We start from the raw sequence: 57671 nt of genomic DNA, 5'->3' as shown, positions 1-57671 counted from the left end.
GACCTGATGAATATTTCGAATGGAAGGGGTACTTCCGTCAACCATTAGATTCCCCTCTACAAATTCATTTCTTTCCCGAATCGGTAATTCTCTGATCTCCGGGATTGTTAAATTAATCGTGGTATCTAGAATTGGCTCTTCTCCCGAAAACTCATAGACCCGAAGTTTTGGTTCTCCTCCCAAGCTGATGTAAAGTTTCTCTGAGATCCATTCGTATGCTGGCGTATAATCACTTTCAACGTAACCTTTGCCGTTTTTGAATATACTGCCTTCCTCAAAAGGAATAATTTCTCGGGAATTTCCATTCTGGACACTTATCCACTCCAAGGCTCTAAAGCGATCGTAAAATGCTTGTTCTCCTGGGAAGGTATTTCTAGATCGAACAGATTTAGCAATTAAAAATTCTTCACCTTCCCGAGAAATTGACTCAATTGATTTTCCGGTAATAGGCATAAATATCGCTCCGCCGATATCTTCTGGGTGGTTAATTTTTTTGATTTGGTTCCCTTCCAGGTCGTAAATAAAAATTCCTCGAAGGCCACTGACAACCACGCGGTCATTTCCCAAAAAACCGGGAAGCTCCATCATAAATCCGTAAGCATCAGGAGTGTCTTCGGTTTTTGAAAATTTTCCTAAGAGCTCACCTTGTTGATTGAAGGTAATGATTTCACTTCCTGCATAATCATAAATCAAAATTCGACTAGCATCCTGACTCACATCTGCTAGAATGGGATCTCCAAGAAGTTTGTAATCCACCGAATCTACTTTCGAAAGAGTAAAATTGGTTTGAATTTGAACCACATCTTCCTCTGTGGTTTTTTCACTACAAGAAAATAGGAAAAGGGAAATCAAAAAGGCTAGCGTATAGCCACGCAATAGAAGTTTCATGTAAAAGTTGGTTTAATTAATTTTCTAAAAATAAAAAAATCCACGGGGCATCCGTGGATTTTTAGAATTTAACCGACAATGTTTCCCTCATCATCCCATTGGACGACTTTTGCTCTATCCTCAGGTTTCAGGTACAAGTCAGCGTATTGTGGGGGATTTGATAAGCCATGCTTATCCAGAACTTCCTGTGGAATTCCATCCCAAACATTTGGTGTGTTTCCTTTGTATCCCATGTACTTCCATCCTGCTTCTGTTGTAAAATAGCCGGTGCAGGTGAGGTTTCGGAGTAAATTAAACCATCGAACGCCTCCTTCATAAGCTGGATCAGCTTTATCAGGCCAAGCTACTAATTCAACGATTTCAATGACTTGATCTTTGCTCAGTTCATTAAATGGCTTGCCAAACTTTTCATCCGCCTCAAAATCTAACCACATCAATCCGCCACGCATGGGTGTCTGATAGCCTGGCTGATCCAGCATCATGAAATCAATAAAATCTGTCACCTTTAATTCTGTTGCTGCTGGAGATTCAGAATCTGCAGGCATAATAATATCGACTAGCGTATCGAGCTTTTTTCGTTCTTCCTCGGTAAAAAACGAATCAGCGAGCAGTTTTGCGTCTCGTTCTTTTTCCTCAGCAGTACGTCCGCCAGGTGTTCCTCCTTCAAAGATCTGACCGGAAACAACTTGCTCTTCCGGCTCACATCCTGTCATCAACAAGCCCGCTCCCAGAGAGCCTGTAAATAGCAATTTGAGATTTTCTCTTCTATTCATGGCTTAGATGTTTTTTTGTTTCAACTGTTCAACGATGTAATCCGAAGTCCTCCAAGAAAGCGCCAAGATAGTCCAGGTTGGATTCTTGTCTGCCTGAGAGACAAATGGCCCTGCATCTACGACAAACAGGTTTTTGCAATCGTGCACTTGGCAGTTGGAATTAACGACTGATGATTTGCGGTCATTTCCCATTCGGGTAGTTCCTACTTCGTGGATGATTCTACCCGGAGCAGCTAACCCGTATTTGGTTTCAGGCCCCGGTTTTTTCCCAAGCAAAATGGCACCCGCATTGGTGAGGATTTCTTCAAAAGTGTCCTGCATGTGCTTGGCTTGCTTGATTTCCTGATCGGTCCAGTTGTAGTTAAACCGAAGAACAGGGATACCGTACTTGTCGACTACATTTGGATCAATTTCGCAATAGTTGTCATACTGGGGGATACTTTCTCCGCGTCCTGACATTCCTAAGGTTGATCCGTAGATTCGGCGAATGTCTTTTTTCAGCCCTTCACCATAGCCTCCGTTTGGACTAGGATTGCCAAATTCATCCTTGATATACTGGCGCATGCTATCCATGCTCATTCCTGTACCATAGGCAGGCTGTCCCATTCCTCCCCAATATTCGATATGGTAGCCACGGGCAAAATCCAACTTTTTGTTATCCAGCCACCAAGGAGTGTACATGTGCATGCCGCCGACTCCATCCTCATTGTAGCGCTCCCGATCAATGAGATCAGGCATAATTCCCATTCGATCAGCACCAGTAGAATCATGAAGATAACGTCCTAATACACCAGAGTCAGCTCCGATACCGTCCGGAAATACTTGGGATTTGGAGTTCATCATAATTCTGGCAGATTCGCAAGCTGATGCTCCAAGAACTACTACACGGGAACGTAACTTGTATTCCTTCATATCCACTTTGGAAACAAAGGAAACCCCAGTTGCATTTCCTTGTGCATCAGTGGTTACTTTGCGAACCATGGAGTAGGTATATAAATCTACTTTCCCTTTTTTCATGGCCGGATGAACCAGGCAAGTTCCAGCTGAGAAATCTGCATAGGCCTGACATGCCCGATTACATTGGTTGCAGAAAAAACAAACTCCTCGCTCATTGTTAATCGGACGGGTAAGCATGGAGAGTCTGGAAGGAATCATAGGGATTCCTGCTCGATCTGCTCCTTTTTTGATAAAAAGTTCGTGAAGTCTTGGTTTTGGGGGAGGAAGGAAGAAGCCATCCGGCTCGTTGTAGATCCCCTCTTTGGTTCCAAATACGCCGATTAATTTATCAACTCGGTCATAGTAGGGTTTCAGATCATCGTATCCTATTGGCCAATCATCTCCCAATCCATCTATGCTCCCTCTTTTGAAATCATTTGGACCAAATCGAAGGGAAATTCGTCCCCAGTGATTGGTTCGGCCACCGACCATTCTGGATCTAAACCAGTCAAATTGAGTTCCATTCTTTCGGGTATAGGGTTCGCCGTCAATATCCCAACCTCCAATTGCAGCATCAAAATCTCCAAAAGGTCGGATTCTAGTTCCAGCGCCTCTACGGGGAGATTCCCATGGTGGCCGAAGTTGAGTTCGGTCTTCTTCTTTTGCCGGGTCAAAATCTCCACCTGCCTCAACAACTGCGACTGAAAGGCCAGCTTCTGATAGGATTTTGGAAGCCATGCCTCCTCCAGCTCCGGATCCTACTATAATGACATCATAGGAGTCGGGGCTTTCTTTGATCTGAAAACTCATTCTTAAAAATTTTAATTAAGATCAAAAGATAGGATAAAAAAATAGATAGTGAAAGGCTTCCTTTTTCTAATGGAATAGCCCAAAACCGAAAATTTATTTCCCTAAGGTTTACTTGATCAACTCCTCAATAAATGGCCATATCGTTTCAAATACGATTTGATGTCCCTCTTCAGTAGGGTGGATGCCATCAGGAAGGTTGAGGGAAGGATCACCGGCAACGCCTTCTAAAAGGAAAGGAATTAAGGTGACATTTTTCTCCTTAGCTATTGTAGGATATATTTCCTTGAATTCATTGGTATATTCCTGCCCCATATTTGGTGGGATTTGCATTCCTGCTAAAATGATATGGGTATTGGGATATTTCGCTCGAACCTTGTCGATGATTTTTTCCAAATTACTTTTTGTCTCGCTCAGAAGTATCCCACGAAGGCCATCATTTCCTCCCAATTCGAGTACAAAAATGGCAGGCTCATCTTCTAAAAACCAATCCAATCTACTTAAGCCTCCTGCAGTAGTTTCCCCACTCAAACCCCCGTTGATTACTCTATAATTCAATCCCAGGCTATCGATTCGTTGCTGAACCAATCCTGCAAAAGCATCCTCCTTATCGATCCCATAGCCAGCAGTCAAACTATTCCCAAAAAATAAGATGGTTTCGGTTGAAGTTTCAACAGAAGCGGTAGTCTCCTCCGTAGTTGTGACCTCTTCCTTTTTGGCTTTTTTTTCTCCACAGCTAAAACCAAAAAGGGTTATAAAAATCAAGGAAAATATAGAAATGGACGTAGAAGTTTTCATTTTTCTTTTTGTTGCTATTAATGTCTTTTTCATCAGAAATGTTTCCTCTTCAATTCAAATAGGAACCTATTTCAACCGCTGAACAGTTTATTGTACAATTTTCAGCAATAAATAGTTTACTTTCACGCTGATAGCCGAATTTTATTCGGTTTTTATTTAACCATTGCGGTTTAGATGCGTTTTAAGCTTCATATTCTCTATTAAACTAGAATTAATTCATGCATATTCTTTCAGTTAAAGACCTGGGTAAGACCTACAAAAGCGGTAACAGAAGCCTCACTGTTTTGGATCAGGTAAATTTTAATATTGAAGCAGGGGAAACTCTCGCGATCGTCGGTCCCTCAGGAAGTGGAAAGACCACCCTTTTGGGTCTTTGTGCTGGACTAGATTCCGCTTCGACCGGTTCTGTAGAACTCAATGGAAAAGCATTGGAACGCATGTCAGAAGATGAGCGTGCAGCTGTTCGAAATCAGGATGTGGGTTTTATTTTTCAGAACTTTCAATTGCTCCCAACTTTGACTGCTTTGGAGAATGTGATGGTTCCTTTGGAATTGAAAAAACGAAAGGATGCACGGGAAAAAGCATTGGAATTATTAAAAAAAGTCGGTCTAGGTGACCGGGCAACGCATTATCCTACTCAATTATCGGGGGGTGAACAGCAACGGGTTTCCATTGCGCGGGCTTTTGCTAATGAACCAAAAATCCTTTTCGCCGACGAGCCGACGGGAAATTTGGATACTGAAACCGGCGATATGATCGAAAAGTTGATTTTTGACCTGAACAAAGAAAAAGGCACTACCCTTGTCTTAGTGACCCACGATCCAGAATTGGCTGCTAAAACCCAGCGTATCATTCATATCAAAGGAGGAAAAATACAGGAGGATGCCCATGCCTGATTTTGCTTGGATTTTGAAAATGGCTTTCCGGGATTTCCGGAAAAACATTTCCCGCCTTTTACTATTTGTTAGTTCCATTGTAGTGGGAATAGCTGCCTTGGTAGCCATCAGCAGTTTTGGGGAGAATCTTACCTCAGATATTGATAATCAGGCCAAAGAGCTTTTGGGGGCGGATTTGGTATTGGAAAACAATAAACCCATCGGGGAGCAACCTATTGATTCTATGGCTACACAAATGGCGTCGGAAGTCAATTTTGCCTCCATGGTGGCTTTTCCTCAAACTGGTGCTAGTCGATTGACTCAAGTGCGGGCGCTAGAAGGTAATTTCCCATTTTATGGAGGATTGGAAACAATTCCTGCTTCTGGAGATCAAAATTTCCGTTCGGGAGGACAAAAGGCCTTGGTTGAAAAAATCTTAATGGCTCAGTTCAATGCCGAAGTGGGAGATAAAATTAAAGTCGGAGAACTGGAATTTGAGATTGTAGGAGAATTGCTAGGGGTCCCAGGGCAAACAGGAATTACCGCAACCGTCGCTCCTGCTGTCTATATCCCAATGGAATACTTGGAAGCCACTGGTTTGGTTCAGTATGGAAGCCGGGTAGAGTACAATCGCTACTTTCAATTTCAGCCTGGATCTGATGTGGAGGCATTGATTGAGCCTTTTGAAGATGAGTGGGAGATAGAACGGATAGATGCGGATACGGTGGAGGATCGAAAGCGTTCCACAGGTCGGTCTTTCGAAAACCTATCCAACTTCCTAAGCCTAGTGGCTTTTATTGCCTTGCTGTTAGGTTGTGTGGGAGTAGCCTCTGCGGTGAATGTTTTTGTAAAAGAAAAATTGGCCTCAGTAGCTGTTTTAAGATGTCTCGGTGTTTCCTCCCGAGATGTGCTTTTGATTTACTTGTTTGAAATCTTAGTGATGGGCTTCTTTGGAGCTTTGTTGGGGGCAATCCTAGGTACTTTGCTTCAGTTTATTCTTCCTGCCGTATTTGAGGATTTCTTACCAGTAGAAGTGACCGTAGGAATATCTTGGCTATCGGTTGGCTTTGGTATCATTACAGGGCTATTTGTTTCTGTTTTATTTGCTATGTTGCCGTTGTTAAAGGTTCGGAATGTGTCTCCTATGGCTACCCTTCGTCCTGAAACAGCCGATTCTACTTTGCTTAGAGATCCGTACCGTTGGGCAGTAATTGTCGGGGTTGTAGTCTTTATTTTTGGTTTCAGTTTTTATCTATTGAAATCCTTGACTTTGGCGTTGGGTTTCACCGGATTTGTGATTTTTGCCTTTGGTATCCTATGGGGAGTGGGGCAATTGATTATGTGGGCTGTTCGAAAGTTTTTGCCTATTTCCCTTCGATACACGATTCGACAGGCTCTGGCTAATCTTTACAGACCGAATAACCAAACCATTTCATTGATTGCTACGATTGGTTTGGGTACGGCCATGATTAGTACCCTATTTTTTCTACAAAACCAATTGTTAGAAGAAGCTCGGTTTGCAAGTAAAGAGGATCAACCGAATTTGTTGATGTTTGATATTCAAACGCCGCAGTTGGAAGCAGTGAAAGAAAAAGTAACCAGTCGAGGCTTGCGGATCATTCAGGAGGTTCCAATTGTTACCATGCAGCTTAATGAAATCAATGGAATTGATAAGCGGGAAAACGAGGAATTGCCAGATGAGGAAAATTACTCGCGATGGATGTACAATCGGGAATACCGGGTAACCTACCGAGATACTTTGATCGAAACCGAAACCTTAGCTGAAGGAGAATTAATCCCTGTTGGAGCTCGAGGCGACTCCATTTTTGTGAGTTTGTCTACCAGTTTCGCAGAAGGAAATAATCTGAAAATCGGGGATGAAATAGAATTTAACGTTCAGGGAAGACCGATCAAAACTTACATTGGAAGCTTTCGAAATGTGAAATTCAATCAGGTTTCTACCAATTTTATTGTGCTTTTCCCAAATGGGGTTTTGGAACAAGCACCGAAATTTCATGTGGTCATCACGCGAACTAAAAATGACAGAGAATCGGCCGAAATTCAGTCCGAGGTGGTTCGAGATTTCCCTAATATTTCGGTCATCAACTTGGGTGTGATTGTGGAGACGCTGGAGGATATTTTGAACAAAATCAGTTTTGTGATTCAGTTTATGGCATTTTTCAGTATTGCCACTGGAATTTTGGTTCTGATTTCTTCTTTGATTATCAGCAAGTATCAACGAATGCGGGAAAGTATTTTGCTCCGAACCTTGGGAGCTTCATCTGTTACCGTGAAGAAAATCAATACCCTTGAATACTTCTTCCTGGGAAGTTTGGCTTCCCTGTCAGGTATCATTTTGTCTTTTATTGCAACTTGGTTATTAAGTTTATTTGTCTTTGAAATGACCTTCAGACCCGCCTGGACGGAAGCATTGATTTTGTATTTAGGAATTACCGGGCTGACCATCATTCTAGGATGGTTGAATGGACGAAAGATCATCAATCAACCTCCTATGGAGATTTTGAGAGGAAATGGCTGATAAAACTAGAAAGGAAGAGCGGAATGAATAATTTCGCTTTTCTTTTTGCCCTTTATTCTGCACCATGCTTACCAAAAAACAAAAAATAGCTCAATGCTTTTCTCCAGCAGCTTTTGTACACGATTCGGAGGAGAATCACCAAAAGTTGGTACAACTAATTCGGGAAGAGGAAATTGGGAGCTTGACTTTTTTTCATAGCAGACACTCCGCCGCTGCTAATTTTGAAAGTAGGGCAGAGGTATTGGACTTCAACGGTACCTTGGAAAAGTTGGTGGGATTGATAAATCGTTTCCAAAGTATATCCAAGATTCCTTTGCTGATCTGTATTGATGCGGAGTATGGTCTGGCCATGCGGATCGAAAAGACCCCTCAATATCCCTTTGCGATTACATTAGGAGCTTTGCAGGAAGATGCTGAAAAATGGGTAGAGGAAGTAGGCTATCGAATGGGTATGGATCTGAAACGTGCTGGGATTCATCTCAACTTTGCGCCCTGTGCGGATGTCAATACCAATCCCAATAATCCCGTCATCGGCTATCGTTCCTTTGGAGATGATCCTGAAAAAGTATCCCGTTTAGCTTTTGCCAATTACAAGGGGATGAAAAATGCAGGAATCGGAGCTTGTTTCAAGCATTTTCCGGGTCATGGGGATACAGCAGTAGATTCCCATTTGGGGTTGCCGATATTGAATAAGTCCCTTAGCGAGTTGGAATCCGAAGAACTGTTTCCTTTTCAGTATGGGGTTGACCGAGGAGTAGAATTGATTATGGTGGGGCATTTGGCAGTTCCGGCCTTGAGTGGAGGAAAGGAAGTACCCGCAAGTATCAGTAGGGAGATCATTACTGATTTTTTGAAAGGGAAAAAGGGTTTCAAGGGCTTGGTTGTTTCAGATGCCTTGAATATGAAAGCGGTGGCGAATCATTTCCCAGAACCAGGACAATTGGAATGGGAGGCCTTTCATGCCGGGAATGATCTTTTGTGCTTTTCCGATCATGTGAAAGAGGGCATCACCAAGATAGCTGAAAAGGCTTCCGAGGAGGAAGTGGAAGTAGTGTTCCAAAAAATTATGGGGTTAAAAAAGCAATTGGGAATTTTTGATTTCCAACCAATTTCAGTTCCGAATTTTGATTGGAATGCTCATCAAAAATTGCAAAAAAGTCTGGCTGAAAACTATGTTTCGGTAATTTCGGGAAGGATTGACTCCAAAATCCTCCAGGATTTGGCACATGCTGGTAAACTTGCATTTTGCGAGTATTTTACCTCTCAAAAAAGTCGATTTGCAAAGATGCTGGACTATGATTTCGCATCTTTAGATCAGGCTGAAAAGGTTTTGATTTCGGTTTTTGTTCCAAGCCACAAACCTTTAAATCAGTTTGGAATGGATGAAAGTATTTTGGAAGAAATCAAAAGCCTCACACAGAGTAAGTCCTGCATTTTGATTCATTTTGGAAATCCTTTGGCTTTAAAACACCTGGGAGAATTAAGCAATTTTGAGGCTGTAGTTTGTGCTTATCAGAATTTTGAGGAGACGCAGGAAGTAACGGCAGGACTTTTTGTTTGACGGAAACATTTCGCGGAAGAAGTATTATTTCCCCCAAAGTCAACAGGTATGTATAGAAAATTTAATTTTTTAGTTTTATTCTTGGTTCTCTGCCTTCCGAGCGTTGCTCAAGAAAAAGCGGTTGCGATTGAAAAGCTTGTTCAACGATTAGCGTCTCAGCAAGCCTTTGAAGGCACGGTTTTGGTTGCTGAAAAAGGTGAGCCTATATACCACCAGTCCTTTGGCTTTAAAGATGAAAACAAGATTTTTCCAGTAGCAAATTCCACGAAGTTCGGAATCGCATCGATCACTAAATTATTTACAGCTATTGTCATTTTGCAGTTGGTGGAGGAAGGTCAAGTCAAGCTTACTGATGCGCTTCATCAGCTTTTTCCAACAATGGAACTCCCCAATTCAGATAAAATCACCGTTCACCATTTGTTGCTGCATATTTCCGGTTTGCCAAATGAGGACTTTGAAATTTATACTACATCCCAAATTTCTTTGGAGGAGTTTATAAAGCAAACCCTTTCCAATGATCTCAATACTTTTGGGGAATTTAATTATGCGAATATTGACTATGTGCTCTTAGGATTGATCATCGAAAAGTTTGATGGCAGACCTTGGGCTTCTTCTGTTCAAAATAGGATTTTGGATAAATTGGCCATGGCACAAACAGGCTTTTTAGAAAAGGGGAAATACCCAAAAGATTTTGCCTATTCCTTTTCATACGATGAAAATTATAATCGGAATGCGGACCCATTTCTATTTATTGAAAATTATGCTTCAGCCGGATCCATGTATTCGACCGCAATGGATCTTTTAAAGTTTGATCAAGCCTTATATAGTGATCAATTGCTTTCTAAGGAAAGTAAAGATCTCCTTTATAAATCCTATCCGGAATACAATTTCTCGGGATACAGTGTTTGGACCTACAATTATCCTTTTTCAAAAACACAACCAATGATCATGGAGCGAAGGGGAGGGATTCTTGGTGCAAATTCAGTTTTGGTGCGGTTTTTAGATTCCAATCAAACCATCATTATTTTGAGTAATAACAACAAATTCAATCCTGATTCTTTTGGAAATACAAATGCTTTAAAAGAAGCTTTGATTATTGAATTGGATAATACTAGGGATTAGATTAAGCCTTAATTTCTTTTTTTAGATATTCAAATTTTAAAGGGGCTTACTTTGAAGATTTCCCAATTCTTTTAAAAAAAGCTAAGAGGGAACTCTTATTTAGCGGATTTTGAAAATGGAATAATTGGGAAAGTAGAGGTAGCAAGTTTTTTGCCTTGGGCCTGATAATTCGCTGAAATAGCTGTATTTTAATTTAGTAATTGAAATGATGGCCTAACCTTATGGTTTATTCCCATTTATAGGTTGACGTCAATTATTTCCTAAACTATAGAAATCATGATCGAACAACTTAAAACCTTTAAGGATAACCAATTGGCTGTGGAAGTGATCGATGGGTTTACAGAAACTGATGAGAAAATTTGCCAAAAGTGGTTTCAAGAGAAATTGGATGAAGGATTTGAGCAAGTGAACGTATTGGTTAAGCTTGATGAAATGAAAATAAGCCATACCCAAGTAAAAGCTTTTATGGAAGACTCGATTTGGGCTCTAAGACATTATAAGCAATTGGGACACCTTGCCATCGTTGCTCATTCGAAGATTTTGAAAGCTTTGATTCCTATTGATAATCTGTTTTTTCAAAGAGCGAGTGAAGGAAGAATTGAGCGTTATTTCGACGTTTCACAGATCGAGGAGGCGTTTGAATTTATTGGGAAATAATTCAAATGACTTAATAAGACAGGAATGGGCATCAACCTAATCCTCATTTTAGGAATTGCACTCGTAGTTGTTTACGATTTCACCAATGGGTTCCATGATGCAGCAGATATGGTTTCTACAGCCATTGCTTCAAGAACTATGTCGCCGGGACGGGCTATTTTCATTGTTTGTTCTTTCACTTTTTTAGGACCTCTTTTAGGTGGTTTGGCTGTGGCAAACACCATTGGGGAATTTGTTGATGTAAGCCAGGTAAGTAGTGGATTAGCCCAGCGAGTAGTTTTGTCAGCTATATTGGCTGCTATTTCCTATAATCTGATTACCTGGAAATTCGGTTTACCCAGCTCCTCTTCCAATTCACTTACAAGTGGTTTGGTTGGTGCTACCATTTTTGCTTTGGGAAGTAGCTATATCAATTGGGGATTTTCTGCATTGAAACATGGAGGATTGGAGGGGTTTACGAAAATTCTAATTGGACTCGCCTTTTCCCCATTAGCAGGTTTTGTGGTGGGTTTTCTGGTCATGAAACTTTTTTTGGTCACTTTAAATCGGTTTACCTACAGATTGAAAAAATTTTTCCTTGTTACGCAATACGCAACAGTAAGTTGGTTGGCCTTTAGTCATGGGACTAATGATAGTCAAAAAGGGATGGGTATCATTGGGATGCTCCTTTTAGCCAACAATATTTATCCTGAATTCACCGTGCCTACTTGGGTGATTTTGCTTTGTGCATCGTCTATTACTCTAGGCACTCTCTTTGGTGGCTGGAGCATTATCAAGACGGTTGGATTTGGTATTTATAGAGTAAAACTTATCCATTCCGTAGCGGATCAAATTAGTGCGGCCACTGTCATTTTGAGTTCCTCTTTGATCGGAGCTCCTACGTCCACTACCCAAGTGGTGACCACCTCATTAATGGGGGTCGGAGCAGCCGAAAGACCCAAACATGTGCATTGGCAAGTGGCCAATTCCATCCTCAAAGGCTGGTTGCTAAATATTCCTATTTCCTTTCTACTGGGATTTCTATTTAGTTTTTTATTGACCAAAATATTTTAATGAAGATGCTAGAAAAAATAAAAAGTTGGATTCTTCCGAAAGAAATAGACTTTTTCAAGGCTTTAGCTCAACAGGGCCTTCAGACACAAAACATAATTGATACTCTTAGGAAATCTTATGTGGAAAGTGCTTCACAAAACCATGATGCCCTTTTCAAGCTCATAGCGGAAGCCAAAGAAAATCAATCTTCGAATTTGAAAAATCTAAATGCTGCATTTATTACTCCAGTAGACCGGGAAGCGATAGCAAGAGCACATACCCAGCTCTTTTGGGTGACTTTGAGTATCAAACATTTGGTGATTGAAATTGATACCTATCAAATCTATAATTTGAGTGAGTACCAATCTATTTTCGAACTTCTTCAACAGGAAATGTCTGAATTGGTGAATGGGTACCAAATGCTTCATACCAAGACCTACGATAAAGCACTTGAAAACATCGACCAAATCATTCATTTGGATAACAAAGTCATTAAGCTTTACGCCAACTTTCTGGCTGAGTTATTTAAGGATACTGATTTGCCGCGTGTCTTTATGCACAAAGAAATTTTATCGCAGTTAAAAGAAATCAGCAAGCGTATGCATGTTTGTGCCAACTTGCTGGAGGATATTATCTTCAAATTGAACTAAAAATATTCTCAAATCTAAGGGTGAATGAAGATCAAGGTGAACGCTGCCTTATTTCAAATTAGCTTTTGCTAAACTTCTATTTTTTGTACTATTTAATTCAATTTCAGCGATTTGAGAAAAAGATGCGTATCTTCTACTCTCATTTTTGACACTTTTTTATTCAATAGGCATGGCTAAAATCTATAGAACTCCAGGGGTGTATGTGGAGGAAATCAGTTCTAGGTATCAGGGGGTTGCTCAGGTTGAAACAGCCATTCCTGCTTTTGTTGGTTACACCGAAAAGGCGGAGGTCAATGGTCAGTCTTTATTAAACCAACCCACTCGGGTAAATTCCTTTTTGGAGTTTCTCAATCATTTTGGAGAGGATTATAAGCCCCAGTTTGAAATAGTCCCAGCCTTGGCTGGAGATCCAACTCCTATTTCTGTTGCCAACCGCTTGCTGAGCGTTCGCCTCAAACCAAATCAACGGACGTATTTATTCCAATCAGTTCAAGACTTTTTCGACAATGGAGGAGTAGCTTGTTATATCGTTTCAGTAGGGATTTATTCGGGGAAAAAGGAAGTTAACATTAGGAAAGAGGATTTGCTGGGAATGGATGCTTCTTCAGGTTTGAAGGCTCTGGAAGAATTCCGCGAACCTAGCATTCTAGCGATTCCAGATGCAGTTGCTTTGGGCAGAGAATGCCATGATATCTATCGAGAAATGCTTCAACACTGCAAAGCAGTAGGGAATCGTTTTTCGATTTTTGATATTTTTAATGGGTTTGAAGAGCGATTGCTGGGAAGTGATTGTATTGAACAGTTCCGCAATGAAATTGGAAGTCGGAATTTGGGTTATGGTGCAGCGTATTACCCTTGGCTGGATCGTTTTGAAAGTCAATTATCACTATCATTTGAGAATCTTGATTCTACTATTGATTTAGCTTCAATTCTTCTTGAGCCAAATGCTCAGACTCTTTTAAGTGCAAGTGGTCTTTCGGGCAAAAACTTACATCAGGCCTTAGTCCAAGCTAGTCCAACTTATCGGTTGATTTTGGAATCTATGACCAGACAGTTTAAATCGGTTCCTGTCTCTGGAGCAATAGCTGGAATTTTTTCTTCAACCGATATTAATCGGGGAGTTTGGAAGGCTCCTGCTGGAGAATCAATCAATGGATTCGAAAAACCATGCGTCTCCTTAACTGACGTACAACAGCAGGATTTGAACCAGGGTGGACCTTCAGGGAAATCCATAAATGCACTTCGCCAATTTTCTGGAAGGGGGATTGTGGTTTGGGGAGCTCGAACCTTAGCAGGGAATGACAATGAATGGCGCTATATATCCGTCAAACGAACGTATCTGATGGTAGAGGAATCTATTCAAAAAGCGCTTCAGGCCTATGTTTTTGAACCGAATAATGCCAATACCTGGATACAAATCCGATCTCTTTGTGAAGGATTCTTATTAGGACTTTGGAAGCAGGGAGCTCTTCAAGGGGCCAAACCGAATGATGCTTGTTTTGTCCGGGTTGGTTTGGGCCAAACGATGACGCAGCAGGATATTTTCGAAGGAAGGCTAATTGTCGAAATTGGAATGGCATTCGTTAGGCCCGCTGAGTTTATTCTCCTGCCAATAAGGCTAAAAATGAAAACCCCTTAATTATATTAGAAAGAAGAATTGGCGTTTATTTAAATTCAAAGAGCTCTTTAATCGGCTTTTCTGAAAAAGGCTTTTATCCTTTATGGACTTCAAAACAAACAATACAAGAATAAAGATAGGTGAAGGCAAAATTAGCGGGTATTTATCCATATTTCTGGGTGTATGCTCCTTCTTGTTTACCATTTGTCTGTATTTCCCGAATGTTTTGACAACATCTGATTTTCGACATTTGTACACAGAGAATTTTGTTGAAGTCTTTGTTTTCGCTCTTTTAATTCTGGGAATTGGTTTCGCCCTCACCAGTTTTATTCTTCGAAAGAAAGCGGATATTGCCTTGATAGGTTTGGTATTCATATCAGCTACTCTCTTTTTATTCTATTTTTTTCCGGGGCAAACCTCCGAAGTTTCAACTCTCTTCACTATTGGTTTGGATTGGCTTGTGCTGGATATTTTTTTCACTTCACTCATTTTTATCCCTTTAGAATTGTTTCTGCCAAAACGATTTGATCAAACAAAATTTCATCCGGAATGGAGGACTGATTTAGCTTATTTTATATACAGCCATTTACTTGTTCAAATATTGGGGATTATTATCCGAACGCCTGCTATGATTTCATTCTCAGGTTTACCAATTGCTGAAATTCAAAGTAAGGTTTCTTCGATAGCCTTTCCTATCCAGTTATTTTTAGCTCTTCTGATTACAGACCTCTTCCAATGGACCATTCATTTTCTTTTTCATAAAATCCCAATTTTATGGAGATTTCATGCCATCCACCACTCGATTAAAGATATCGATTGGTTAGCCGGATCAAGAATTCATATTGTAGATCTTATTGTTGTGAGATCATTTACTTTTATTCCAATCTATGTTTTGGGATTTAGCAACGCAGTGTTTTTAACCTACTTAGTCTGGGTCTCCATCCAAGCGGTACTGGCGCATTCAAATACGAGACTAAATTTTGGGTTTTTGAAATATATCTTGGTTACACCTCAATATCATCATTGGCATCATTCTGCAAACCCGGAATACTATGACAAAAACTTTGCGATTCACTTTCCTTTTATTGATATGATTTTTGGAACTTATTTGGATAAAGGGGAGGAATGGCCAATTGAAACAGGCTTAGGAGATACAGAAGTACCTAAAGGAATTTTAAAACAAACTATCCATCCATTTAAGCGAAGTAAAAAAAGTAATCCCTGAAATCTAAAATTCTAAAAATCCCTGAAAGGGCCTTGAGATTTTCATTAGGAAATGGTGGAGTAAATGAATACTTTGATTTACTAAATCCATCTAAATGAAAAAAACGATATTCTTTTTCGCCCTTTTGATAGCAATTGGGAGTTGTAATTCAGTGAAGGTTCCAACCACCTTAGGAGATTCTTCAAATGCCAGTTCCTTTGGCTATCATCCCGTTGACCCCTTGCCAGTTTGGGTTGAAAACTTAGGGCAAAAAACTATTGATTATTCCACCCTTCTCGGTGCTATGCCTGATGAAACCATCCGGCTCGCCATTGCTGAAGTGACCAATGAGGGAGTCCTAAATTTTGGAACAAGTTCAATAGGGGTGGCACATCACAACTATGTGGTCATTCTAGATTATATAAAATACAGCACGGATTTTTTTAGAGTTGAATACTTAAATGATGAGGGAACTGATTTTTCTGTCCTTCCCCGGTATGAAAAATCCGAGATTGAGAATTCCTACGATCCCATTATTCGTTCAGTGAATGAAGGGGATGCTGTTGTTCCTGTTTATGTAGGAGTTGGATTGCGCTTAACTGCTAGCATTACAGTAAATAAAAACGGGGTTGATCTGGGAAATTTATTTTCTATAGGAGCACAAGCTTCTTCCAATAAAATTGCCGGAACACTTACCGTTCAGACCTTAGGTATCAGCGGGGATAATATTTCTTCCATTATTCCTATGCCAAGCGAAATAAATCCTACAACCATCCAAAATGCCATTCTAGCGATGGGTACTATCAAAGCAAAGCTATATGATGATCAAACTGTAATTACTCCTCGCGTGGTGGGGGTTTATAATAACTTGGGAGGATCCTCTAAAACAATCAACAAGTTTGTTTCTTCCATGTTGATTGAACGGCCCAAATTGACGGTATATTAAAAAGGGATAAAATCTAAGAAAACTAAAAACCCTCCAAATTCAATCTGGAGGGTTTCTTATTATTTTTCTACCGAGAATTTATACTCAATTTGATGCTCATATTTTTCACCAGGGTTCAAAATTGGACTCGGGAAGTTTTCATGATTGATGGCATCCGGCCAATTTTGGGACTCCAAACAGAAGCCCCAGTGCTTCTCGTAAATTTTTCCATTCGCCCCAGGGAAATTGGAAAGGAAATTTGCTGTATAAAATTGTACGCCTGTATTGTCTGAAAACATATCCATCACTCTTCCTGATTCTGGGTGTTTGACTCGTACAAAATGCTTCATGTCTGGGGATTTTTCTAGTTTCATGACCATGTTGTGGTCAAATCCTTCCCCATTTGCAGCGATTTGGTCGCCTAGAATTTTTGGGCTACGGAAATCAAATGGTGTGTTGGAAACGTCTTTTACCTCGCCGGTTGGGATGAGTTCCTCATCTACTGGCGTGTAGTAATCCGCCCAGAATTGGAATTCATGATCTAAAACATCTCGCTTCATTCCACCTAAGTTGAAATAAGTGTGATTAGTGAGATTGACAATAGTCCTTTTATCTGTAGTGGACTCAAATCGGATTCGTAGGATATTGTCTGTGGTTAACTCCATCCAAAGTGTAGTTTCCAAATTTCCAGGATAGCCTTCCTCACCATCTGAACTTAGATAGGTCATTTTGACACCCATCACGGAATCGTTTGAATATATTTCGGGATCCCAGACTTTTTTGTTGAAGCCTTCCACGCCTCCATGCAGGTGATTATCTCCATTGGTTTTTGCAAGTTGGTAAGTGACTCCGTCCAAGGTGAATTCTGCATTAGCAATTCGATTGGCGACACGACCTGCTGTTGCTCCGAAAAATGGATTCGGCTTAGTCAAGAAATCTTTTACATGGTCTAAAGTCAGTGCTACATTTTCCAGATTTCCGTTTTTGTCAGGTACAATAATTTTTGAGACCAGCCCCCCGTAATTTGATAATTCGACTTGCATGTTCCCATTATCCAATAAATATTCAAAGACTGGTTTTCCTTGATGTTCTGCTACTTGCTTAGCTTCTATATTAAAGTTGATTTCTTTAGACATGGATTCGTTTGTTGATTTTTCGGAACAGGCTCCAATCAAGAAACCTGTTAGAATGATGTAAAATATGTTCTTAGGTTTCATCGGTTTTTAGGCTTAATTCCGTTCATGATTTTTCTCGATTCTATCCAATTCAGCCTGTAATTTTTCACCGCTGATCCAGACGCCTCGGATTGCTAGTCCCAAAGGTTTTTGCATGGTTTCAAGATTTTCCAAAGGGTTTTCTTTCACCATTACAAAATCAGCAGCCATTCCTTCCTTAATCATTCCCCACTCTTGCTCTTTCCCCATGTATCTGGCTGGTTCAACGGAGCCTGTTTTCAGGATTTCATAATTGGATATCCCCGCTTTTGACATTAAAGCTATCTCATGATGGATCGAGAATCCCGGGACATTGAAAACCTGTGGGGAATCGGAAGCCATAATCATCGGAATCCCGGCTTTATGAAGAGCTATGAAAAGTTGATTTCTGAATTGTAGATAAGGAGCGACTTTTTCCTCTTCCAACATGCCTGCTCGTTCCATCTGTTTTTTGGTATTCACCCACTGTTGAATCAAGGGGCCAGGAAGGTATTTCATTTCTGGTGCTTTTCGGAATTCATCAGCTGGTATGTAACCGAAATAGCGATCAAAAAGAGTGAGGGTAGGAGCGATATAGGTTCCCTGCTCTTTAGTTTGGTCAATTAAAGCAGGAAGTTTTTCTAGTTGAACTTGACCCACCAAATTCAAATTGAATGGACCGGAAGTGGTAGGGTCGATGACCAAATCGTCGGGTAAAAGCCCCTCCATATAGCCATCCATATGCTCAACAGATTTAAACCCACTGGCTAGTGCATTTCTGATTCCTACGGCTAATGGTACATGTCCTCCAAATGGAATTCCCACTTCTTTCGCAGTTTTTGAAATGGCCAACATTTCATCCAGTTCGACGCCCGGATGAATTTTTAAGTGATCATATCCAGCTGCCTTTTGATCTCTTACCATTTGAGCAGCTTGCTCAGGACTGGTGACTGAATTTCCATTGAAAGATGGCCCAGAAATATATACTCGAGGACCTGGGATTTCTCCTGCATTTACCCGTCGTCGAAGTTCTACATGGGTAGGATGCCCGAGCATACTTCGAATTCGTAGGACGCCATTGGCGAGATACAACCAAAGTGATTCTTCCTGAAGCTGAGTGCTGCCATTATCTGCTACCGGAAGGTGGGCATGAAATTCTGCTAATCCTGGAAAAATATAAGCCCCTTGTCCATCGACAAGATTTTCATGAGACATTCGAGGGGTTTGGGGTGTAAGCGGAATGATTTTGTTAATCTTTCCATCTTTTACAAAAACCGCATGGTTTTCCAATACTTCCTCTCCATTCATGGTCACGATATTTACATTGGTAACCAATACATCTTGGGCGGAAACCTTTAAGGTTAAGGAAATGAGTAGTAAAGTGAGAAGAAATTGAATCCGTTTCATAGTGGGCAATCTAGGGTTGAAAGTCCAATTTCGCCCTTTGGATTTGCTATTCCAATCCGATCCTGTAATTTCTATTTCTTTAAAAAGTCCAATACTTCTTCCAGCATGGCTTGGGGTGATTGGTCTATAGATAGTTTGTATCCATAGTTTGGCTCTTCCCAGGTTGCAAATTGAGAATCTAGCATTTCGGCTTTCATGTAATGGTTTTTCCGGGCCTTCATTCGCTCCCAGATCAAATCCCGGTCTCCTTTTAGGTGGATCCAATGAATGGCAGGATCTATAGAAAGGATTTTTCGATACTGTTCTTTGAGTGCCGAACAAGCTAAAACGCACCCGCCAGAAGTCTTGGATTCTTTCAATTTTGTAGCGAGAGCTTCAAGCCAGGGTTTTCTGTCATCATCATTCAAAGGGATTCCTGCGCTCATTTTTGCAATGTTTTCGGCAGGATGAAAATGGTCTGCATCATAAAAGGGAATCTGGAGTTTTTCTGCCAAAGCAGTTCCTAAGGTTGTTTTGCCTGTTCCGGAAACTCCCGTGATGATGATGAGCTTATATTTTTTCATGGTGGAAGAAAACCCAAAGATTGGCTAATTTGGGAAAGATGAAAAATACAGCTGCTTTTATTTCTGATCAATTTTATTCGAAGTACGTTCGGGACCTTCATTTCCGCCATCTAAGAATGGCCCAATCTAGCGATACCGTTCAGGAATGTGCATCGCAAATGGCCAAAGAGCAAGTCAGTTGTTTGTTTATTGGGGATTCTCCGGAAGCGATTGAGGGGTATATTACGGATATTACCCTTCGGGACAAGGTTTTAGCCAAAGGCTTATCGCTTGAAATTCTCGTCCAGGATATTATGGAATCTTCCATGGTTTCTATTCATCCCGATGCCACTTTAGTGGAGGCTTTGATGCTGATGTTTCGAACGAAATCCCGTTATCTCCTAGTAAAAGAAGCAGAACAATTTATCGGTTGGATTAGTCGAACAAAAATTTTGACTGAGCAAAGCCAGGGGCCTTTTATGTTTATCCAGTCCGTAAAGGAGGCGCGGCAAATTCCAGAGCTGAAAGAGAAATGGAAACGTATGCCCGAAATCATCCACTTATTGTTGAGCCGGGGGATGAAAGCAAGCATTGTCAATCAGATTATTTCCACGGTTGCCGATACCATCACGCAGCGCGTTATAGAACGTGTAAAAAAGGATGTTGGGCCAGCGCCTGCAAAGTTTGTGTTTTTTGTTTTGGGAAGTGAAGGCCGGGGAGAGCTAACCTTAAAAACAGATCAGGATAATGCAATTATTTATGAGGACAAGGCCAATGAGAAGCGCGAAAAAGTCAGAGCCTATTTTTTGGATTTTGCAACGAGGGTTTCTACTGCCTTAGATCAAATTGGAATTGATTTTTGCGAAGGGGAATTAATGGCGATGAATCCTAAATGGACCCATTCGCTTTCCCATTGGAAGCGAAATTATGAAACGTGGATTTCGGATGCGTCTCAAGAGACAGCGATGAAATATGCTACTTTTTTTGATTGTAGGGCAATCTATGGGGATGCGGATTTGCTAGCGGAATTGAAACTGCACATGAATCAATTATTGGATAAGGCTCCTGAGCGCTTCTTTATTAATCTTGGCTACAATGCGCTCCAGTATGAGCCTCCCTTAACCTTTTTCAGACAAATCCGGACAGAGAAAATTGACGGAGAAAAACAATTCAACCTCAAGCATGCCATGCGAACCATGGTGGACCTTGCTCGAGTATATGCATTGAAGTACCAAATTGAAGAGACTAACACGCTGGAAAGGCTTTTTAAATTGAAGGATCGAGGCGTTTTTTCTGAGGCTGAAAGTCAGGAATTGATCCATGCCTTTTCCTATCTGATGGCCATGCGTTTAGAAAATCAAGCAGAACTTCTATTAGCAGGATCTTCCAAGCCTCTTAATTGGATTCGAATGGAGAAGCTCACTAAAGTTCAAAATGTAACTTTGATTGAGATTTTTAAAGTTATTCGGGATTTCCAAGCAAGAATTCGGATTTCATTCACTAAGAGTCTATAAATTTTTCGGTTCTCAGATACTTTTATAAAAAATTTATAAAAGTTGTTTTTTATTAAATAAAGTTTTTTACTTTTGTTTAAGTAAACAAACTGAGGCATTTGTCAAGGTTTTCCTAATAAAATTCCCTTATTATTTGAATAAAAAAATTTATTTTGGAATTCAAACGTTTGCACTCTGTTTTTTCTTTGGTAAATAGAAATTGAGAGAAGTACAATAAACCTTCAAAACGCTAATAAGCTAATTCACCATGCTCAGCAACTATCCTCTTTCAAAAGTTGAGAAAGCATTTCTCAAAGAATCCGGAGTTGAGACGATATCAACCCTCATTCCTTACCTTACGGTCGATAACTTTCCCAAGTTAGGACTATTGACTGCCTGTCGTTTTTTGGAATGGGCTGCTGAAAACCCACAAGGAGTTATCAGTTTACCGACTGGAAAAACGCCTGAATTCTTTATTAAATGGACTCAGTATTTACTGGATAACTGGGAAAGTAAAAAAGGAAAAGAAATCAGGGAACAGTATGGCCTGGGAGATACTAAAAAGCCTGTTCTCAAAGATTTGACTTTTGTGCAGATTGATGAGTTTTATCCGATTTCTTCTTCTCAACACAACAGCTTTTACGATTACGTTAATAAGTTTTACATCCAAGGTTTCGGACTCTCCAAGGAAAAAGCAATCTTGATCAATTCGGATGAAATTCCATTGGCACAAGGGAAATCCTATCAGGAAATCTTCCCGGATTTGAAGGTAGATTTATCCCTTCGCTTCCGTGAACCTGCGACGGATTTGGAAAAGCTTCAGCAAGAATCCATCTACATGATTGATCAGTGGTGTGCGGATTATGAGAAAAAAATTCGGGATTTGGGAGGAATCGGATTTTTCTTGGGAGGAATTGGTCCTGATGGACACATCGCTTTCAACACTAGAGGATCTCATATCTATTCTGTCACACGATTGACAGAAACTAATTTTGAAACCCAAGCGGTTGCAGCAGGGGATTTAGGAGGGATTGAAGTTTCAGCCAACCGTCTCGTGATTACAATCGGCTTGGATACCATCGTTTACAATCCGGAAGCAGTTGCGATTATCATTGCTGCTGGAGAAGCAAAAGCAGGAATTGTAAAAGATTCCCTCGAGACGAAACTCAATAATGTTTATCCGGCTACTGTCCTTCAAAAACTTAAGAATGGTCGTTTCTATTTGACCAAGGGTGCAGCTGTAAAATTAACCGACTCAGTAGACGCCTATTACCAAAAGGGAGAATGGACCTTTGAAAAGACGGAACGAGCAGTTATCGAGCTTTGTAAAAGATTAAACAAATATGGTCACCGACTTAAACTCAGTGATCTGAAGAATGATAAGTATTGCAAACTGATTCCAGACCTTTCGGAAGAAACGGTTGGTCAGGTAATGAAAAGTGTAGAGGATAAGTTGGCTCGTGGATTAGAACAAGAGAAAAATCAAAGGCTTTTACACACTGGTCCTCACCATGATGATATTTCTCTGGGGATCCTTCCGCATATCACCAATCAGTTGCATGAACCATCCAATGAAGCTCATTTTTCAGTGTTGACTTCCGGCTTCACAGCGGTAACCAACTCATTTGTGATCGATACCCTTCAGCATACTAAAAAATTGCTGGATGAAAATAAGATCCAAATGGTGAATTATGAGGATTTTTTTGAGGTGGGTTATAGCTTGAAAACAGACAAGGATGTTTACCATTACCTTACCAATGTAGCTTCTGAAAACGAGGCTGCCCGAAAGCGTGGACTTTGCCATCGGGTAGTTCGGGCTTTGGTAACTATTTATGGAATCAAAAATAAAACCCAGCTTCGTGAGACGATCAATGATGTGATCAGCATCCTTCGCAAAAGCTATGATGGCGAGAAGAATCCATCCAAAATTCAAAAGCTGAAGGGGATGATTCGGGAATTTGAGGAGGAACTTGTATGGGCTCACTTTGGTGTTCAAGTTAAAAATGTCCACCATTTGCGACTTGGCTTCTATACAGGGGATATTTTTACAGAACAGCCTGATAAAACCCGAGATGTGGAACCGATCGTGGAATTATTCCGGCAAGTTAACCCAACAAAGATTAGCTTAACACTCGATCCGGAAGGTTCGGGTCCAGATACCCATTACAAAGTGTTGCAGGCAACTGCGGCTGCTGTAAAAAAATGGGGTGAGGAAAAAGATCTCAGTGAACTTCGAATCATTGGCTATCGAAATGTTTGGTTTAAATTCGAGCCGCATGAAGCCAATGTAATCGTTCCTGTTTCATTGGGAGACATGTCTGTGATGGAGGATTCATTCACCAATTGCTATCTCAGTCAGGTTAATGCTTCTTTTCCAAGTTATTCGCACAATGGTAAATTCAGTACTGTTGCTAAACGAACTTGGGTGGGTCAGCTAAATGATATTCAACTCCTCTTGGGTAAAAACTACTTCTATCTGCATGAGCGTGCGAAAGTTCGCGCCAGTCACGGATTGATTTTCTTCCGGGATATGAATGTAGATGAGTTTTTGGCTACTGCCAGGGAACTCGAGAAGTCCATCGAAGGCATGATTTAAATAAACTAGGACGAAATTAGCTGTTCCAAACCAACCTTAAACCTAAAGTGAACCAAATACCTCAGCGTATGGAAAAAGCCATTCTGGGACTTGATATTGGAGGTACGGGGATAAAAGGTGGCGTACTTGTAAAAGGTCACCTGGAGGATGTTCGATCCATTCCTACTCCGGCAAAGGAATCCAAGGAATTTATTTTGGAGACTATTGCCTTATTTATAGAGTCCTACATGGGGTATGACATCACTGGAATTGGTATTGGGATTCCTGGGCTAGTGGATGTTGAGAAAGGTGAGGTTTTAGGTTTAGCTAATATTCCTGCTTTTCAACATGTGGAATTAGCTAAATTTCTGGAGCAGCGTTTTTCAAAACCTGTTTTTATAAATAATGACGCAAACTGTTTTGCAATTGGCGTTCATAAGTTCGGAGTAGGAAAACCCTTTAAAAATCTGGTTGGGATTACTTTGGGTACCGGGGTAGGGGCTGGAATTGTGATTAATGGTCATTTATATTCCGGCGTAAATTCTGCTGCTGGAGAATGGTGTAGTGCACCTTACCTCGAGCATAATTTTGAGCATTATTGCAGTGGTAAATTTTTTCATCAGTATTACGAATCCAAGCCAAAACTACTCGCGAAACGGGCGAAAGCTGGAGATTTAGAAGCCTTGAAAGCTTTTGAAGAATACGGAGCCCATCTGGGAGAATTGATTAAACATATCCTTTACGCATTGGCACCTGAGGCAATTGTGTTGGGAGGGTCCATACGAAAAACTTATCCACTTTTTGAAGCGTCCTTGAAAAAGTCGCTTTCAACCTTTTCTTATCCAACAGTTTTGGACAATCTCCAAATATTACTTTCCGAATTGGATGAAACAGCCATTCATGGCGCAGTTGCCTTGGTTGATGTGGAGCCTGAGGTTGTAAATAGTTAAAAGATTAAAGTTGGTTTAGTGAATAGAAAAAAAGACGGTTTCAAATGAGACCGTTTTTTTTTGGAACTTTCGATTGAAAATCATTTTCTTCGGACATGGAAAATCACCTCAAAGTTGCCCTGGCACAGATAGCCCCAGTTTGGTTGGATAAAACCGCGACACTCGATAAAGTAAAAACTGCAATTCGAGATGCAGGCGAGAAAGGATGTGAACTGATTGTTTTTGGGGAGGGTTTGGTACCGGGATATCCTTGGTGGACCTCCATTACACATGCTTCTGCTTGGGATGACCGGATTCAGAAGGAAATTCATGCGCACTATGCCCGCAATGCGGTGCAAATCGAAAAAGGAGATTTGCAGGAGATTCAAAGCTTAGCGAAAAGTCTTAGGATTGCTGTTTATTTAGGAATAATAGAACGGCCTCAAGATCGAGGAGGTCATAGTCTTTATTGCACTTTAGTTTATATTGATCCATCGGGGCAGATCCGATCTGTTCACAGGAAACTTCAGCCAACCTATGATGAGCGGCTAACCTGGTCTCCTGGAGATGGGCATGGACTTCAAGTTCATCCGTTGAAGCAATTCACCGTCGGTGGGCTGAATTGTTGGGAAAATTGGATGCCCTTGGCAAGGACAGCATTATACGGATTGGGAGAGGATCTCCATATTGCGGTCTGGCCAGGCTCAGTAAGAAATACGGAGCTAATTACGCGAATGATAGCTCAGGAAAGCCGTTCTTTTGTTATTTCTGTGGGTAGTCCGATGCAGAAAAGCGATTTCCCTACTAATACTCCACATTTAGACTATATCCTTGAAAATTGCCCTGATGTATTAGCGGATGGAGGAAGTTGTATAGCAGGTCCTGATGGAAAATGGATTGTTGAACCAGTCCTTTTGAAGGAAGGATTGATTATTGAGACATTGGATTTTAATAAAGTCTTCGAAGAGCGCCAAAATTTTGATTCGGTAGGTCATTATTCACGTCCCGATGTACTTAAACTGCAAGTAGATCGGAGCAGGCAGGGTTCCGTTGACTTTAAAGGGGAGTAGTTCAAATTTTTCCTGGATGATAGATCCTGACAGCTTGGCTTAATACAGTTTCTTTATCTAGTGTCATGGGCTTCAACTCTCGTTTCAGAAAACGTTCCATTTGATCAGCATAATGCGGGCTTTCGGGCCTATTGCTTGCTCCATATACATTGATTGTTTCGATTTGGGGGAGTCCTTCTCCAAATCGAACCATCATAATGTAAGATTCCCCTTGAGCACCTTTTCGCATGCCATTTTCCCAAGGTTCGGATCGCATAGCCGTAATAACATCATCCAGCCCCCATAACGGTAATGATTTATTCCCTCGAACTAGTTTTTGGTATTCGCCAAGGGAAACCAATTCTTTCCCAAAATGGGTTTGAAAATGCTTTTTTGCGGCTTCTAGACTCTCCACAACTTCGGCTTCAGTCAAGGTTGATTCCCAAGGTCTTCCTGTTTCGTTGAATTTATCGCGCCAGTAATAATAGCTAAAGGCAAAAAGGGCGGCTCCTTCCGATTCGACCGGAGCGCTTTTATCCCATTGGTTCAGAACTTCAATTTGATTTTGGAGATGGGGATACTTTTCAGAATCCAAAAGGAATAAACTATCCATGTTGGTTCGGAAAGCTAATTTTTCTGGTAACTGATCATCGAATTTGATTCGTTCAAAATCCTCCCAGGAAATGATTCCTGAGTCAGGCATTACTTCCCGGAAACGAACCGACCGATTATTTTCTCTCAATGAGAAACCCATTTCTTTGGGAAAAGCTGCAGCAGATAAATTATCCTGATGGCCAGATGCAGTGAATGGGCTGTGATTGGTATTAAAAAGGTAGCCTGAGCCTGGATTCAAGTATTGAGGTAATTCCTCAAATGCATGATATTCTTCCCATAGCGTGGCTTGGGTATTTCCCGCTACGGTTTCTTCATACTCAAAGGCAGGTTTCCGTTTGGGGATTAGTCCATTGCTCACGTAAAAAATAGTGTCGTATTTATCTGCATAAACCGTGTTGAAGCTAGTTAAATCCAATCGCTCCATGGCTGTACGCCATTCTGAAAAGTTCGATGCCTTATTCATTCGCCACCACTGTTCCGGGGCTCCGATGCGGTCCAAAGCTCCAAGTCGGATGGAGAAGGTTCCTTGTTCGGTGATAAGCGTTGGGCCATAAATACTTTTCCAAATTTTTCTAGGGACAGGGATGGTCAAAAATTCCCAGAATTTTACCTTGAGCCAAATTGTCCGTTCTTCCAATTCAAGCCACTCGCCATCTACTCGATAGCGATTGGGGTTATCAGGGTCAATTTCTAACTGGTAGGTGTCAAGTAAATCCGGGAAGTTCACGGTATGAGCCCAGCCCAGATGTTCATTGACTCCATGAAAGATCATCGCCCCTCCCGGAAATAAACCTCCCAGCATATTCCATCCTTCTTCTGAATGAAGATGGGCTTCATACCAAGATACAGGCCCTTCTAAGGGCTGATGGGAGTTGATCGCCAGGAAGCTTTCTCCCGAATCTGTTCGGGAGGGATGGATAGCAATCGCATTGGAACCTTTTGGATTGGGGTCTGGAAGAACTTTGCCAGCTTTTCCATTCACAATTTGTTGTACAGCTCGGTCTGCCCCAGACATTTGAGCTAGTGATAAAATGTAGGCGGAGGTAATGTCTAGTGTATTTACCGGAAAAGCGCCTCGATACAAAATTTCATCCGGATGGCTCTCTGCATAATCGTTCATTCCTGCGGCATAGCCTTCCAAAACAGCTTGAAACTCTTCTGAAAAGGTGTTTTTATACTGCTCTTTCGCAATTTTTCTGGTCTCGAGCAGGTGAACGAAGAAATCGACTGCGGCACCTTCTACTCCATATACTCTTCCTACAAGCGCTTTTCCTGCAAGAAGGGTTTTTTGGATCGTTTCAAAATCATCCTCTGCATGCGCCCATGCTAATCCATAGGCTACATCTGCATCGGTTTTTCCAAAAATATGCGGAACCCCAAACTCATCCCGTGCAATTTGGATATGCTCGGTCTCCCAACCAGAGGGTTGCAAAACACTTTGGCATGAATGAAGGGTAATGGAAAGGAGTAGGAAAAAGATGTATTTTTTCATAATTCAAAAAAGCACTTTGAAAGTGATTTGTTGGTATTAATCATGAAGTTTTAAAAAATCAGAATCTAATTTTTTTATTTATGTTAAATATTTCTAACATTGTGTTAGAAATATTTAACATTCTTATGAAACGAATTGTCCTCATGGGAGTCATTATCCTGATGGTAGTGGCTACGGTTTATTTATGGTTAAGCAATTCTGGATTTTCAGAGGGGGAGGGCCCTTATCTGGGGATAATTGCTTTGATCTTGGTATTTGCTGTCTTTTTATTGATTAGGCGAATCAAGAGTTGGAAAGTAGGAGAACCTCAGGAGGATGAATTATCTAAAAAGGTCATGGTCCGAACCGCGGCTTTATCCTATTATGTGTCATTGTATTTGTGGGTATTCCTCCTTTATATGCAGGATCGGGTGACCTTTGATAAAGATCGTTTAATTGGGATTGGAATTTTGGGGATGGCTATAATTTTTGCATTAAGTTGGGTCTTTCATCATTTTCGAGGAGTGCCGAATGACTAACCGAATAAAGGAATTCAGGGTAAAACTTGGATTGACGCAGGAGGAGCTGGCAAAAAAGGTCAATGTGAGAAGGGAAACCATCGTTTTCCTCGAAAAAAATAAATACAATCCATCGTTAAGGCTTGCCTTTGATTTAGCCCAAATTCTCAATGTATCTGTAGAAGATTTATTCAGTTTTGAAGATGAAAAGTAATAAAGAGAAATACCTGCCCTTGTTTATCTCCGGAGGCTTGTTGTTAGGGGCTGTTGCCGGTACTTCTATTAGTATAATTAGAGGTGAAATGGGAATATGGCTTTCCGTTGGAATAGGAGTGGGGATGGCCTTAGGAGCTATTTCCTTCCTAATTTTTCAGAAAAAGTAAAAGCCGGCATTTGCCGGCTTTTTGGTGAATAAACACTTTTCTCGTTCCCTTTTGGGGTGAGGGTATTATCTGAACTCGTAATCCACTCCGTAAACCTGAGTCAGCAAGGTGGCTGGTGCATCTAGGGCAACAGCCGATTTCGGAGGTATAGGGGTTACTGGAGAATTCTCTGCCAAGTAATTTTTTACTGCTTTGTGGAGGGTAAATTGGGTGTTCTTTGTGTCCTGAACTCCACGCATACGACAAAGCATATCATCGGGATCTCCATCCCGTTCACAAGCACAAATACTGTAAACCCGATCTGCTTCCAGAGGTTTGCCGTGAACAGTTACGGACTGAACCCGCTTTCCTTCTTCTCCAAATGCTAGGAATTTAACTTCCATTCCTCGGAACTTAATCACCCAGCCGCCGAATCGCTTTGATGCCTCTTTTGCAAAGACATTATTCAATTCCTTTTCAAGCCAAGCTGAAATCTGTGATCCCGTTACTTTACCAGTTCGAATAGTGGAATCAACCGGAAGCATATCGAAGATATACCCATTTGTAATCGGAATGTTGCCGGTTTCATCAGGAGTAGTTCTTGGAGGGCAGAATCGGAAACCGTTGGAAAGAACGATATCAATTTCTGGTACCTGCCAGCTGATGGCATCCAGAATCATGGTGTCAATTGGGTTTTCAATCACAAAGTACCGGTATAATGGAGCGGTACTGTATCCTGCAATTTGGTAAATATCTTCTTGGAAGGGCCCCTCGTTTTGAGCGATAATCTGTTCAACTACCGGGTCTGGTTTGTTGTCCTCAGAAGAAACCTCTAGCAATTCATAATCATCTTTTACAACTTTTCCATCTTCAATGGTCAGTTCTAATTTTCCAACAAAGGAACCAAAAGCACCTGGTTCAACGACTTTGGCATACTTTGCTTGGATTGGTTTGCGTACCCGCTCATGGGTGTCTCCTCCTAAGATATAATCCACTCCCTCGCATTCAGGTAGATTTGCTAAATTGATTTGCTGGGAAAGCCCCAAGTGAGCAATAATAGCAACGAAGGCACATTTTTCCTGATCTCTAAGCACATTCACATAGTGCTCCAAGTTTTCCTCAGGTTTGGTATAGATAATTCCCTTACTATAATTAGGAGATTGTCGAAGCGGAACTAAATGATCTGTATAGCCCAAGAAGCCAATTTTCACTCCATTGACCGTCCAAATATGGTAGGGAGGGAAGATCAATTCTCCACGTTTTCCATCACCTAAGTCGTGGTACATGTTTGCGCAGATTTTCGGAGCATGCAAAGATCCAAGTAGATGTTGCATAGCCTGCTTGTAGTAAACCACTTCCCAGTTTCCCGGTAGGTAAAGATCATAGCCGATTTCATTCAAAATTGGAACCATGGCTTCTCCAGTGGTCATGACGGAGAGTTCAGAACCCTGGAACATATCTCCAGTATCCATTACCAAACAATGCTCGGCTTTTGCTTTTTCCTTATCGATGAAGGTCTTCAGGTGAGAGTAGCCGCCTGTTTTTCTGAAAACAGATTTTCCATTTTCCCAAAAGAGTTCATCATGAGGATGAATCTGGCAATGGACGTCTGTCGTCTGTAGAATGGTCAGCTTAAATGATTTTGGGTTTAGCTTTTTTGCCTCAGCTTTTGCGACTTGTGGAGATAAGCTCAAGAGACTTGTGCCTGCACCTAATGCGCCAAGCTGGGACATAAATTTCCTTCTGGAATATTTCATGGGAAATTAGGGATTTATTGTACTGGTATTTGGTGAATTTCTTCGTGGGCAAAAGGAAGTTTTTTCCAATCTGTCCGAAAGATACTTTTTGAAATCCACAGTATTTGGTGACAGTGGTCACACTAAACAAAAAATCCCACAGTTTTTCACCGTGGGATCTTGAAGGAAGTATGTGTTTTTTAATTAGCAGCTGTAAAACGTATTACCTCATTTTTTTGTGGAGATAGGGTTTGAAGGTAACTAAAAATAGCTTCCAAATCTTTAGTTTTCATGCCTGCATACATGGTCCAAGGCATAATTGAATTGAATTCGCCAGGAGCAACCTTGTTGACCAAATAGGAGGAATCCGAATATTGCTTAAATCGCTGTAAAAACTGCTCGGAAGTCCAGTTTCCAATCCCCGTTTCTGTATCAGGTGTTATGTTACTTGAACTAACTTTAGAACCATCAGGGAACATAAAATCTCTTCCTCCAGCAAATGCTTTTTCAGGGATTACCATTCCTTGCTCGTTGACCTGCGTATGACATTCTATGCAGCCAGCTGCATTCACCAAATAAGCTCCATAAGCTACTTGATCGCTTGGGTCAGGTCTTTTTTGAGGTTCTCCGTCCTTAGGCATAGTTTTTAGAATTAAGCTTACGGGGAAATCTGCCTCTGAATCTGGAATTTCACTTGAAATGGGATCTAAGGACCGGATGTAAGCGATGATGTCATAAATGTCCTCAGGATCCATTTTGCCATAATACATGTAAGGCATCAAAGGAAACATTGCTCGCCCATCATTAGTCACACCTGTGGTAATCACCCGATATAATTCTCCGTCGGTGTAATCAGAAATACCGGTTGGGGTAATGTTTTTTGCGTAGAATACACCCGGAAAACCCATGGAATGGTCAAATCGATCGCCACCTCTTCCTAGGGTTCCAGGAGTGGGTGGCCCAGAAAACAAAGAAAAATCTCTTGCTGAATGACAATCCATACAAACGGTGACATGGTTTGCCAAATAAGCTCCTCTCTCCACCCGCTCTGCGGTGTACTCGATGGATAGTTCCTCTGCTGGAGAAACATCAGGAAATATCATTTGCAAATAAACAAAGGCAATCAGAAGTAAAATGATTACAGCTCCCAATAGCCAAGCAAAAACTTTAAACAATTTATTCATAGTAGGAAGGGTTAATTTCTTAGAAAAATACAATATTTGATTTAAAAATGAAATATTTATAGAATAATATTTAGACTAAATCCATTTATTCAAAACATTATTTTTTATATGAATTTTAAGTCCAAATTTTGATCGATTTTTTGGGTCTCTGATAGTTTCCTTCTAATTTTCAAAAAATTGCAAACCATCCTACCAATTCAATCACCTTATGATGAAAAAGCTACTTATACTTTTCTTGTGTTTATCAGCTTTTGGGCTTAAAGCACAGGACCAATCCGTTTTGAATGACTTGGATTCTAAAAAAGAGTATTACTCAACTATCGCACTTCAAATCTGGTCCAATCCTGAGTTGGGTTATTTGGAAAGTGAAAGTTCATCTTTACTTCAGAAAACTTTATCAGATGCAGGATTTTCTATCCAAGCTGGGGTAGCGGGAATTCCCACTGCCTTCGTGGCTGAATACGGATCTGGATATCCTGTTATTGGAATTATGGCAGAGTTTGATGCGCTACCAGGAGTTTCTCAGCAGGCATCTCCATTTCGAGAGGCTGTAGTGGAAGGTGGAGCAGGACATGCATGTGGACATCATTTGTTTGGAACTGCCTCTGTTGCTGCAGGGATTGCTGTGAAGGACTGGATGATTGCCAATGGTACAAAAGGAACCATCCGTGTTTATGGAACTCCGGCAGAAGAAGGAGGCGGAGGTAAAGTTTACATGGCTCGTGCTGGTTTGATGGATGATGTAGATGTGATGTTGCATTGGCATCCAGGATCTAAAAATAATGCCGGAGCCAATTCTTCCTTGGCAAATATTTCTACCAAATTCCGGTTCTATGGAGTTGCTTCCCATGCTGCTGCGGCTCCCGAACGTGGAAAATCAGCATTGGATGGGGTAGAAGCAATGAATTTTATGGTAAACCTGATGCGGGAGCATGTTCCCCAAGAAACTCGAATGCATTATGTAATAACTCGAGGCGGAGAAGCACCAAATGTGGTCCCTGCTTTTGCTGAATCTTATCATTATGTACGACATCCCGATGTGGCTGTGGTGAAATCAATTTTTGAGCGCATGGTGAAGGCTGCTGAAGGTGCTGCGCTGGGGACTCAGACTACCATGGAATACGAAATCATCAATGGAGTCTATAATCTTTTGCCTAATGAAACTCTTGCCCGTGTTATGCATAAGAATTTGGAGCAAGTTGGCGGAGTAATTTATGATGAGGCAGATAAAAAGTTTGCAGAAGAATTAATCAAAAGTTATCCCGATTTGTCCATAAACCCTGCTGAAGATGCAGCTAAGATCGAACCATTTAAAGTTCAGGAAAAAGGAACCGGTGGTTCTACCGATGTGGGAGATGTTAGCTGGTTGGTTCCAACAGCAGGATTGGGTACTGCAACTTGGGTTCCTGGTACGAGTGCTCATACGTGGCAAGCAGTGGCTGCGGGAGGAACTAGCATTGGTATCAAAGGAATGATGGTTGCTGCAAAAACCTTGGCTTTGACAGCTTTGGATGTTTTCAAAAATCCTAAACTTGCTGAAGATGCTAAAGCAGAATTGGATCGTCGACGAGGTGCAAATTTCAAGTATGAGTCCTTGGTAGGAGATAGAGAAGCTCCTTTAGATTACAGAAAGTAATTTTCTTTTGGTATGGGCTTCTTTCGTCTACGTATAATTTTTTCCATTCTATTACTTTGCTTAAGTAGCCACTATTTAATTGGGCAGGTTTCTTCTGAGAAGCCTGCCCGTATTGGTTTAGTATTGAGTGGTGGAGGAGCAAAAGGGATCGCTCATGTAGGGATCATTAAGGCGATGGAAGAAGCGGGGCTGCGTCCCGATTTTATAGTCGGAACCAGTATGGGTTCAGTGATTGGTGGACTTTATTCCATAGGATACAGTGCGGAGGATTTGGAAGAAATTATTCGCAGTACAGATTGGGATTTGGTCGTATCAAACCGAGTTGATTTTAAGGATATTGCTTTTGAGGAGAAAGAATATTACAACCGTTATCTCGTTGAAATCCCCTTCAATAAAGGGAAAATGACCTTGCCATCCGGCCTTATTCATGGACAGGTTTTATCAGAGGTTTTACACTATTACACTTTTCCGGCGGCTCAGTACGAGAGTTTTGATCAATTCCCTATTCCCTTTCGATGTATTGCAACGGATGTTCGAACCGGTGAACCCATCGTTTTTGATAAAGGATATTTACACGATGCCATCCGCTCAAGTATTGCAATCCCCACTGCCTTCACTGCCTTCAATCTGGATTCTACCTTGGTGGTTGATGGGGGAGTGGTAAATAATTTCCCGGTGGATATTGTTCGCTCCATGGGGGCAGATTTTGTAATTGGTGTGAATGTATCCGATGAGGATTTTTTGGAAATCGAAGAACTAGGGGGATTTGGGGGTATTTTGATGCAGATCGCGATGTCGGAATCCCTTCGGAAAACAAGTGCCAATATTGAGGATACTGATATTTATATCAAACCCGATTTGGGTCCTTATTCTACAGGTAGTTTTGGTGAATATGATGCTATTTTGAAACTAGGAGAAAGTACAGGAAAGGTATTTTTCGATCGGTTCAAAAAAGCAGCCGATAGTTTGGGTGTGAAGAATTTGGAAAAAGATGAGGCCCCTGTTTCTCCAGAGTTGACCATACGATCTATTCAAGTGGAAGGGAATAAGCTGTTTTCAGATGAATTCATCAAATCCAAATTGGGGGTATCTCCGGGTCAAACCGTTAATCGGGATTTTTTACAAGAAGCTGTTCGTCATGTGTTCGGGGTCAATGGCTTTTATAAGGTAGATTATTCCCTTCGGCAAGTCAATGAAAGTGAATTTGATTTAATAATTCGAACAATTGAAAAACCCAAAACCACTTTTTCTACAGCCCTTCATTATGATAATGTTTTTTCAGTAGGCCTACTTGCTAATTGGACAATCAGAAACTGGATCGGGAATTCTTCTCGAACTGTGTTAGTTGCTGATATTTCCAGAAACCCCAAATTTCGATTTGATCACTACAAGTATCTTGGGCCTCAAAAGAAAGTTGCCATCAATTTTCGATTCAATTATTTAAGGCAAGAGTTCCCTGGTTATGAAAATGGAGAACTATCCCGGATCAATATTTTTAACAATAGCCGAACAGAACTACAGCTAATTACTACGAACTCTTTGAAGGAGGCATTTTATTTTGGGTTTATCACGGATATGAGTCGGTCCAAATTACAGTTTGATCAAATTCTTCCGGATGGTGTAAAGAACGGAATAGATAACTATGTCAGTATAAGGGCACGATACTACCGGAATTCACAGGATGACCGGAATTTTCCAACAAGAGGAGCAGAGGGATTATTGGAGGCAGAATATCGGCTTAAAACCTGGCTAAAAATCAATTTGGATAAGGGGGTGGATACTATTTATATAGATGGAGGGCGAGTAGAAATTCCGGTTTCAAAGGAGGAAGTCGATCAATTGGTGGAAAGTTTAATGCCGAATTCCTACCTAACTTTATTGGGTAGGTATTCCAAACTATTTCCATTATCTGAATCCGTTCAAATCAAACCCTCTCTAGGAGTAGGTCTTACCATTTCCAATGAATCTGAAAAGTCCTTCCGAGACTTTTTCGTAGGTGGATATCAAATGGTTCGATTTATTGATAATCGATTTTGGGGGCTAAATTATGCGGAGATTACAGCTCAAAACTTTGGTAAAGTAGGACTGGAATTACAAGTGATTCCAATCAAAAAAATCTTTTTGAGAGGAGGCGCAAATTGGTTGGGCTATTCAAGTAACACCCCGGTAAAGGGGATTTTGAATGGGGATGTTTTTTCTCAAAATACATTGATAGGCTATGGGGCTGATATTTCCTACCAATCCATTTTGGGTCCAATTACTTTAGGCTTGGGGTCTAATTCTGTCGATAAAAAGCTTCGGACTTATCTTTCGATCGGTTTTAGCCTCAACTATCAGGATCGCTAAGTCTGCCCGAAATTACACGAATGGGTGTTTGTCCTTCAACTCAAATCCATTAAATTCAACAGAAACATACGGAAACGATGGATCGAAGAAAATCACTAAAAATACTAGGGGCAGGTGGAGTTGGAATCGCCGGCTTGGTATTAGCCGACTGGAAGTGGCATTTGGTAGATCAGTTAACTCATCAGGGATTTTTCTCTTGGAAACAAGAAAAACTTATCTCTGCTGTTGCTGAGACCATTATTCCCGATGGACTTCCTCCTGTCACACCTAGTCCAGATGCCCAACCCATAGGTGCTTTGAGTACGGGTACAGATAAATTTCTATTACGTTTTTTTGAACATTGTTATGAAAAAGAGGATCAGGATTTGATCAAAAGACAATTGGATAAATTAGGGAAGACTGATTTTTTGGAATCAGATCAAGCCCGCCGTGAAGAATTACTTTTGGCTCTAGCCAATTCGGGAGATGAGGAGGAAAAGAAATTCTTTGATATCATGAAATCCCGGACGATTTATGGTTTTACTACTGTTCGTGAGGTTATGGTTGATTATCACGGATATAAAGTAGCTGCAGGAGGTTTCTCAGGTTGTGTGCCTGCTACCAAGACATTGATTTAAAATTGTAATTATGAATTTCTGGAAATATTTCTACGGCTTTTGGGCATTGATATTTGTCCTTTTTGCCTATTGGCAGTTTAACGACCCGGACCCTGAAATTTGGGTCAGTATTTATGCAGTAGCCTTTATTTTCTGTTTGAGAGGAATTAAGGGCATTTTTCCGAAATATCCTCTAACCTTAGTCGTCTTAGCGTGTCTGATAGGAGCGATTTATTATTGGCCAGACTCGGTGCCAGGATGGATTGGACAGGAAATCGAACAAGGAGATCTGACTATGAAGACTCCGGAAATGGAAGAAGGTCGAGAATCTTTTGGTCTCCTGATAATTACATTGGTTATGTTACCTGGCTTGATTAAAGCCTGGAAAAAATAAACACAGCATCAAAAAGAAAAAGAGCCGATCCATTCAATTAGATCGGCTCTTTTTTATTTAAAGATTTTTTAATTCCGAAATTAGTTTCTCCAGAGAGTCTTTGGCATCTCCAAAAAGCATTCGGTTTTTAGGATGGAAAAAGAGCTCGTTTTCAATTCCCGCATAGCCTTTCCCCATGGATCGTTTCAGTACAATGATATTTTTGGCATTCCAGACCTTGACGACCGGCATTCCATAAATTGGGCTGGAGGGATCATTTTCAGCAGCTGGGTTAACCACGTCATTGGCGCCAATTACCAAGACCACATCCGTACTAGCCATGTCTTCGTTAGCATCTTCCATTTCCAAAAGTTTAGGATAGGGAACATCCGCTTCCGCCAATAATACATTCATATGGCCAGGCATACGACCGGCCACAGGATGGATGGCATAGGTCAATTCTACACCTTTTTCATCCAAAAGTTTTTCTAGATTATGAACTGTATGTTGGGCTTGAGCCACTGCTAAGCCATATCCCGGAACAACGCTGACTTTATTGGCATATGCTAATAAGATAGCAGCATCAGTGACACTGATTTCTTTAATGGTTCCTTGTTCGCCCGATTTGGCAGAAGCTGTGCTTCCACCTCCAAAAGACCCGATGATTACATTGGTAAGGGAGCGGTTCATGGCCGTACACATCAGTACTGTTAGGATAGTACCTGCAGAACCAACCAAAATACCGCCTGTCAGCATGGCCTGATTTCCATAAAGGAAACCCCCAAAAGCTGCGGCCATTCCCGTAAAACTATTCAAGAGTGAAATCACTACAGGCATGTCAGCACCACCAATAGGCATGACGAAAAGAACCCCATAGAGCAATGAAATTGCGAGGAGTCCATAGAGTAGAGGCATACTTAGATTGCCTGAAAAAGCTAAATATCCAGCGAGTCCAAAAATCGCAATCAATAATAAAATATTGATGACTTGTCCGGCAGGCAGGGCTTTATCCGCGATTTTTCCTTCTAATTTTCCAAAGGCAATCATTGATCCAGAAAAGGAAACCGATCCAATGATCAATCCCAGAAGAATTACGATCAACATCCCTGCGGATATTTCTCCTCCATGGCGAAGATGGTCGAATTCAACTAGTGAGATAACACCGGCACAGGCTCCGCCCATTCCATTGAAAAAGGAAACCATTTGTGGCATTGCCGTCATTTTGACCTTCAAAGCCATTCGTACACCGATGACTGTTCCGATGATCAATCCCGCTAAAATTAAGGTGTAATTCAGCCATTTATCGGGGCTGAACTCTTCTTTAAACAGAATGGTAGCAGCGATTGCTAAGCCCATTCCATATCCAGCAATAAGATTTCCCTTTCTAGCCTTATCCGGGCTGGAAAGCATTTTTAAGCCCAAAATAAAGGTAACCGAAGCAGCAATGTAGGAGAGTTCCAAAAGGCTAAGTCCGAGTAGATTGAAATTCATGCTTACTTCGATTTTTTCTTAAACATTTCCAACATCCGATTGGTGACAACAAATCCTCCAACCACATTCAAGGTGCCAAGGATTACTGCTAAAAATCCTAGAACCAAGGCATAATAATTTCCAGGGTCAGCCTGGAGCATGATGATAATCGATCCGATGATAACCACACCGTGGATAGCATTGGCACCGGACATCAAGGGGGTATGAAGGACAGCAGGGACATTGGAGATGACCTCTATCCCGAGAAATATGGAGACAATTATCAAGAATATGAACTCCCTGTTCTCATAAAATACACTTAGAATTTCTTCCATAATTAGGTTGTGGTTTCGGATGGGTATAAAATATTTTTGACCCGCTCACTTCGAATCATTCCCTCATGCGTGACGCAGGTATTTTGGACGATGTCATCCTCCCAATTCAAATGAAGGCCTCCTTCTTTATCGATCAGAAGCTTCAGGAAATTGACCATGTTTTTACCATACATTTTGCTGGAATCCATAGGCATGGTGGAGGAAAGGTTTGAATCTCCAACAATGGTAACTCCGTGCTTATGCGTGATTTGATCGTTTTCGGTTAGCTCACAATTTCCTCCTGTCGAAGCAGCCAAATCTATAATTACGGATCCTGGAGCCATTGCTTCTACAGTTTCCTTGGTGATTAAAAGGGGAGCTTTTCTTCCTGGGATTTGCGCGGTACAAATAATAATATTCGCCTTTTTGGCATGTTCCTGAATCAGAGCCTGCTGTTTGGCTTTATATTCTTCACTTTGTTCCACCGCATATCCCCCAGCGCTTGCCTCGTCCTTGGCACCTTCTACTTTTACAAACTTGGCACCTAAACTTTTTACTTCTTCTTCAGCAGCAGTACGCACATCAAAAGCTTCCACAACCGCTCCTAATCTCCTTGCTGTCGCAATGGCTTGTAATCCAGCTACCCCAGCGCCTAGAATAAGGACTTTTGAGGGAACAATACTTCCTGCTGCGGTCATAAACATTGGAAAGAATCGAGGAGAGTGAGAGGCTGCTAACAAAACTGCCTTGTATCCTGCAACTGTGGCCATGGAAGACAAAACGTCCATTGCCTGAGCTCGGGTAGTTCGTGGGACATTGTCCATGGAAAAAGTGGTCAGTCTTTGGCTCAGGAATCGATCTACCAACTCTTTATTGGAAAGGGGTTGGAATAGGCAAACCAATACTTGTCCTTCCTGAAGTTCATTCTGTTCCTCTTCGGTAGGTGGATTAATACCAAGGATCAAATCTGCTTTTAGTGCATTCTTCCTCAAGGCGATTTTTGCACCCGCAGCTTCATAATCTGCATCTGAAGCAAATGCCGATGCTCCAGCCTGAGTTTCAACAAGAATTTCTACTTGAAGTTGGATGAGGGCTTTTGCACTTTCCGGAAGAAGTGCAACCCGATTTTCCCCCTCGGGTTCTTTCAAAAGGCCAATAGTCATGGACTGGGTTTTAAACTGAACTGGCTCAAGATAAACGAATATTTTTCAAATGAAAATGATCTTAGTCATCTCCAGAATTTTGATTTGTATTTTTTTCATTTGCCCGAAATCAAAGGGTTTTGGCATCTTTCTAAAACAAATGCTGTTCTGGTAAAGTAAATTTAGAACAACAGAAATCAGCTCATGCCATTTCATCATTTCGGGGGAAGATTAACTCAGGAACTTCGATATCAGTATCAAAATTCTCCAAACTGGGAAAATGGGAAATTTCAGAACTTACAGTCTACCAAAATGGACATTGACCTGAAAGATTTCCCCAAACTGATTTATCAACAATTCAGCGAAAGATCTAAGAAGCAGCCTTCTCGCTCTATCCCGATCCAGTCCTTTGCAAAGGATCAACTTTTGGATTCTGAAGAAGCCATGAAATTCGCATGGTATGGTCATTCTGCTGTTTTTATCCGAATGAATGGCAAAAACATGTTTATCGATCCCATGCTTGGGCCTGATGCCTCTCCGATTGCGCCTTTTAAAACCAAGCGGTTTTCAACGGATACGCTGGATATAATTGATGAGCTTCCGATTATGGATTTGGTCCTTTTGACTCATGATCATTACGATCATTTGGATTATGAAAGTATAAAGCGAATCAAAACAAAAACACGGAAATACTTTGTTGCCTTGGGTGTCAAGCGTCATTTGGTGTACTGGGGTGTGGATGCCGATTTAATTGAAGAGTTTGATTGGTGGGAGACGAAAGAGTTTGAAGGAATTCAGGTTACCTTCACTCCAACCCGCCATTTCTCAGGTAGGGGCCTAACTGATCGGTCTCAGTCACTTTGGGGAGGATGGGCTTTTCGAGGTCCCGAAGAATCGGTTTGGTTTAGTGGGGATGGAGGCTTCGGTACTCATTTTGAAGAAGTAGGCAAGCGTTTGGGATCATTTGACTTTGCTTTTATGGAATGTGGACAATACAATGAGCATTGGCGGCAATTGCATCTATTTCCGGAAGAATCTGTTTTGGCTGCGCAACATGCCTTAGTGAAGAAAATTATGCCAGTTCATTGGGCAGGTTTCACTTTGGCAACACACGATTGGAAAGAGCCAGTGGAGGGGTTTATAAAAAAGGCAGAGGAATTAAATATGGACTTTGTTATTCCTCAACTTGGAGAATTGAGAAGCTGGAAGAATCCGAATTGGACGGATTGGTGGAGGGAATTTTAAAAGAGGCTAATCTAAGTTTTCCTGAACTCGGGAATATTCGGCTAATTTTTCTAAAAAATATTGACAAGGCCCATCGTTGGGTTTAAGACTTAAGGCAGCATCCAGTTGAACTTTGGCTTCTTTGATGTCAACATTTCTGAATGAATGCATTCCTTGCTCATAATGCTCCAAAAAGCCAGGAGGGTATTTGTTAGGATCATCATATACCTCATAAATACAGTTTTGGCTTCGTTTACCACGAAGGTTCAAGGTATCTATCAAGCGGAAGTTGAAGTTTTCAGGAGCTTGAACCTGTTTTTTTAAGTCTTCAGAAATCAGGATATCCAACTTATAAACCTTGGTGAGTTCCTCGATTCTACTTGCTGTATTTACCGCATCTGAGATTACGGTTCCATCCATTCGGTATTTACTTCCTACGGTCCCCAAAATGAGGTTGCCATAATGAATGCCGACTCCAATTCCTATTTTTTGATTGCTTAGAAGATTGTTGTTTTTGACCTCTTGCTGAAGTTCAAGTGCCGCTTGTATCGCATTATCGGGCTTATTTGCAAAAAGTGCCATTACAGCATCTCCGATATATTTGTCGATAAACCCTTGGTTTTTTCTGATAATGGGATCAGTTCGGGTAAGTAGTCGATTTACAAATTCAAAGGTTTCTTTACTGCTTAATCCTTCTGAAAGCGAGGTGAAGTTTCTTACATCTGCGAAGAGCACAGTCATGTCTTTGGATACAGCATCTCCCAGTTGGACATCTACGATTTCATTTTTTCCCAATAGCTTCAGAAACTCTCTAGGGATAAAGCGTTTGAGGGATTCATTCGTCTGACCCAATTGAGTAGACAGCTTTGCTTCATTGAGGAAGGCCCGGTTAAACCGAATGGAAAGAACCACTGATTCACTAAGGATGAAGAAGAAGAATCCATATGGCATCCAATAACTCATATCTACTCCTTCGCTTTGGTAGTTGACGAAGTAATCGTGAGAAGCAGCTCCATAGAAGAAGATTAGTCCTACCAAAAACACCCAAGCTCCTTCTGTTTTTTTAATCGCTGCACGAATTACGATGTACATGGTGTATAGGATAAATGGAGGTGCTAGAAAAAGGGTGAAGTAATTGAAAAAGATTGCCCCATCACGAGTATTAAGAAAAAGAATGGCAAGAATAAACAAGCCCATTATGATGTATTGGGATTTGTAAATCCACTTGCTTTTGAAAGGAAGAAAAAGTCTGAAAAGAAAGAGCGTTTGGAAGGTGAAAGCCAATCCTAGACATAAATAAACTGTCCTTACCAAAACCCCATGACTCAGGTAAGGAAATAAATCCATCAAAATCGCATCAGGTCCAGCCAATTCCCGAATTGCCAGGAAAATACAGGCGAAACCAAAGAAAAGACTCTCCAAAAAACTCCGCTGGATATAAGCCAAAAACAAATGGTATACCCCCATGATCAACAAACCACCAACCAGAAGAAAAGAGAACATTCTGTTTCTACGGTCGAATGAAACCAAGGCACTTTCTTCTCCAAAATAGATGGGTGACCAAATGCCAGACTGGAAAAAATGAAAATTGGATACCTCAATTAAGATTTCTACCTCGGAACTTTGAGGATTGAAAAACAGAAGTTGACCTCCTATTTGGGGCTGTTCTTCAGACTTTTCTTGACCTAACTTTCCAAAGCTAGACCGTTTTTTTCCATCGATCCAAATTTGACTGGCACTGTGGATGGTTGGGATTTTCAGCCCATAAATCTGATCCGTTGCCAAGCCTTTTATAGTTAGTCGATAGGTGCCGTACCCTTCTGAATAATCCGAGTTAAATTCTGAAACCTCATCCCAATTGCCTGGGGATTGAATCCATTGACCAACTTGATCCTCAGAAATCTCGTCTGCGAATTTTTCGAAGAAAAACTCCCATTCTCCCGTTAGACTTAGGATCTCATTTGACTTTGAAGAGACATCGGTGATTTCTAGTACCCCTTTTTGAATGACAGGAAGTTGTGCGGCTTGGGCCTTAGTGGCAAACCACCCCATAAAGACTGGGAAATAAAGGACAAACAGAATCCTTGTCCAGTACATTATTTCGTTGTCTTTGGGATATTGAGATAGATTTCAGGTAGTAGGAAACCTCTTTTCAAGAAAGGAATAGCTCCTTCATTGGAGTAATCTTTTGGTCGAGCCGCATTAGGAACCCAATTTTTGGACATGATACCCATCGCCTGAAAAGTCATCGTCAGCAATTCGCTACAAAAGATTTGGGCCGGACCCGAAAACTTCCCTTCTTTTCTGCCTTCGATGTTTTCATACCACATTTTTAAGTCAGTAGGAAAAGTTGCGTCCATGACTGTTGGCATAAAATCATCCAATTTTTTAAGGGCCTCTTGATCAATTGGAGTAGTATTCTGCCGAACTGCAAAAATACTATCATAGTAATTGTTCATGTTTGTTTGAAGACGTTCCTTAAAGGGAACGAGCATGGGACCTGTTTTCGACTTTCCTGTGATTAGGCAGGGAAGGTTTGTGAGGCTATTGGATTCCCAAAATAATACATCAGGCCAAACTCCCTCTTTACCGATATCTTTTGCCAGGATAAGCATTCCCGAATGGGTCCACTTACTTCCTTCTAAAAATTGAATCATTTTACTCATGGGAAAATCCCCATGCATGAGGACTACATCCCCTGTTTTGAAGTCAGAGGAGATCTCCTCATAGTCTACTTTCCAATCCATTGATTAAAAGTTAATTATTAGAAATACACAAAAACTGTTTAAAAATATACTTATTATTATTTAAAAAACACTAAATGAGAAAATTAGGATTCGAGGATTTAGAGCAAATTATTTTGGGAACCGCTTTTTTGGGGAGTGGGGGTGGAGGAATGACCAAGACAGGCTATGCGTTTTTAGATCAAATGAAAATGCAGTATTCTTCTGTTTCCCTGCCTTTGGTTGAAGTGACTGACGAAAGCCTGGATCCTTCAAGTTTAGCAATGGTGATCTGTGATATCGGGGCGATTTCAGCAATTGAAAGCAATCAAGGTATTGCCATCAAAGCAGCTTATGATTTTTTGGCCAATCATCAAGAAAAATATACCGGAAAGAAAACCACTGCTGTCTTACCAATTGAATTGGGTCCTGAGAGTACGATGGTTCCTTTTGTTCTTGCTGCTGCTTGTCCTGGATTGGTGGTTTTGGATGGAGATGGGGCTAGAAGAGCTGTGCCCCAGATCGAATTGACCACGTATGCCGCCAACCAATTGGAAGTAGCACCAGCTGTTATTACCAACGATCAGTCCCAGTCTGTTTTGGTGAATTGTGAAGGAGCAAGTGTGCTGGATGCGATGTTACGCCCTATTGTGGAAATTGAGAATTTTGGTGATTCAGCCAGTTTGGGAATGTTTTCCAATCCGATTTCAGCATTTGAAAAGGCCCTGATTCCTGGCACGATTACGTTGAGTCAGCGGGTGGGGAAAATGGTTCAAAATCTACAAAATGGAGTAGAAACCGATCCTCAAACCCTTCAGCAGGTAAATGTTCTTCAAGCGGAATTAATTGGGAAAGGAAAGGTTCTCAATACTATGGATAGTGTGGGGGGAGGCTTCGACCATGGGAAGACACTCATTGCGGATACAGAGACGCATAAACTCTACACTATTCTTAATCAAAATGAAAATCTGATCGTCTTTTCCTCTGATGAAACCGCTCCTTTAGCCATTGCGCCGGATTTGATTTGTGTGATCACCAAGGAATTCAAAGTGGTGACCAATGGGGAGATATCCAGTGCTGATGAACTATTTATTATCCGCGTACAAGCACCTGAAGAAATGCAGAATCCTGGGATCGTTAAGGGTTTCCAGGAATTGATCAATGAAATGGGCTATGCAGGTTCCATGAAAGTAGCTCCACAAAAATTGATTGGATTGGGAGACTTGTTCAATCAGTTGGCTCAAATGATCAAAAAGAATTATTCCTAAAATAGATGACTTTATCCTACCTGCGAGATTATTGCCTTTCTAAGCCTGGGACCTCAGAAGATACTCCTTTTGATGCAAATACGCTTTGTTTTCGAGTTGGAGGGAAGATATTTGGAATCACGGATTTGGAACAATTTGACTTTATAAATTTGAAATGTGATCCTGAGCGATCGGCAGAGCTACGAGAGCGGTATGAAGGAATCACTCCAGGGTATCATATGAATAAACAATGGTGGAATTCAGTTTCTGTAAAGGGAAATGTTCCGGATAAATTGATTTTGGATTTGGTGGATCATTCATATGAATTGATCTTTGCCTCCTTACCCAAAAAAACACAAGCTGAAATCCAATTATGAGTTTTTTTTCTGTTCGAAATGTTCGAAAGTCCTATCAGCAGCAAGTTGCCGCACTTCAAAATTTTTCACTCGACCTTGAAGAGGGTTCCCTTCTAGCTATTGTCGGGGAAAGTGGTTCCGGTAAATCCACGCTTCTTCGGATTTTGGCGGGCTTGGAAAAGCAAGATTCGGGTGAGGTTCTTCTTAATGGACAGCAAATCCTCAACCCCTCTCAAAAACTCGTAGCAGGTTACGATGAGATAAAACTCATTCATCAAGATTATCAATTGTACCCAAATGCTACAGTCGCTGAAAATATCGCCAGACCTCTACTTCTTTTTGAGAAAAATTATACCCAAAAGCGGGTAAAAGCCCTTCTGAAGCAGTTTGGGTTGGAAAAGTTTGCGGATCGACTTCCCAGACAACTTTCGGGAGGGCAGCAACAGAAAGTGGCTATTGCTTCTGCTTTGGCGATTGAGCCGGAAGTGCTACTCTTGGACGAACCGTTTTCATCTTTAGACCGAATTCAAACCCATCAGTTAATTGGAGAATTAGTCGAAAGCTTCAAGCAAGGAAAAACTACAGTTATTTTTGTAACCCATGAATTGGATGATGCCCTACGACTGACTGATGATTTATTGATTCTACAAAAAGGGAAAATTATTCAACAGGGAAATTCTCGAGTTTTATGTGAGCATCCCAAAAACCAGTATGTGGCGAGACTTTTTTCTCCGATCAATCAAATTCCAGAACGAGAAAATCATTTCATCCGTCCAAGTGATGTGAAATTAAGAACGAAGGGAGGAGTGCTGGGTCATGTGGTAGATTCCCGGTTTTTGGTTCATTTCAACTCTCTTCAAATTCGACTCAAAGAAACTGGGATGATTTGGGAAGTGGATGATCCTTTGCGAAAATATCAGGTTGGAGATCGGGTGTATTTGACCTGGAATACTGAAAAAGAACTTGTGTTAAGTAGTTAAAATAGGGTACTATAAAATCAATATCATCAGGCCGAGCGGAGTCGAGATCTATTGACTCCTCTCGGTCTGACAAAAGATTTTTTCAATTAATGATCCTCTCCATGTTCACCGTGTACATGACCATGGTCTAATTCTTCAGGAGTAGCTTCACGAACTTCCAGAACCTTTCCCTCGAAATGCAAATCAAAACCTACTAAAGGATGATTGAAATCCAAAAGGAGCGTGTCTCCAAAATCCTTCAATACTTTTGCTTGCATGGGATATCCATTTTCATCCATCAAGGGAAGAAACTCGCCTTCTTGGAGCATGCTGTCCTCAAATCCTCTTTCTTTCGAGAATTGTGATTTGGGCAGGTTGATCAATAATTCATCATCTGCTTCCCCATAGGCTTCTTCAACCTTAAGGACAAAATCGAAAGAGTCTCCCTCTTTTTTTCCGGTCAGGTATTCCTCAAATTTTTCTGGAAGGCCACTTTGTCCAAAAATGAAATAAAAGGGATCATCTTCATCCCGAACTTCCACACTGAAAGGAACGGATTCTATTTCGTCTTCAATTTTACTGACTTTGAGTTCGTAGGTTAATCCTACGACTGTTTGATTTTCGATTTTCATAGCTATTAAATTAGGCCGTATTTCAGGCGGATTCGGATACGTTCTTTCAGGACTTCCCATTTGCTGAGAGGGGTGGATTTTTGTAGTGGTTGGGAGGATCGGAAGACAAAATATTGATAGTCTTTTTCTTGGTAAAAGACCGAATAGGTTTCCATTTTTTCCAAGTAAAAACCTGCGAAAGTAAGGCTTTTGATTAGGTCGCCTGAATCAAGGGGTTGATCGATGACCTGGAGTTTTTCGGGTTCATTTTCAATCATCCATTTCAGATAGCGGGGTGCAGGAATATGGACAAAAACTACCGAATCAGCATGTGAATGTTTTTTGATTGTTTGAAATAAAGCCTGATGCTGATCTACTGGGATGTGCTCGAGTACATCTGGGAACACGAAAAAGTCAAAAGTTTGGTCTCCTTTGTCAAAATCTGACATGTCCGAGACTTCAAATTTTAAATTGGATTGATCCTTCCAAAGGTTTTGGGCTTTCTGAATACTCTCAGGAGAAATATCCACAGCTAGAACCTCTCCCTTAGTCACCTGTCTGGCAAGCAAGGAAGAAACCGTTCCAATGCCGCAGCCCACTTCCAAAACCCGCTGATGGGCTTGAAGGCCAGCTGAAACCACCTTGTCTAAAATTGAAAGGTGTCGGGAATTGATTCCTGTCTTTTCCTGCTTCTCCGCGAATTGATCGTAAAAGCTGACTACTTTATTTTCGTTTTCCTCCGAATTCATGCTTCTTTTTTGTAAGTGAGGAATATCCCGCCTAGGAGCGCAAACACAATCAAATATTGGAAAATCACCATCGGCGTTTTGGTAGCATAATAACTGGATGGCTCAAAAGAAAATTCAACTTCGTGTGTTCCACTAGGAATTTCTATGCCTCGAAGCAAGTAATTCGTACGAAGGATAGGGACTTCATTTCCGTCAATTTTCGCTATCCATCCTTTTGGATAATGGATTTCAGAAAATATAACCAATCCTCCCTGATCCATTTGTGCTTGGTATTGGAGGGTGTTGGGATGGTGTGCTATCAGGGAAACCTGGCCAGCACCTGCTGAAATAACTCCAAATTCTTCCATGTTGACCGTTGCTTGAGCTTTGGTATCAATTTCCCCAACCAATTTAATTTCTTCTTCATTGCTGCTGACTGGGATAATTTCGGAAGGAATCCAAGCAGGCCCATTCGCCTGTGGATTTTCAAAAACCGCTCCTGCTTCCTGACCAGCAATCAGATACTTTGTATTAAGCATATTGATGACTCCGATCCCTGCCCAATCAAAATCGCCCTCCTGCGCTTTGGAAACGAAATCCTGGATTTCATTCTGCAATTGGTAGTCTATCAAATCCTGATAGCGACGAAGTTTCGCTCCGTGATAGCCACCCAAACTTGCAAACCGGTAACTCGTGCGTGCTCCTTGAGTCAACCCTTCTGTTAGGTTCAAAACTCGGAAGTAATCCGTGTCTTTTGCTATTTCTTTTTCAGCATTTGACTCTGCGAAAAATTGTCGGGAAGGATTTCCTTGAAAAGATTCATTGTTTAGGTATCGTCTGTTGATGGTGACCAGATCCAATGAAATCAAGGCAATTAAAGCTAGCCCAAGGATCCAATCTGAAATTTTTTGTTTGATGCTTAAAAATACCAAGACCGCAGCAGCGGCAATAAATCCGAAACTTTTCCAGGCCGAGGTGGAAAGCATGTTTTTTCTATCGTTTTGGAGAGCATTTGCCAGCCAGTCGGGAAGATTACTATCAACGGGAGCTTCAAATCGGAAAAAGACTCCTGAAGCAACCGCCAAGATTAACACGAGACCACCCACGATGCCACCCGCTAGGTATAGTGGTTTCAAATTGTTCTTTTGAATGAGTTCTTCCAAAGAAATCATCCCTAGTACAGGAATCGCAAACAAAGTGATTCCCAATGCCATGGATACTGCCCGGAACTTATTATACCCGGGAAGGATATCGAAAAGTAGGTAGTTGAACCAAGCTAGATTTTTTCCCCAACTCAATAAAATGGAAAATAGAATCATCCCTCCAAAAGCATACAAAACTTCTTTCGGAGCAGCCCATATTCCTAAGATGGCTAAGAAAACCAAAATAATTCCCCCATAAATAGGGCCTCCCGTAAAGGCTTGATCTCCCCAATAGGTAGGGGCTGCTTTTACAAATCCATTGATTTGCCCAGCATCTATTCCGTTAGCCCTCAAGGCTTTTTCCGATGCAGAGTTTTCAGGCAAAGGCGTTTGGCTTCCACCTCCGTAGAAATCCGGGATTAGAAGCGTGAGTGTTTCTAATTTTCCATTGGACCAAGAAAATGCATATTCCCGATCCAAGCCACTAGGCTCTGTTTCCAAAGTAGCATTCCCACGAGTAGAGTAGGGGCTATATTCCAATGCAGTAGCCAGTCTTCCCAAATTTCCTCCTACAGCCAAAAGTGCTCCTAGGGTCAAAAAACCTAGGCTTTTTCCAATTTCAATTGCCCCATCTTTTTTCCAATCAAAAATCAATCGAACCAAAACATAAATCACTGAAACGATTAGCGTGTAATAGGTGATTTGTAAATGGTTGAATTTGAGCTGAAGTAAAAGACCCAGCGCCAAAAGGGCAGCGCCAAGGATACGTTTTTTCTCAAAGGCTAGATGAATTCCTGCTAGGATTAGGGGAATCAGACAAACGGCCCAGATTTTTGCATTGTGACCTGCTTCTAAGGAAAGTAGATTGAAGGTGTTAAAAGAAAATGCAATTGCTCCAGCAATCGAAAAAAGAGGCCGAACCCGATAAGTCAAAAGCAAAATATACATCCCTAACATCCCAAAAAACAGCCCGTTAATCGGGTGTGGAAGTCCTAAGGTGAGGATGGATACAAGCGTATTGGTCAAATCGCCAGGAAATTCGAGGCTGATAAAATAAGCAGGCATACCACCAAACATGGAGTTAGTCCAAAGTGCTTGTTCGCCGGTTTCTGCTCGGTAATCCATGACTTCTTTGGCGGAGCCTTCCCATTGGAGGATGTCTCCCTGGAAAATAACCTTTCCGTCAAATACCAAGGGAGAAAAGTAAAAAACGATGAGTAGGTAGAAAATGAGTACTCCCAAAAGGTGAGGGAGCAGATCTTTTTGAAAATTCAGCTTCATGCAGGAAGTTTTCTTCGTTCGGTAATGAAAGTCCGCAAATTAGTGATTAAAAGCCAAAATTGACCTGAATTCTCCGGGGATTCAGGACTTTTAAGTTTTCGTGCAGGCGCTAAAATCATTACTTTTGCAGCAAATAGCGAAAATCACATGTTTGATAATTTAAGTTTGAAGCTGGACCGGGCCTTTAAAACCCTTAAAGGAACCGGGAAAATCACCGAAATCAACGTTGCCACCACGGTTAAGGAAATTCGTCGTGCCTTGATCGATGCGGACGTTAACTATAAAGTAGCAAAGGAAGTTACCGACAAAATCAAGAATGAAGCGCTTGGACGAGATGTATTGATCTCGGTTTCTCCTGGTCAATTATTGGTGAAGATCACCCAAGAAGAGTTGACCAAACTTATGGGTGGCTCCAAGGTGGATATCAAGCTTACCGGTGATCCTGCTGTTATTTTGATCTCTGGTTTGCAAGGTTCTGGTAAGACTACCTTCACTGGAAAATTGGGGGCATTCTTGAAAAAACAAGGACGCCAAGTTTTATTGGTAGCCTGTGATATCTACCGACCTGCTGCGATTGACCAATTGAAGGTACTAGGAGAGCAAATTGGTGTAGAGGTTTATGCCGAGCCGGAAAACAAAAATGCCATTGAGATCGCAAATAATGCGATTGCTTACGCAAAGAAAACCGGAAAGAAAACGGTTATCGTCGATACTGCAGGTCGCTTGGCAGTGGATGAGCAGATGATGAATGAGATCGAGGCCCTGAAAAAAGCGCTCAATCCTTCTGAAACGCTATTTGTTGTTGACTCCATGACCGGTCAGGATGCAGTGAATACTGCCAAGACCTTTGATGAGCGATTGGATTTTGATGGGGTTGTGTTGACCAAGTTGGATGGTGATACCCGAGGTGGTGCTGCTATTTCCATCCGTCACGTAGTAGAGAAGCCGATCAAATTTATCTCTACCGGTGAGAAGATGGAAAACCTAGATGTTTTCCACCCCGATCGAATGGCTCAGCGAATTCTCGGCATGGGTGACGTGATCTCCTTGGTAGAGCGTGCGCAACAGTCTTTTGATGAGGAGGAAGCAAAACGGATCAACGCTAAAATTCGAAAGAACAGCTTTGATTTTGAGGATTTCCTTTCCCAATTGGAGCAAGTCAAAAAGATGGGGAATATCAAGGACTTGATGGGAATGATCCCAGGAATGGGAAAAGCCATGAAAGGACTGGATATCGATGATGATTCATTCAAACCGATCGAAGCCATTATTCGAAGTATGACTCCTTATGAAAGGCAAAATCCAGATATCTTGGATGGAAGTCGCAGAAAGCGTATAGCAGCTGGATCAGGTCGAAATATCACCGAGGTAAACAACTTAATGAAACAGTTTGCTGATATGCGCAAATTGATGAAGCAAATGAATAAGATGGGTGGTGCGAAAGCCGCTATGGGTAAGCTAATGCCTGGAATGGGGAGAAGATAAGAAATTAAGAATTTGGAATTTAGAATAAACCCGGTCTGAAAGGATCGGGTTTTTTGCTTAATACAGGGTTTTGTTATCCATTTCTTTCCAAATTTCAAAAGCTGCTAAAGCCTCTTCCCGGAGAATAGAGATCATCGGGATTTTTCGATCAGCCGGATTCACTTCAATTTCCTGATAGATGAAATCATCGTCAAAACCTGCATTTGCGGCGTCTTTCTTGGTTCCTGCATAAAATACGCGCTCCGGTCTTGCCCAAAAAATTGCACCTAAGCACATGGGGCAGGGTTCGCAGGAAGCATAAACTTCGCAGCCTTCCAACTGGAAATTATTTAGGTTTTTACAGGCATCCCGAATGGCAACTACCTCGGCATGTCCAGTAGGATCATTGGTTTTTAGGACCATGTTGGAACCTTTACCAATGATTTTTCCATCCTTGACAATCACACAACCAAAAGGGCCTCCATTTCCGGCTTTCATTCCTTCTTTGGCTAAGCGGATGGCTTCGCGCATAAAGTGTTTTTGCGATTCATTCATAGTTAAAAATACGTAACTACTCTTAATACTGCCTACTGAATTAACTCATCCATCGGCCCATAAAATCCAAAAATGCCTCTTTGTAATTTTCTCCGATAGAAATTTCATGGTTTCCAATGTGCACGCTGTTTTTAGAAACCGAATCGATGTTGTCCAGGGAGATGATAAAAGATCGATGGATTCGCATAAACTTATCTTCAGGGAGTAACTCTTCCATGTTTTTCAAGCTTGTCAGGGAAAGGAGTGGGGCACTTTTGGATTTTAAATGAACCTTCACATAATCTTTGTAAGCTTCTACATAGAGGATGTCTTGAAGCATGACCTTGACCAGTTGGTACTCTACTTTTAGGAAAATATACTCCAAGGGTTTTGCTCCACTTTCCTCTTTTCTAGCTTCAGTATTTTTTCTCCGCTCGAAGTAATTGTAGGCTTTAGTGGCAGCATTTAAAAAATCCTCGTAGCTAAAGGGCTTGAGTAGGTAATCCAGTGCGTCTACTTTATATCCTTCAATTGCAAATTGATGATAGGCTGTGGCGAAAACAATTCGGGTTTGATCGGAATTTTTCTTTCCATCTAAAACTCGAGCCAGTTCCATACCCGATAAGTCAGGCATTTGGATATCCATGAATATTAACTGGACCTCGTGCTGATTGATAAAGCTCAAGGCTTCGATTGCACTGGAAAATTTCCCGATTAATTCTAGAAAGGAAGTTTGCTCGATGTATTTACAAACTAGGTCCAGCGCCAGCGGCTCGTCGTCAACTGCGATGCATTTGAGTTTCATTCGAGATTTAGAGTCAGGTTAACGTAATATTCCTGATTCTCTTCATCTTTCCCAAATTTCAGACGATGTTTCCCCGGGTACAATAAGCTCAATCTTCGCTGCGTATTCACTAATCCTATTCCATGTTCTTTGGCTTCGGGGCTATCTGGATTGGTAGGGAAGATTTGATTTCTTGTCTCAAAAAAGATCGTATTCCCCATGATTTCCAACTTGATATGGATATCACTTTCCTTTTGAGAACTGATTCCATGCTTGAAAGAATTCTCCAAAAACGGAAGCAATAACATGGGTGCAATAATGTGGTGATCTTCAGTTTCATCCAACTGAATATGGAGCTTGACTTTATCAGTCAATCGCATTTTCATCAGCTCAATATAATCCCGGATGAAATCAACTTCTTTGCTTAAAAGTGTGGTTTCCTTCTGATTTTCATACAACACATAGCGCATCATTCTGGAAAGCTTTAATAAAGCTTCCTGCGCTTTTTTGACATCTAGATTCGTCAGGGAGTAGATGTTATTTAGTGTGTTGAAAAAGAAATGTGGGTTGATTTGAGCTTTGAGGTAGGAAAGTTCAGTCTTGATCCGTTGCTTTTCTAGTTCCTGACGGTGTTCCTCATCTTTTTGCCATTTCTGTACCAGGGCAAGGGAAGTACTTAGGCCAACGGAAAGCAAATACAGCATCTCCTGAAAAACATCCCCAGGGATCCATCTTCTTTTAGGGTCAAAAGGTCTGTCAGGACTGAAAGTCTCATGCATTCGAAGCGGATACTGAATCAGCTGCTCGAAGTACACAATGATGTAATAAAAAAAGATCCCACCGATGATAGCCATCAAGAGGTAAGTATAGGTTTTGCCTTTTAATAGAACTCTAGGAACGACAAAGGACTGGTTGGTGTAAAAGATGAATAAGAGTAACAACACCAAAAAGGCTTGTTTCCACCAATATTCATTAGGTAGGTCGATTTCACCCATTCTCCAGGAGAGTGGGGAAAGCAGAAGCAAAACTACTCCTAGCATCAACCAGCCCAATATATGGACGAGTATGGATATGTTTTTTCGGGGGGTGATAAGCTGCATTGCTTTGATTTTCAATGCAAACTAAGAGAAAGATTTACCAAATCGAAGCAATAATCTACCAATCCAGACTTTTTGCCGCTGTAGACTGATTTTTACACGATGAATTCGATTTTTCTCGGTTTTACTGTTTTTATCTGCTCAAAAAGGGGATTTGTCGATAAGTCTATGGGCTTGGTCTATTGCCTCAATTTTAATGAAACAAAGCCCGTTGCTTTGGTGTATTGAAAGGGTGAATGCCCAATATTTGAAGACTAAATCATGAAAAAACTACTCAATCTTATTTTAGTATTTTTCCTTTTTGCCGCTGCAATTCCAGTGATTGCACAGCAGGATGGAGATGAACCAGCCCGTATAATCGGTGTTGCCAAAGATGGCAAATCTGGTGAGCCGGTTGGATATGCGACTGCGGCCTTATATAAAAAAGGTGCCGATGTTAGCCTTGCGGGGGCTGTAGCAGATGGGGATGGAAAATTCTTCATCACAGGATTCGAACCAGGTGAATACACCCTGCAATTAACTTTCATTGGATTTGAAACACTCGTTGTAGATGGTATCAAAGTGACCAGTCCAACTGGAGATGTCAATTTAGGGGAATTGCTCATGTCAGATGAGGGATTGGCCCTGGAAGAAGTGACTGTTCAAGGACAACGTGAGTTAATCGAAGAGCGAGTTGATCGAACGATCTACAAAGCGGAAAATGATAAAACCGTTGCTGGAGGTGATGCTACAGATGTTTTGAGAAGAGTGCCGATGTTGTCTGTCGATTTGGATGGAAATGTATCTATGCGTGGTAGTAGCAATATCACCGTATTAATTGACAATCGTCCTTCTGCAATTGCTGCAAGTAGTATTACAGACGCTTTGCGTCAAATTCCAGCGGATGAAATCAAAGAAGTAGAAGTAATCACTTCCCCTTCTGCGAGATTCGATGCAGAAGGTACTTCAGGGGTAATTAATATTGTTACCAAGAAAAACAATTTGCAAGGAATGACGCTCAGTATCAACAGTGGTGCGGGGCTTCGTGGATCAAACTTGGGATTAAACGGTGGTGCTCGAATTGGTAAATTTGGATTCTCTTTGGGAGGTTTCGGTCGCGCAGGATACAATACCTTGGGAAGCTTCGAAAATACACAGACTTTGTTGGGTGCTGATGGAGGCCAGACTGTAATTTCTCAGTCTGCAGATACCGAGCGTAACTTCATGTTTGGCCGATATAATTTTGGAGTTGACTATGAAATCGATAAGTATAATTTCCTTTCAGGATCTGCCAATTTTGGAATTCGAAATTCCAGAAATTACCAAAATGATTTCTTGACCCAGACTTTTGTTGCTGAAGATTTAGTGAATTCAGCTTTGCGTCAGACCGACACCAAAGATCAATCAAACTCTATCGATGTGAGTGTCAATTACACACGAACTTTCGAGAAGAAAGGAAAAGAAATCAGTTTCTTGACACTTTACTCCAGAAACAATAGAGAAAACTCTTTTGTCAATTCACTCTTCAATGAAGATTTTCAAACCATTGATTCCCGATTAAGAAACGATAACCCAAGCCGAAATGAGGAATTTACTGCTCAATTGGATTTCGTGACTCCATTGGGTGCAGATGGTCAGCAAATTTTGGAATACGGTGCTAAGAACATTCTTCGAAAAGCATATTCTGATTTTGCATACTTCAGAGCTGAAGGAGCGGATGGAGATTATATTGAATTAGTAGATCCTTCCTTGAGCAATGAGTTTAGCTATGATCAAAATGTATCCGCAGCTTATGTTTCCTATACCTTCAATTTCTTGAAGAATTATACATTGAAACCTGGTTTCCGTTACGAATACACCACTATTTCAGCGGATTTCACCAATGAACTGACAGTACAGATTCCTTCTTATGGATCTTTGATCCCAAGCTTAAATGCAAGTAGAAAGTTAAAGAATGGAAATTTGATCAAGGCGGCTTATAATCGTCGATTGCAGCGTCCTTCTTTGAGATTCTTGAACCCTAACATTGAAGCTTCTAACCCGCTTCAGGTAAGTCAGGGTAATCCGGAATTGGATCCTGAATTCACAGATAATTATGAATTGGGCTATAGCACCTTTATCAAAGGGACGATGTTGAACTTCACTACATTCTACCGAAATACGACAGGTTCTATCCAGGCGGTTCGTTCAGTACTTGAAGATAATGTGATCTATACCACCTTTGAAAATATCGGACAGGAGCAAGCGATTGGTACAAACATCTTTGCCAATGTGAATATCAACAATAAGTTCTCCTTGAATGGTGGTATCGACTTGTTCTACACCATGTTGGATAACGGGCTGTCAGATCCTCAGACTGCTGCCAAGAACGAAGGTTGGGTAATCAGTGGACGTATGTTTGGTAACTATTCCCTTCCAAAAGATTGGCAAGTGCAGCTCTTTACCTTTGCAAGAGGTAGAAGAGTTCAGCTACAAGGAACTAGTGGGGGTTTCGCGGCTTATGGCTTGAACTTCAATAAGCAATTCCAGGAAAAAAGAGGAAGTATTGGTTTCGGAGTTGAAAACTTCTTGGCTAAAGAGTTCATCATCAGAAATGAGACCATCACACCAACCATTATTCAAAACAGTACAACTGCTTTGAGAAATATGAACTTCAAAATCAACTTCAGTTATCGAATTGGAAAAATGTCCATGAATGACCGAAATCGTCGAAGAAAATCAGTCAGCAATGATGATTTGAAAGGTGGTGATGACGGGGGAATGAATGGTCAGATGAACGAGAATAGATAATCTGAAATTCAAACAACATCAAGGGCAACTAGTTTCAATCATGGGCTAGTGCCCTTTAAAAACAAATAGATAGATTGGGTAACAAAAAACCCTGGCTTTTTGAGTCAGGGTTTTTTGTTTGAATATGAATGATATTATTGTCTATAGGTCACTTTTTTAATAGCCGCTACTGTACGTTCAACATTAGGAATAGTAGCTTCAATATAAGTTGGCGCATAGCTTAAAGGTACATCCATGGAGTTTACCCGAATCACAGGGGAATCGAGGTAATCAAATGCATACCGTTGGAAATGATACGTCAACTCTGAGGAAATAGCGGCCAGTGGATTGGCTTCTTCTACAATGACAGCCCGATTAGTTTTCTTGATTGATTCTACACAAGTAGCATAGTCAATTGGTCTCACGGTCCGAAGATCGATTACCTCGCAATCAATTCCCTCTTTTGCCATTACTTCAGCTGCTTCCAAGGCTACTTTCATCATTTTTCCAAAGGAAATCAACGTAACGTCTTTTCCTTTTCGCTTGATGTCAGCTACGCCGATCGGCAATAGGTATTCAGATTCAGGAACTTCCCCTTTATCAGAATACATCAATTCAGATTCCATGAAAATTACCGGATCTGGGTCACGAACAGCAGCCTTTAAGAGTCCTTTTGCATCGTATGGATTGGAAGGAACAATTACTTTCAAACCGGGAGTATTGGCAAACCAGTTTTCGAAGTTTGATGAGTGCGTTGCTCCCAATTGGCCTGCATTTCCAGTAGGTCCTCGGAACACAATCGGAACGGAATAGGCGCCACCAGACATCGCATACATCTTTGCAGCGGAGTTGATGATCTGATCAATAGCAACTAGGGAGAAGTTGAACGTCATGAATTCAATGATAGGACGCAAACCGTTCATTGCTGCTCCGACGCCCAAACCTGCAAAACCTAATTCTGCAATGGGAGTATCATATACCCGGTCCGGACCAAATTCATCCAGCATTCCCTGAGAAACCTTGTAAGCACCATTGTACTCTGCTACTTCTTCCCCCATCAAAAAGACATTGGGATCACGTCTCATTTCTTCAGACATGGCCTCTCTGAGGGCTTCTCGAAACTGTATTTCTCTCATTTTATAAGGTCAAAATTATGGCTCGTAAAAATAGGAAGGAATCCCTCAATTGCAAAAACCACTCATGGGATTATCCTTGCTAATTTAGCCCAAGAAGACGGTTTTCTTGTTTACAAATTCCAAGATGCCTTCTTGACTGAGTTCCCGGCCATAGCCGGACTTTTTGATTCCTCCGAAAGGAAGATGTGGATTTGAAGCGGTAAGGGCGTTGATAAAAACAGCTCCCGTTTCGATTTGAGTAGCTAGTTTTTCTGCTTTTTCGAGATCCTCCGTCCAGAGGCTTCCTCCCAATCCAAACTCG

General features: G+C 41.2%; 50 protein-coding genes (2 of these 50 running past the window's edge). 27 read left to right on the top strand and 23 right to left on the bottom strand.

Going from position 1 to position 57671, the window contains the following annotated elements:
* From HWE15_RS01015 to HWE15_RS01000, 4 genes are all read right to left on the bottom strand, one after another.
* A protein-coding gene (locus HWE15_RS01015; protein ID WP_290505635.1) for a hypothetical protein crosses the window boundary here: on the bottom strand, window positions 1-888 show its 5' portion. It extends 309 nt beyond the left edge of the window; 888 of the gene's 1197 nt are visible here — the first part of the coding sequence; it begins with the start codon at window positions 886-888; its stop codon lies off the left edge, out of view.
* A gap of 68 nt (window positions 889-956) precedes the next feature.
* Window positions 957-1661, bottom strand: a complete 705-nt coding sequence (locus HWE15_RS01010; protein ID WP_290505634.1) for a gluconate 2-dehydrogenase subunit 3 family protein — start codon at window positions 1659-1661, stop codon at window positions 957-959.
* A gap of 3 nt (window positions 1662-1664) precedes the next feature.
* Entirely contained in the window at window positions 1665-3407 is a 1743-nt protein-coding gene (locus HWE15_RS01005) for a GMC family oxidoreductase (protein WP_290505633.1), read from the bottom strand.
* A gap of 108 nt (window positions 3408-3515) precedes the next feature.
* Window positions 3516-4202, bottom strand: coding sequence for an arylesterase (locus HWE15_RS01000; protein ID WP_290505632.1), 687 nt, complete (start codon window positions 4200-4202; stop codon window positions 3516-3518).
* A 218-nt stretch (window positions 4203-4420) separates the two neighbouring features.
* Between HWE15_RS01000 and HWE15_RS00995 the strand changes: the two genes are divergently transcribed.
* The 10 genes from HWE15_RS00995 to HWE15_RS00950 all read left to right on the top strand — a co-directional run bounded on the left by HWE15_RS00995 (window position 4421) and on the right by HWE15_RS00950 (window position 16406).
* Entirely contained in the window at window positions 4421-5098 is a 678-nt protein-coding gene (locus tag HWE15_RS00995; RefSeq protein ID WP_290505631.1) for an ABC transporter ATP-binding protein, read from the top strand.
* Entirely contained in the window at window positions 5091-7616 is a 2526-nt protein-coding gene (locus tag HWE15_RS00990; RefSeq protein ID WP_290505630.1) for an FtsX-like permease family protein, read from the top strand. The genes HWE15_RS00995 and HWE15_RS00990 overlap by 8 nt, the downstream gene beginning before the upstream one ends.
* Before the next feature lie 64 nt (window positions 7617-7680).
* Window positions 7681-9177, top strand: a complete 1497-nt coding sequence (locus tag HWE15_RS00985; RefSeq protein ID WP_290505629.1) for a glycoside hydrolase family 3 N-terminal domain-containing protein — start codon at window positions 7681-7683, stop codon at window positions 9175-9177.
* Between the two features lie 48 nt (window positions 9178-9225).
* Window positions 9226-10299 (top strand): serine hydrolase, encoded by a 1074-nt coding sequence (locus tag HWE15_RS00980; protein ID WP_290505628.1) that lies wholly within the window; start codon window positions 9226-9228, stop codon window positions 10297-10299.
* Between the two features lie 276 nt (window positions 10300-10575).
* The gene (locus HWE15_RS00975; RefSeq protein ID WP_290505627.1) at window positions 10576-10956 is read left to right on the top strand and encodes an STAS/SEC14 domain-containing protein; all 381 of its coding nucleotides are present in this window, start codon (window positions 10576-10578) and stop codon (window positions 10954-10956) included.
* 24 nt (window positions 10957-10980) lie between these two features.
* Window positions 10981-12009, top strand: coding sequence for an inorganic phosphate transporter (locus HWE15_RS00970; RefSeq protein ID WP_290505626.1), 1029 nt, complete (start codon window positions 10981-10983; stop codon window positions 12007-12009).
* 5 nt (window positions 12010-12014) lie between these two features.
* Window positions 12015-12638, top strand: a complete 624-nt coding sequence (locus tag HWE15_RS00965; protein WP_290505625.1) for a hypothetical protein — start codon at window positions 12015-12017, stop codon at window positions 12636-12638.
* A gap of 169 nt (window positions 12639-12807) precedes the next feature.
* The gene (locus tag HWE15_RS00960; RefSeq protein WP_290505624.1) at window positions 12808-14277 is read left to right on the top strand and encodes a phage tail sheath C-terminal domain-containing protein; all 1470 of its coding nucleotides are present in this window, start codon (window positions 12808-12810) and stop codon (window positions 14275-14277) included.
* Between the two features lie 82 nt (window positions 14278-14359).
* Window positions 14360-15481, top strand: coding sequence for a sterol desaturase family protein (locus HWE15_RS00955; protein ID WP_290505623.1), 1122 nt, complete (start codon window positions 14360-14362; stop codon window positions 15479-15481).
* Between the two features lie 94 nt (window positions 15482-15575).
* Window positions 15576-16406: a hypothetical protein gene (locus tag HWE15_RS00950; protein ID WP_290505622.1), complete on the top strand. Its 831-nt coding sequence runs from the start codon at window positions 15576-15578 to the stop codon at window positions 16404-16406.
* 59 nt (window positions 16407-16465) lie between these two features.
* On the opposite strand, the gene HWE15_RS00945 is transcribed toward HWE15_RS00950, so the two are convergent.
* The 3 genes from HWE15_RS00945 to HWE15_RS00935 all read right to left on the bottom strand — a co-directional run bounded on the left by HWE15_RS00945 (window position 16466) and on the right by HWE15_RS00935 (window position 19548).
* Window positions 16466-17602 carry an aldose epimerase family protein gene (locus HWE15_RS00945; RefSeq protein ID WP_290505621.1) on the bottom strand — a complete coding sequence of 379 codons (1137 nt, stop codon included), beginning with the start codon at window positions 17600-17602 and terminating at the stop codon, window positions 16466-16468.
* Between the two features lie 12 nt (window positions 17603-17614).
* Window positions 17615-18985, bottom strand: coding sequence for an amidohydrolase family protein (locus HWE15_RS00940; RefSeq protein ID WP_290505620.1), 1371 nt, complete (start codon window positions 18983-18985; stop codon window positions 17615-17617).
* A gap of 71 nt (window positions 18986-19056) precedes the next feature.
* Window positions 19057-19548, bottom strand: a complete 492-nt coding sequence (locus HWE15_RS00935) for a gluconokinase (RefSeq protein WP_290505619.1) — start codon at window positions 19546-19548, stop codon at window positions 19057-19059.
* Window positions 19549-19586: 38 nt separating this feature from the next.
* Here HWE15_RS00935 and HWE15_RS00930 point away from each other — a divergent pair, with 38 nt between their 5' ends.
* The 4 genes from HWE15_RS00930 (at window position 19587) to HWE15_RS00915 (ending at window position 25594) form a co-directional block, all read left to right on the top strand.
* A complete protein-coding gene (locus tag HWE15_RS00930) occupies window positions 19587-21041 on the top strand; it encodes a DUF294 nucleotidyltransferase-like domain-containing protein (protein WP_290505618.1) in 1455 nt (484 codons plus the stop codon).
* A gap of 247 nt (window positions 21042-21288) precedes the next feature.
* Entirely contained in the window at window positions 21289-23616 is a 2328-nt protein-coding gene (locus HWE15_RS00925; RefSeq protein ID WP_290505617.1) for a glucosamine-6-phosphate isomerase, read from the top strand.
* 68 nt (window positions 23617-23684) lie between these two features.
* Window positions 23685-24545: an ROK family protein gene (locus tag HWE15_RS00920; RefSeq protein WP_290505616.1), complete on the top strand. Its 861-nt coding sequence runs from the start codon at window positions 23685-23687 to the stop codon at window positions 24543-24545.
* Between the two features lie 95 nt (window positions 24546-24640).
* Window positions 24641-25594, top strand: a complete 954-nt coding sequence (locus HWE15_RS00915; RefSeq protein ID WP_290505615.1) for a carbon-nitrogen hydrolase family protein — start codon at window positions 24641-24643, stop codon at window positions 25592-25594.
* Between the two features lies 1 nt (window position 25595).
* On the opposite strand, the gene HWE15_RS00910 is transcribed toward HWE15_RS00915, so the two are convergent.
* Window positions 25596-27680, bottom strand: coding sequence for an acylase (locus HWE15_RS00910; protein ID WP_290505614.1), 2085 nt, complete (start codon window positions 27678-27680; stop codon window positions 25596-25598).
* Between the two features lie 125 nt (window positions 27681-27805).
* Between HWE15_RS00910 and HWE15_RS00905 the strand changes: the two genes are divergently transcribed.
* The 3 genes from HWE15_RS00905 to HWE15_RS00895 are packed head-to-tail and all read left to right on the top strand — an operon-like array spanning window position 27806 to window position 28560.
* A complete protein-coding gene (locus HWE15_RS00905) occupies window positions 27806-28198 on the top strand; it encodes a hypothetical protein (protein WP_290505613.1) in 393 nt (130 codons plus the stop codon).
* Window positions 28191-28391, top strand: a complete 201-nt coding sequence (locus HWE15_RS00900) for a helix-turn-helix transcriptional regulator (protein WP_290505612.1) — start codon at window positions 28191-28193, stop codon at window positions 28389-28391. Before HWE15_RS00905 ends, HWE15_RS00900 begins: the two co-directional genes overlap by 8 nt.
* Window positions 28381-28560: a hypothetical protein gene (locus tag HWE15_RS00895; RefSeq protein ID WP_290505611.1), complete on the top strand. Its 180-nt coding sequence runs from the start codon at window positions 28381-28383 to the stop codon at window positions 28558-28560. The genes HWE15_RS00900 and HWE15_RS00895 overlap by 11 nt, the downstream gene beginning before the upstream one ends.
* Before the next feature lie 65 nt (window positions 28561-28625).
* Here HWE15_RS00895 and HWE15_RS00890 read toward each other — a convergent pair whose 3' ends face one another.
* The gene (locus HWE15_RS00890; protein WP_290505610.1) at window positions 28626-30296 is read right to left on the bottom strand and encodes a 5'-nucleotidase C-terminal domain-containing protein; all 1671 of its coding nucleotides are present in this window, start codon (window positions 30294-30296) and stop codon (window positions 28626-28628) included.
* A 179-nt stretch (window positions 30297-30475) separates the two neighbouring features.
* Entirely contained in the window at window positions 30476-31459 is a 984-nt protein-coding gene (locus HWE15_RS00885; RefSeq protein WP_290505609.1) for a c-type cytochrome, read from the bottom strand.
* A 211-nt stretch (window positions 31460-31670) separates the two neighbouring features.
* Between HWE15_RS00885 and HWE15_RS00880 the strand changes: the two genes are divergently transcribed.
* The 4 genes from HWE15_RS00880 (at window position 31671) to HWE15_RS00865 (ending at window position 36431) form a co-directional block, all read left to right on the top strand.
* Window positions 31671-33095, top strand: a complete 1425-nt coding sequence (locus HWE15_RS00880; RefSeq protein WP_290505608.1) for an amidohydrolase — start codon at window positions 31671-31673, stop codon at window positions 33093-33095.
* A gap of 12 nt (window positions 33096-33107) precedes the next feature.
* On the top strand, window positions 33108-35441 hold the full coding sequence (locus HWE15_RS00875; RefSeq protein ID WP_290505607.1) for a patatin-like phospholipase family protein: 2334 nt from the start codon (window positions 33108-33110) through the stop codon (window positions 35439-35441).
* 77 nt (window positions 35442-35518) lie between these two features.
* Window positions 35519-36058 (top strand): gluconate 2-dehydrogenase subunit 3 family protein, encoded by a 540-nt coding sequence (locus HWE15_RS00870; RefSeq protein ID WP_290505606.1) that lies wholly within the window; start codon window positions 35519-35521, stop codon window positions 36056-36058.
* Window positions 36059-36068: 10 nt separating this feature from the next.
* Window positions 36069-36431 (top strand): transmembrane 220 family protein, encoded by a 363-nt coding sequence (locus HWE15_RS00865; RefSeq protein WP_290505605.1) that lies wholly within the window; start codon window positions 36069-36071, stop codon window positions 36429-36431.
* Window positions 36432-36488: 57 nt separating this feature from the next.
* Here the strand turns inward: HWE15_RS00865 and HWE15_RS00860 are convergent, their stop codons facing one another.
* Genes HWE15_RS00860 through HWE15_RS00850 form a run of 3 tightly spaced genes read right to left on the bottom strand, consistent with a single transcriptional unit; the run spans window position 36489 to window position 39357 of the window.
* Entirely contained in the window at window positions 36489-37901 is a 1413-nt protein-coding gene (locus HWE15_RS00860) for an NAD(P)(+) transhydrogenase (Re/Si-specific) subunit beta (RefSeq protein WP_290505604.1), read from the bottom strand.
* Window positions 37902-37903: 2 nt separating this feature from the next.
* The gene (locus HWE15_RS00855; RefSeq protein ID WP_290505603.1) at window positions 37904-38215 is read right to left on the bottom strand and encodes an NAD(P) transhydrogenase subunit alpha; all 312 of its coding nucleotides are present in this window, start codon (window positions 38213-38215) and stop codon (window positions 37904-37906) included.
* A 2-nt stretch (window positions 38216-38217) separates the two neighbouring features.
* Window positions 38218-39357, bottom strand: a complete 1140-nt coding sequence (locus tag HWE15_RS00850; RefSeq protein WP_290505602.1) for a Re/Si-specific NAD(P)(+) transhydrogenase subunit alpha — start codon at window positions 39355-39357, stop codon at window positions 38218-38220.
* A gap of 183 nt (window positions 39358-39540) precedes the next feature.
* Between HWE15_RS00850 and HWE15_RS00845 the strand changes: the two genes are divergently transcribed.
* A complete protein-coding gene (locus HWE15_RS00845; RefSeq protein WP_290505601.1) occupies window positions 39541-40581 on the top strand; it encodes an MBL fold metallo-hydrolase in 1041 nt (346 codons plus the stop codon).
* Between the two features lie 6 nt (window positions 40582-40587).
* Here HWE15_RS00845 and HWE15_RS00840 read toward each other — a convergent pair whose 3' ends face one another.
* Entirely contained in the window at window positions 40588-42657 is a 2070-nt protein-coding gene (locus HWE15_RS00840) for an adenylate/guanylate cyclase domain-containing protein (RefSeq protein WP_290505600.1), read from the bottom strand.
* Window positions 42657-43307 carry a hypothetical protein gene (locus HWE15_RS00835; RefSeq protein WP_290505599.1) on the bottom strand — a complete coding sequence of 217 codons (651 nt, stop codon included), beginning with the start codon at window positions 43305-43307 and terminating at the stop codon, window positions 42657-42659. Before HWE15_RS00835 ends, HWE15_RS00840 begins: the two co-directional genes overlap by 1 nt.
* A 74-nt stretch (window positions 43308-43381) precedes the next feature.
* On the opposite strand from HWE15_RS00835, the gene HWE15_RS00830 reads away from it, so the two are divergent.
* From HWE15_RS00830 to HWE15_RS00820, 3 genes are read left to right on the top strand one after another with little or no spacing between them, the layout of a single operon-like run.
* Window positions 43382-44551, top strand: a complete 1170-nt coding sequence (locus HWE15_RS00830; protein WP_290505598.1) for a DUF917 domain-containing protein — start codon at window positions 43382-43384, stop codon at window positions 44549-44551.
* Window positions 44552-44556: 5 nt separating this feature from the next.
* Window positions 44557-44907, top strand: a complete 351-nt coding sequence (locus tag HWE15_RS00825; protein ID WP_290505597.1) for an MmcQ/YjbR family DNA-binding protein — start codon at window positions 44557-44559, stop codon at window positions 44905-44907.
* A complete protein-coding gene (locus HWE15_RS00820; protein WP_290505596.1) occupies window positions 44904-45866 on the top strand; it encodes an ABC transporter ATP-binding protein in 963 nt (320 codons plus the stop codon). The genes HWE15_RS00825 and HWE15_RS00820 overlap by 4 nt, the downstream gene beginning before the upstream one ends.
* An 86-nt stretch (window positions 45867-45952) precedes the next feature.
* Here HWE15_RS00820 and HWE15_RS00815 read toward each other — a convergent pair whose 3' ends face one another.
* The 3 genes from HWE15_RS00815 to HWE15_RS00805 are packed head-to-tail and all read right to left on the bottom strand — an operon-like array spanning window position 45953 to window position 49607.
* A complete protein-coding gene (locus HWE15_RS00815; RefSeq protein WP_290505595.1) occupies window positions 45953-46477 on the bottom strand; it encodes an FKBP-type peptidyl-prolyl cis-trans isomerase in 525 nt (174 codons plus the stop codon).
* 5 nt (window positions 46478-46482) lie between these two features.
* Window positions 46483-47205: a bifunctional 2-polyprenyl-6-hydroxyphenol methylase/3-demethylubiquinol 3-O-methyltransferase UbiG gene (locus HWE15_RS00810; RefSeq protein WP_290505594.1), complete on the bottom strand. Its 723-nt coding sequence runs from the start codon at window positions 47203-47205 to the stop codon at window positions 46483-46485.
* Complete coding sequence (locus HWE15_RS00805; RefSeq protein ID WP_290505593.1) at window positions 47202-49607, bottom strand: YfhO family protein; 2406 nt, start codon at window positions 49605-49607, stop codon at window positions 47202-47204. The genes HWE15_RS00810 and HWE15_RS00805 overlap by 4 nt, the downstream gene beginning before the upstream one ends.
* Before the next feature lie 147 nt (window positions 49608-49754).
* Between HWE15_RS00805 and ffh the strand changes: the two genes are divergently transcribed.
* Window positions 49755-51092, top strand: coding sequence for a signal recognition particle protein (gene ffh, locus HWE15_RS00800; protein ID WP_290505592.1), 1338 nt, complete (start codon window positions 49755-49757; stop codon window positions 51090-51092).
* A gap of 57 nt (window positions 51093-51149) precedes the next feature.
* Here the strand turns inward: ffh and HWE15_RS00795 are convergent, their stop codons facing one another.
* From HWE15_RS00795 to HWE15_RS00785, 3 genes are read right to left on the bottom strand one after another with little or no spacing between them, the layout of a single operon-like run.
* Window positions 51150-51626: a nucleoside deaminase gene (locus tag HWE15_RS00795; RefSeq protein ID WP_290505591.1), complete on the bottom strand. Its 477-nt coding sequence runs from the start codon at window positions 51624-51626 to the stop codon at window positions 51150-51152.
* Window positions 51627-51666: 40 nt separating this feature from the next.
* Window positions 51667-52410: a LytTR family DNA-binding domain-containing protein gene (locus HWE15_RS00790; RefSeq protein ID WP_290505590.1), complete on the bottom strand. Its 744-nt coding sequence runs from the start codon at window positions 52408-52410 to the stop codon at window positions 51667-51669.
* Window positions 52407-53489, bottom strand: coding sequence for a sensor histidine kinase (locus tag HWE15_RS00785; RefSeq protein WP_290505589.1), 1083 nt, complete (start codon window positions 53487-53489; stop codon window positions 52407-52409). Before HWE15_RS00785 ends, HWE15_RS00790 begins: the two co-directional genes overlap by 4 nt.
* 258 nt (window positions 53490-53747) lie before the next feature.
* On the opposite strand from HWE15_RS00785, the gene HWE15_RS00780 reads away from it, so the two are divergent.
* Window positions 53748-56255: a TonB-dependent receptor gene (locus tag HWE15_RS00780; protein ID WP_290505588.1), complete on the top strand. Its 2508-nt coding sequence runs from the start codon at window positions 53748-53750 to the stop codon at window positions 56253-56255.
* 134 nt (window positions 56256-56389) lie between these two features.
* On the opposite strand, the gene HWE15_RS00775 is transcribed toward HWE15_RS00780, so the two are convergent.
* Window positions 56390-57370: a pyruvate dehydrogenase complex E1 component subunit beta gene (locus HWE15_RS00775; RefSeq protein ID WP_290505587.1), complete on the bottom strand. Its 981-nt coding sequence runs from the start codon at window positions 57368-57370 to the stop codon at window positions 56390-56392.
* 84 nt (window positions 57371-57454) lie between these two features.
* Window positions 57455-57671: the 3' end of an NAD-dependent succinate-semialdehyde dehydrogenase gene (locus HWE15_RS00770; RefSeq protein ID WP_290505586.1), read on the bottom strand. The gene runs 1148 nt beyond the window's last position; only the last 217 of its 1365 coding nucleotides appear in the window; its start codon lies beyond the right edge, outside the window; it ends in the stop codon at window positions 57455-57457.

The organism is Algoriphagus sp. (assembly GCF_013373065.1).
GTDB lineage: Bacteria > Bacteroidota > Bacteroidia > Cytophagales > Cyclobacteriaceae > Algoriphagus.
Note: the sequence above shows the minus strand (reverse complement) of the source record. Positions and strands in the feature narration are given on the sequence as shown.

Bases quoted from the DNA above. Each gene is read 5' to 3' on its own strand.
- HWE15_RS00790 (WP_290505590.1), bottom strand. From the start codon at position 52,410: ATGAAACTCAAATGCATCGCAGTTGACGACGAGCCGCTGGCGCTGGAC.
- HWE15_RS00960 (WP_290505624.1), top strand. From the start codon at position 12,808: ATGGCTAAAATCTATAGAACTCCAGGGGTGTATGTGGAGGAAATCAGT.
- HWE15_RS00990 (WP_290505630.1), top strand. From the start codon at position 5,091: ATGCCTGATTTTGCTTGGATTTTGAAAATGGCTTTCCGGGATTTCCGG.
- HWE15_RS00780 (WP_290505588.1), top strand. From the start codon at position 53,748: ATGAAAAAACTACTCAATCTTATTTTAGTATTTTTCCTTTTTGCCGCT.
- HWE15_RS00820 (WP_290505596.1), top strand. From the start codon at position 44,904: ATGAGTTTTTTTTCTGTTCGAAATGTTCGAAAGTCCTATCAGCAGCAA.
- HWE15_RS00995 (WP_290505631.1), top strand. From the start codon at position 4,421: ATGCATATTCTTTCAGTTAAAGACCTGGGTAAGACCTACAAAAGCGGT.
- HWE15_RS00875 (WP_290505607.1), top strand. From the start codon at position 33,108: ATGGGCTTCTTTCGTCTACGTATAATTTTTTCCATTCTATTACTTTGC.
- HWE15_RS00965 (WP_290505625.1), top strand. From the start codon at position 12,015: ATGCTAGAAAAAATAAAAAGTTGGATTCTTCCGAAAGAAATAGACTTT.
- HWE15_RS00880 (WP_290505608.1), top strand. From the start codon at position 31,671: ATGAAAAAGCTACTTATACTTTTCTTGTGTTTATCAGCTTTTGGGCTT.
- HWE15_RS00855 (WP_290505603.1), bottom strand. From the start codon at position 38,215: ATGGAAGAAATTCTAAGTGTATTTTATGAGAACAGGGAGTTCATATTC.
- HWE15_RS00825 (WP_290505597.1), top strand. From the start codon at position 44,557: ATGACTTTATCCTACCTGCGAGATTATTGCCTTTCTAAGCCTGGGACC.
- ffh (WP_290505592.1), top strand. From the start codon at position 49,755: ATGTTTGATAATTTAAGTTTGAAGCTGGACCGGGCCTTTAAAACCCTT.
- HWE15_RS00775 (WP_290505587.1), bottom strand. From the start codon at position 57,370: ATGAGAGAAATACAGTTTCGAGAAGCCCTCAGAGAGGCCATGTCTGAA.
- HWE15_RS00795 (WP_290505591.1), bottom strand. From the start codon at position 51,626: ATGAATGAATCGCAAAAACACTTTATGCGCGAAGCCATCCGCTTAGCC.
- HWE15_RS00810 (WP_290505594.1), bottom strand. From the start codon at position 47,205: ATGAATTCGGAGGAAAACGAAAATAAAGTAGTCAGCTTTTACGATCAA.
- HWE15_RS00895 (WP_290505611.1), top strand. From the start codon at position 28,381: ATGAAAAGTAATAAAGAGAAATACCTGCCCTTGTTTATCTCCGGAGGC.
- HWE15_RS00835 (WP_290505599.1), bottom strand. From the start codon at position 43,307: ATGGATTGGAAAGTAGACTATGAGGAGATCTCCTCTGACTTCAAAACA.
- HWE15_RS00865 (WP_290505605.1), top strand. From the start codon at position 36,069: ATGAATTTCTGGAAATATTTCTACGGCTTTTGGGCATTGATATTTGTC.
- HWE15_RS00980 (WP_290505628.1), top strand. From the start codon at position 9,226: ATGTATAGAAAATTTAATTTTTTAGTTTTATTCTTGGTTCTCTGCCTT.
- HWE15_RS00845 (WP_290505601.1), top strand. From the start codon at position 39,541: ATGCCATTTCATCATTTCGGGGGAAGATTAACTCAGGAACTTCGATAT.
- HWE15_RS00945 (WP_290505621.1), bottom strand. From the start codon at position 17,602: ATGAAACCTAAGAACATATTTTACATCATTCTAACAGGTTTCTTGATT.
- HWE15_RS00785 (WP_290505589.1), bottom strand. From the start codon at position 53,489: ATGCAGCTTATCACCCCCCGAAAAAACATATCCATACTCGTCCATATA.
- HWE15_RS00885 (WP_290505609.1), bottom strand. From the start codon at position 31,459: ATGAATAAATTGTTTAAAGTTTTTGCTTGGCTATTGGGAGCTGTAATC.
- HWE15_RS00815 (WP_290505595.1), bottom strand. From the start codon at position 46,477: ATGAAAATCGAAAATCAAACAGTCGTAGGATTAACCTACGAACTCAAA.
- HWE15_RS01010 (WP_290505634.1), bottom strand. From the start codon at position 1,661: ATGAATAGAAGAGAAAATCTCAAATTGCTATTTACAGGCTCTCTGGGA.
- HWE15_RS00915 (WP_290505615.1), top strand. From the start codon at position 24,641: ATGGAAAATCACCTCAAAGTTGCCCTGGCACAGATAGCCCCAGTTTGG.
- HWE15_RS00905 (WP_290505613.1), top strand. From the start codon at position 27,806: ATGAAACGAATTGTCCTCATGGGAGTCATTATCCTGATGGTAGTGGCT.
- HWE15_RS00970 (WP_290505626.1), top strand. From the start codon at position 10,981: ATGGGCATCAACCTAATCCTCATTTTAGGAATTGCACTCGTAGTTGTT.
- HWE15_RS00975 (WP_290505627.1), top strand. From the start codon at position 10,576: ATGATCGAACAACTTAAAACCTTTAAGGATAACCAATTGGCTGTGGAA.
- HWE15_RS00860 (WP_290505604.1), bottom strand. From the start codon at position 37,901: ATGAATTTCAATCTACTCGGACTTAGCCTTTTGGAACTCTCCTACATT.
- HWE15_RS00940 (WP_290505620.1), bottom strand. From the start codon at position 18,985: ATGAAACGGATTCAATTTCTTCTCACTTTACTACTCATTTCCTTAACC.
- HWE15_RS00920 (WP_290505616.1), top strand. From the start codon at position 23,685: ATGGAAAAAGCCATTCTGGGACTTGATATTGGAGGTACGGGGATAAAA.
- HWE15_RS00910 (WP_290505614.1), bottom strand. From the start codon at position 27,680: ATGAAAAAATACATCTTTTTCCTACTCCTTTCCATTACCCTTCATTCA.
- HWE15_RS00985 (WP_290505629.1), top strand. From the start codon at position 7,681: ATGCTTACCAAAAAACAAAAAATAGCTCAATGCTTTTCTCCAGCAGCT.
- HWE15_RS01005 (WP_290505633.1), bottom strand. From the start codon at position 3,407: ATGAGTTTTCAGATCAAAGAAAGCCCCGACTCCTATGATGTCATTATA.
- HWE15_RS00890 (WP_290505610.1), bottom strand. From the start codon at position 30,296: ATGAAATATTCCAGAAGGAAATTTATGTCCCAGCTTGGCGCATTAGGT.
- HWE15_RS00900 (WP_290505612.1), top strand. From the start codon at position 28,191: ATGACTAACCGAATAAAGGAATTCAGGGTAAAACTTGGATTGACGCAG.
- HWE15_RS00850 (WP_290505602.1), bottom strand. From the start codon at position 39,357: ATGACTATTGGCCTTTTGAAAGAACCCGAGGGGGAAAATCGGGTTGCA.
- HWE15_RS00930 (WP_290505618.1), top strand. From the start codon at position 19,587: ATGAAAAATACAGCTGCTTTTATTTCTGATCAATTTTATTCGAAGTAC.
- HWE15_RS00935 (WP_290505619.1), bottom strand. From the start codon at position 19,548: ATGAAAAAATATAAGCTCATCATCATCACGGGAGTTTCCGGAACAGGC.
- HWE15_RS00925 (WP_290505617.1), top strand. From the start codon at position 21,289: ATGCTCAGCAACTATCCTCTTTCAAAAGTTGAGAAAGCATTTCTCAAA.
- HWE15_RS00955 (WP_290505623.1), top strand. From the start codon at position 14,360: ATGGACTTCAAAACAAACAATACAAGAATAAAGATAGGTGAAGGCAAA.
- HWE15_RS00830 (WP_290505598.1), top strand. From the start codon at position 43,382: ATGAGAAAATTAGGATTCGAGGATTTAGAGCAAATTATTTTGGGAACC.
- HWE15_RS01000 (WP_290505632.1), bottom strand. From the start codon at position 4,202: ATGAAAACTTCTACGTCCATTTCTATATTTTCCTTGATTTTTATAACC.
- HWE15_RS00805 (WP_290505593.1), bottom strand. From the start codon at position 49,607: ATGAAGCTGAATTTTCAAAAAGATCTGCTCCCTCACCTTTTGGGAGTA.
- HWE15_RS00870 (WP_290505606.1), top strand. From the start codon at position 35,519: ATGGATCGAAGAAAATCACTAAAAATACTAGGGGCAGGTGGAGTTGGA.
- HWE15_RS00840 (WP_290505600.1), bottom strand. From the start codon at position 42,657: ATGTACTGGACAAGGATTCTGTTTGTCCTTTATTTCCCAGTCTTTATG.
- HWE15_RS00950 (WP_290505622.1), top strand. From the start codon at position 15,576: ATGAAAAAAACGATATTCTTTTTCGCCCTTTTGATAGCAATTGGGAGT.